The organism is Bacillus cereus group sp. N12, from assembly GCF_016483575.1.
GTDB lineage: Bacteria > Bacillota > Bacilli > Bacillales > Bacillaceae_G > Bacillus_A > Bacillus_A toyonensis.
Map to the genome: position 1 here is coordinate 1 of NZ_JAEHBO010000034.1, position 51648 is coordinate 51648.

Here is a 51648-nt window from a genome sequence, read left to right on the forward strand (position 1 = left end):
CTAGCTTCGTCGGCAGCGTCAGATGTGTATAAGAGACAGGTATTATGTAAACAATTTAAATGGAGAAGTAATGCGCCGTTAGTAATAGAGTTTATCCCGCTATTTGCCGGGAAGTAAAACTCCCACCTCAAAACTCGGCTGGGGCAAAGAAGTTAGGTGGGAGTGGGGCTGGACCGATTGGTGAGGGCTGATAATCAGTGGGGATGAACATAACCCACATTGATTAAAGTATTACTTTATAAAAATAAGAACATCATATATTGATAAAAAGATGTAATTGTAGAATGATTCATATTAATATTAAAAGTAGTTATAGGTTGGCATAAAATTCAACTTGTAGTCTGTAGTAAAATGGAACGATTGAATTAAATAATAATTTATTTTTAATAAAGGTGTGAGATTAATGGATGAAACGCAAGTAATGGTTTATTTCAATCTGTCTGGAGATGAATTTCCAGTAGAGGTTGTTTCTGAAAGATTGCAAGTAAGCCCAACTAAAAGTTATAAAAAAGGGGACATAATTAGAAAAACAAACGAAACTGAAAACATAACAAGAAACTATACATCTTGGCAACTAAGTACAGGATATCAGGAATCATTAGATGTAGGAGATGTAATGGAGCAATTAATTCTAAAACTAAAAGATAAGTCAGCCATTATTAATGAACTAAAAAGAGAATTTGGATTAGAATGTAGATTCACTATTGTAATTAAAATAAATGATAGTCATACACCAGCTTTTCATTTAGATAATCCAGTAATTGATTTTGCTAACAGTATTAAAGCTGATTTTGATATTGATTTATATGCGAATCCTTATGTTGAGGAGATAAAGTAAAGTGCTAAGTAAAAAAACTCTTCTACAATAGTAGAAAAAGAATAACATAAACTACTATTTTATTGCAGCATACATAAAAAATCTCGATGTAAATATGGAAATGTCGTCGAATGCTATCTTTAATTGGTTAATTTGTGAGATATTTTTGTGAAGGAACTTATTTTATAAGAATAGAATTTAGTTTAGTAAGAAAACGTGCCTATGGTAGTGAAAAATATGGGTTAGGGGGACTTGAAATGAGGAAACTCAAAAGAGTAAATGTTCCTAATATACCAGAGCAACTATCACAACCTAGTGACAATCGTACTATAAATAAAAAGAAGTTAAGACGACTTATTTTAATGGTTCTTTTTATTGCAGTGACTACTTTATATGTTCAATATATTTTAACGAAACAGCAAGAGATAATAATGAATAAAAAAGATACGATTACAAATCAAAAGAAACAATTAGTTACATTAAAGAAGGATCAATCGTTTCTAAAGACTAACATTGAGAATTTAACGGATAATGAAGAGGAAATTTTGAAGTTTGCGAGAAAAGAGTACCAATTTTCTAAGTCAAATGAAACGATTTTCGTATTACCAAAGTAATGAAACAGTTAGCGTTGGCTAACTGTTTTTTATTTGTAAATGAAGTACGAAAACAGAAAAGCTAAATTTTTGCATGGTACAAGGAGTTCTAACATAATGTAAGATGTACAGTTGAAGCCATTACATCAATGGAATTCACAATTATCCATAATTATGGAATATGTGTAAAGATAAATGTTGTTAAAATTCTGATAATTTTATATAATATTCATAAGCGGATACATTTTTTAATGAACGTTGAGTTTATCGCTTGTACGACTATTAAGAAACCCGTTATCCTTGTATAAGAAAGGAAGATAGCTGTGTATGCTTCAAATACAATTTATGTCGTAGGGGATGCGAAAGCGCCTCAAAATAATCCCATTACGGAAAAGTTTAAAAGCTATTTTGTAGCTTTTGTACTTGTGAAGGAGACAGGGGAAATTGTAGATGCAGATTGCTCAGCGACAATTGCATTAACATCTCAATTCGTTAAATATTTATTTCTACATAAAAATATTAATGATCCAGCGCTAGTAACAGAAATAAAAGATCGTTATTTCGGTTCATCTCAAAAGGCATTATTAGTAGCGCTAAAAGATGCGCAAAAAAAATATAATCAGATTGCTGCTTTGTCTACTAAATCATAGACAAAATCCAGCCGTAAGGAAGTTCTTGCGGCTGGATTTTTTTATTGGACAACGAAAGGATGAGCGAAATGAAAATTACGGATATAAAGGTGAAGCGTCGTTGTGTAAAGCTTCATACTCCATTTAAAACCGCACTTCGTACCGTAACTGAAATTGAAAGTATCGATGTGTTTATTCATACAGATGAAGGAATTGTTGGAAAAGGAGCTGCGGCCGCAACACCGGTTATTACGGGAGATTTCGCTAGTGGGATTGAGGAAGCTATATTAGGGCCGCTGCGTTCATGTTTAATTGGTCAAGATATAATTCAATTTCAGCAGTTATTACAGCATATCCAAATGAGTTGTATAGGAAATACAAGTGCGAAAGCAGCGGTTGATATCGCTTTATATGATGTGTATTGCCAATATCAAAACGTTCCACTTTACGCATTATTAGGCGGTAAGAAAGAAATCTATACAGATATTACAGTAAGTGTAGATGATCCTATTATTATGGCAAAAGAGGCAAAGCAACATGTAGAAAAAGGATTTCAAACTTTAAAAATTAAAGTTGGTAAATCTGTGCATTTAGATTTAGAGCGTATTGAGGCGATTCGAAATAGCGTACCAAAAAATACAACGTTACGATTAGATGCAAACCAAGGATGGAATCCAAAAGAAGCGGTTTCTATTGTTAAAGAGATGGAAAATCGTAATTTAAATATAGAATTCATTGAACAACCAGTTCACGCGAAAGATTTGGATGGATTAAAGTACGTAAAAGAAAATGTACAAACGCCTATTATGGCTGATGAAAGTATATTTTCAGCAAGTGACGCATTAAAACTCGTGCAAGGAAGCTATGCGGACTTAATCAATATTAAATTAATGAAATGCGGTGGTATACGTGAAGCGTGGCGTATTGCAGATATTGCAGAAGCGGCAGGTGTGAAATGTATGGTTGGCAGCATGATGGAATCTTCACTTTCCGTTAGTGCTGTAGCACACTTAGCTGCTGCACATCCAAATATTTATTATTTCGATCTTGATGCACCGCTATGGTTAATGGAAGAACCGGAAGGAATGACTTACTCCGGCTCAAAGGTAAACCTTCATTCTAAAGTGAATATGTAATCTTAGAAAAAATGACTAGTAACTTATCTTTTAAGGAGGATATATATGAAAAAAGTAGGAACTGCATTATTAACAACTTTATTTATATTTTCATCGTTTACATCGGCAAATGCTGAAGAGAAGAAAGATAGCAAAGCGTTTATAGATGTATCTGCCGCAACGTTATGGACTGCACCTGATTCGTTACGGCCAATTGATGCACCGAGTGCAACAAATCCAGTTGATTTATGGAAGTGGACGAAATCAATGACGCTTGATGAAAAACTATGGTTAACAAATGTAAATAAATTAGAAACGCAAGCACTACTCGGTCAAGAAGTAACGGTTGTTGATAAGAAAGGTGACTGGGTAAAAGTGTTAGTACACGGACAGCCGACACCGCGAAATGAAGAAGGTTATCCGGGATGGATGCCGGAAAAACAATTAACGTATAATCAAGAGTTTGCAGATAAAACAAACGAACCGTTCGTATTAGTAACGAAACCGACCGCAATTTTATATATAAATCCTTCTGAAAAACAAAAAGCACTTGAAGTTAGCTATAATACGCGACTGCCGCTACTAAGTGAAGATACCATTTCATACCGCGTATTGTTGCCAAATGGACAGAAAGCATGGCTACGAAAAAATGATGGAGCGGTTTACCGTTCTCAAGATGATATTCCAACACCGACAGCCGATGATTTAATCAACACAGGGAAAATGTTTTTAGGTTTACCATATATATGGGCTGGTACAAGTGGGTTTGGATTTGATTGCTCTGGATTCACACACACGATTTATAAATCGCACGGTATTACAATACCGCGCGATTCTGGACCGCAATCAAGAGCGGGGGTTGCCGTTAATAAAGAAAACTTACAAAAAGGAGACTTAATCTTCTTTGCGCATGATCAAGGGAAAGGTAGTGTCCATCACGTTGGGATGTATATTGGTGATGGTAATATGATTCACTCACCAAGAGCTGAAAGATCAGTTGAAATAATCCCGTTAAATACACCAGGATATATAGAAGAATACGCGGGTGCTCGCCGTTACTTACCGTAAAAAATAGAGGGGGTTTGGAAATGAAAAAGGTAGTTCGCTACTCGTTAGTTAGTACTCTATTAGTTGCTTCATTTTTAGTTGGTTGCGCAAAAGAAAAAACAGCTACAAAGTCGAAAGATGAGAAAAAAGTATTGCAGCTACTAGAAACGGGTGAAATTCCATCATTACATTCAGGGAAAGTAACAGATGCGGTATCATTTAACGTTTTGAATAACGTAATGGAAGGGCTATTCCGATTATCGAAAAATGATGAAGTAATTGAAGCCGGAGCGCAAAAATATGAGGTTAGTAAGGATGGAAAGACTTATACATTTCATTTACGTGATGCGAAATGGTCTAACGGAGATCCAGTAACGGCTCACGATTACGTATATGCTTGGAAGCAGCTTATTAATCCAGATACAGCTTCTCAATATGCATATATTGCGTATGATGTGAAAAATGCGGAGAAAATAAATAAGAAACAACTAGGATTAGATGAATTAGGAGTAAAAGCAAAGGATGATAAAACATTTGTCGTAGAGCTGGAACATCCTGTACCGTATTTTACGAAACTACTCATTTTGCCATCTTTCTATCCGATTAATGAAAAATATGCGAAAGAGCAAGGTGATAAATACGGATTAGAAGCAAATAAAACGGTATATAATGGACCGTTTACATTATCAGAATGGAAACATGAAGCTAGCTTTACAATGAAGAAAAATGATAAGTATTGGGATAAACAAGAAGTGAAGCTAGATGAAGTAAACTATCAAATTGTTAAAGAAATTTCGACTGCGGTAAATTTATATGAAACAAATAAGGTTGATAGAGCGGTCATTTCTACAGAATTTGTAGATAAATATAAAACGAATAAGGAACTGAAACAATATACAGATCCAGTCATGTATTTCTTCCGTTTCAATGAAAATGTACCGATTCTTAAAAATAAAAATGCGCGTCTGGCACTAAGTACAGTGTTTGATAAGAAGGGCCTTGCGACTTCATTTTTAAATGATGGTTCTGTTGCTGCAAATTACTATGTACCAAAAGGTTTTTTAAAAGGTCCAGACAAGAAAGACTTTAGAAGTACAGCAGGCGAATTTAATAAGACAGACGTAAAACTGGCAAAAGAATATTGGGAAAAGGCAAAGCAAGAAACAGGAACGAATGAAGTAACGCTTGAGTTATTAAACTATGACTTAGAAAACTTTAAAAAAGTAGGCGAATATATTAAAGAACAGCTTGAGAAAAACTTACCTGGGCTTAAAGTAAATGTGAAATTACAACCACATACGCAAAAACTAGCGTTAGAGAAGAAAAAAGAATATGAAATGTCGTTATCACGCTGGTTACCTGATTATCCAGATCCAATGACTTATTTAGAAGTATTCCTTTCAGGAAGTACTGTAAATAATACAGGGTATGCAAATCCAGAATATGATGCGTTAATTAAGAAGATTAAAACTGAATTAGGTAACGATGAAAAAGCACGTTGGAAAGCACTGCAAGATACTGAAAAAATGCTTCTGGATGATGCAGTAATTGCACCGGTATTCCAGCGCGGTCTATCTTACTTACAAAAACCATATGTGAAAGACTTATATGTGCATCAATTCGGTCCAGCTACAAGCTTAAAATGGGCAGATGTACAAAAATAAAGTGATGGAGAAACAGACTTCACGTATGTGGTGGTCTGTTTTTTTTTATGTAATACATAATCGGATGAATTATAGACATTTCATTTGTTTTTTCGACGTTTAAAAATAAAATTATTACTAAAATTCCAGTGTGAAATTTATGTAGAATCTTGTATAATTAACGTGTTTCTATGGAAACATTTGCTTGCGCTATTTGTATAGGACTTAATAGAACAAGGAAGGAAATACATACATGTATATAATAGATAAATAGAATGGAACATGTATAGAGAAAAAGGAGAGAAAAGATGACGTGTCAAAAACAAGGGTTACAATTTAATAGTAATGGAATGAGGAATATTTAATGAAGATGAAGCATGCTTTCGGACCAATTATTTTAGCCTGTGTACTTTTTTTCATTGTATTGCTTATTCCGTCTAAAAGTTTAGTATCGCTAATTAGTGATAAAAAGATAGAAGATGCGGCAACGTCCTTACAAAAAGAAAAACTACAAAGTGTTTTCTTACAACAGAAAATGTTAGAGAATTCGCAGTATTTACCGATGTACGGTTCATCTGAATTTTTACGAATGGATGCATACCATCCATCTAACTATTTCAAAGTAAATCCAGCAGGTTTTACACCATTTTTAATTGGAACTGGCGGTACGCAAAGTTTAGCTCATATTTTAAATATGACGTCTACAATGGATGATTTGGAAGGTAAAAAAGTCGTTTTTGTTCTTTCGCCACAATGGTTTACAAAAACGGGTGTATCACAAGGAGATTTTACTAATAATTTCTCCAAACAACAAGCATATCATTTTATTTTTAATGATGACATTAAACCTGAAATGAAGAAGCAGATCGCGAAACGACTATTAGATTATAAAGTTGTTCAAAAAGATGATATATTAAAAAATTCATTAGAAGGTATTGTTTATAATGATACGAAACATAACATAAAAGCAGGTCTAGCCAAACCACTTGCTTATATGTACCGAAACATTTTAGATCATAGAGATTTATTTAATTCTTTATTTAAGATTGAACCGATGAAAGAGAAAACAAATATGGGACTACGTTCAATTTCTTGGGAGAATGCACGTAAACATGCGGAACAAGAAGGGCAAGCGGAGTCTACTACAAATACATTTGGAATTGAAAACCCGTATTACTATAAACATAATTTAAAGAAAAAATTAAAAGGCCTAAAAAATTTTAGAGCAAATGAATCGTATGATGAATCACCAGAATATGATGACTTACAAATTGTTTTAGATCTTTTCAAAGAAAAAAATGTTAAGCCACTCTTTATCTCTGTACCTGTAAATGGACCTTGGTATGATTACGCTGGTTTCCCGAAAGAACGCCGTGAAGTGTATTATACAAAGGTTAGAGAGCAAGTTGAGAAAGCAGGGTATCCAGTAGTCGATTTCTCTAGCCATGAATATGATAAGTATTTCTTAAAAGATACGATTCATCTAGGCTGGAAAGGCTGGATCTATTTTGATGAAGCTGTGCAGAAGTTTTACTCTGAGAAATAACAACTTAGAAACAGGAACGGCTATGAGCTGTTCCTGTTTTTTAATAAAGAGGATTTTGATGTGGGCAATTCGGAAATGCGTGTATATCTTGAATTTGTCTGAAATCATAATGTTTCATCGCGAACTGAGATTGGTAAAGGTATTCATACACATATAATTGGCCATCATGTGCTGAACATAATACCCCAGCAGTTCCTTGCCCATTCATGAAGGAAATGCCGATAGGGCGTCCAATTAAGTATGGTATTTTTTGTTGCCAGTGCATTGGGGAAATCACTCCTTTTTGGGATAATATACGAAAGGAATGCCTAAATTGTTGCTTATCCATGTAAATATGGGGGCTTTTCATACAATTTCTAGAAGGTGTTATTAGGAGTGGGTTATAAATGGCAGACTTGAAGCATAAAGAGGAAATAATACAATTTTTAATACATAATCAAGCCTATAATAAAAACCGCTATAATTCTGAATGAATTTTTAGCGGCTTTCTTATTATCTTAAGCAAGTTTTTTACGTTTTTTTGTCCACTTTTTTATTACGAAATATAAAAGAATAAGTACGACGCCACCGATAGCGAACGATTTCACATACGGTCCAGCAATATCATTAATATTCTCCCAGTTTTCACCTAGTTTTTCACCTAAATAAATAAAAATAATAGACCAAGGGATGATTGCAAGTGCCGTTAATGTAGTGAAACGTAGTAATGGCATTTTTGTAATACCAGCAGGGATTGAAATCGCATGACGCACTACCGGAATGAAGCGAGCTGTGAAAATTACGCCAGTTCCGTAACGATTAAACCAATCTTCGGCAGCATCGATTTGTTTTTTATGAATGAAAATATATTTTCCATAACGTTCTAATATAGGGCGTCCACCGTATCGTCCAATCCAATAAATAAAGATTTGAGCAATAACGCCGCCAATGGTACCAAATACAACTGCACCAATAAATGAGATGCTACCATTGAATACTAAGTATCCTGCATAAGCGAGAACAATTTCACTTGGAATAATCTCGATCATTAGTCCAAGCATAATGCCCCAATAACCTAATCCTTCAAAAAACGTTAATACTGAGTGAATAAAACTACTTAACATTGTTGCACCTTCTAATGTATGGATTTTTGAATATACGCCCTTTTACTTAATTACATAAAAGGTTCACTATGTGTAGATTATACCTTATTTATATAGGGGATTGCTATTTCAATTCTTTTATGTCTCGTATAAGTATTATAGTAAAGGATATAAATTGCGTTTTCATGAAGAAATAATGAAAAGTTCATTAAAAATTTCTCATATATTAATGAAAAAAGACTGAAGATTAAGTATAATTATATAGGCTTTAATTTACAAAATAGGAGGAGAATGTATGCGTGTTGCAGATCCGATTTATGGTCTAATCTCTATTCATGATAGAGATATCCTTCAATTGATAGATACAAAAGCATTTCAAAGGTTGGCATATATTAAACAACAAGGACATACTTATTTTTTACATGAGAACGCAATACATACGAGGGAAGAACATTCGATAGGTGTATATGTACTAGTAAATAAAGTGATCGAACACCTTACTGAGATTGGTGATATACATTTATCGAAATATGAACGAAAGCTAGTATCTACTGTAGCTCTTCTACATGATGTTGGACATGGTCCGTATTCACATTGTTTTCAGCAAATATCAGGTGAAGATCATGGTGAGTGGACGATACGAATCATTCAGGAGGATGAAAAAATACACGCGATTTTAAACCAAACTCCTGGATTATTAGATGATGTAACGAAAGCTTTAACAGAAGATGGAGTTTTTCCAATTATAGATGAACTATTATTTAATTCATTAGGAATGGATCAATTAGATTTTTGGAATAGAGATTTATATTATTCCTCGCTTGAATTCGAGTGCTTACGAATAGAAGGATTGATTGCTAGTATGCGTTTTATTAACGGTAAACTTGTTATTGCAGAACAAGGAATCCCATACATTGAACAACTAATGAAAATGAAAGAAGGGCTTTACAATAATGGCTTTGGCCATCCGTTTGTAGTAGGGAAAGATTTATTGTTGCAATCCATATTTCAAAAGATAAAGGAGAAAAATCTTTCGTTCCATACTCCTGAGCTACAAAATTTCTTTTATAAAAGAAAGAAGATAGAGGACTTTCTTCCATTACAAGATGAAATGATTATAAATGAAATAAAGTGCTTTGCAAAATCAGATGACATAGAAATAGCAGCATTAATCTATCTTTATTTCTCAGCAACTAAAAGTTTGTCATTTGAAAAAGGAAAAGAGGGCGATTATAAAAAGGAAAATAGCACCGCAGTGGTAATAACTGAGAAAAAGGCTTACAGTTCATACGTAGGTGGTATTTATGTGTATAGTGAGGGGCAGCTAGATGACATTTTAGAAAAATCGAATTTTATTCAAGAGATAGTAAAATTGCCTAAAAAAGAATATGCGTATTTTTTTTAATTAGGTGTAGTAATTTGAAATGTAGATGAGGTGAAAATATGGATTGGCATGAACGTTTATTACAAATAGATGATTTATCAATTATATTAGAATGGTATAACAATGAAGAGTTACATAATATAGCAGATGTGAAATCATTTAAGCGATATACAATTGAAGAGCTTCGGCAGTATTGGACTGAAAAATTGTCGCGGTCTTATGCGAGCTATCATGTAATAGTAGTAGAAGATGAAGTAATAGGGAGAGTCGGATTAAAAAAGAAGAAATATGAAGATGCGTACGTGATGGAATACTCTATCCTCATTGGTGTTTCGAATTTATATTCAAAAGGGCTTGGAACGGAGATTACAAAGTATTTTATTAGTAAATCATTTTTAAATCCTGATATAGAAGCTGTTGTATTACAAGTTAGGGAAGATAATAAGAGGGCCATTCGTTGTTATGAGAAAGCTGGATTTAAAAAAGAAAAATCATATATAGAGAATCAAGTGAAAGTGTATGATATGCACAGAGTTAAGAAAGAAGAAACAATATAGAAAAATACACGCAGTTAATTCGGAATATAATGTTAATTTAGGGGGATGAAATACATGAAACATAAAATTGCTGTACTGGCAGATGTACATGGAAATGCAACTGCTTTAAAAGCAGTTATCGAAGATTCTTTGAAAGAAGGTGTGACTGATTATTGGTTTTTAGGAGATTTAATTATGCCTGGTCCTGGATCGAATGATTTATTTGAAATGTTAGATAGTGTTAACGTTGATACTTATGTACAAGGAAACTGGGAAGATAGCTTTCTTGACGTTCTTAATAAAAACATTGATATTGATAACGCAACCGATATTTATGTTTCTAGATTAGTTCAGTATCAATGTGAAAACTTGGATAAAAACTATATTAATCATATTAAAAATTTACCATTACATATAACAAAACAGGTTAATGATTTATCAATAAGTATTAGTCATAATCTACAAAATAAAAATTACGGAGGGGATTTATGGCCCACTAATAATCAAGAACAGTTTGATCGGTTATTTGATTGTGATTATGATATTGCGATTTACGCTCATACCCACCATCAATTGTTGCGCTATAGTAGCAATGATCAATTAATTATTAACCCAGGAACAGTTGGACAACCTTTTTACAAGTGGAATAAGCTAAACTCTGACTTACGTGATCAGTATGCAATTCTTGAAATTGATGAGGCAGGGATTACTGATGTGAGGTTTAAAAAGGTTTTTTACGATGTAGAAAAGGAATATAAAAATGCCACTAATAAAAATCTTCCTTATATTGATTTATACCGTGAGCTGCTAGAGACAGGAAAAACTCATACGCATGATATTGAATTATTACAAGAAATTAATGATAAATATAATTATAAAAATGAAGTAATTAAGTTTATCGAGAAAATCTGATAGGAATTTAATAGAAAGAAATGAACATTGTTGAATGTTAGGTTAGTAATGATTTTTACATAATCAAGAGCTATTGTAGAACGAAACTTAAATGTAAAATGATTTGTGTAGTTTATATTGATTGAAAACAAGCATCCCCCTGTCATATACGTAGGACAGGGGGATGCTTGTTTTTTACGGTTTCACATCTAAGTTTTGTAAAAATAACGTTGCTGTTACGTAACGTTTCGCTAACATTTGTACATATGCGGTATGTACAGAAAGGGTCGCAATAATAATAGCGTTACGAATTGCTTCGCGTTGTTCGTTATTAATTTGATCGAACTTGCTTGCGATTTTATCAGCTTTTTCTTTTACGATATTTTCAATTGTATGAACGGTATCTGTTGCATTTAATTGTAAGCAATTCCCTTGATTGAGTTCTTCAAATAGAGAAGAGTATGCTACATATAAATGAACAGGATTGATTAAATCATCACTTCGATCGGCTGGGTCATTTACAATAAGGCGTAATAGCTTACGAATGGATTCAAAATCAAGTGCTGTTTTTAAATCTTCGACAATAAATAGTAAGGCTGCTTGTTCAATTGAATATTTTTTCCCTTTTTGAGGAGAGCCAATCATTTCTTTTATATCTCGTTTCACCCAGTTTTGCATCGCAGTTACAGAGAAACTTGTGTTTTCAATCTGATTACCAAGTGCAACAATTTCATTTAAAGAAAAACCAACGTCCGTATCGTCAATCTTAATTAGTTTTTCGAAAATAGGTGAAAGTGCGGTAGTAATAAAAGCAGTTACGCTTTGTCCGCTTTCAATATCTTTTTTATGCGACTTTGCCCAAGCTTCTTGTAAAATACCGAGAGGTTTTTTCGTATTCCATCCTCTAAGTGATAGAAGGAGGGTTGCCATTTCGTTTCGTGTGAGATGAAATGTTTCCATCTTTTCACCTCCAAAATAATAAAAAGTTCTTATGAACTTATAATATGTTTTGTTTCATTTAAAGTCAATTCTGTTTTTGCTTAATTTTTCCTTTGTCATGAAACTGTAAGAAGTAAATAATACTTGCATATTTAGACAAAAGTTCATATAATAAGTTCATAAGAACCTTTAAAATGTTCTTAAAAACAAATCTATCATTCTAAATTTACAAGAAAGATAGATTTCACATATATCTATATAAAAGGAGAATGGATATAATATGTTGAAAAAACTTGTAGCAGTAATGACAGCATTCATGGTTATCTTTGGAGCTAGTAGCTTCATGTTTGTAGATCACGCAGCAGCGAAGAGTTACAAATCTGGTAAAAAATCATTTACACCAAGTTCAGGTCAAAAGTCAAAAGTTGATTTAAACAAAAAAGACTCAAACGTGAATTCTCAAAAAACGAATCCAGATTCAAAAACAAAAGCAGCAAACACAGCGCCAAAAAGTAATAAAGGAAGCTTTATGAAAGGTTTATTACTAGGTGGTCTTGGTGGTTTACTAATGGGTAGCTTATTTGCAAATATGGGAGCTCTTGGTTCTGTATTAGCGTTTATGGTAAATATGTTAGTAATGGCTGGTATCGTAATGTTAGCAGTTCGTGCATTTAAATACTTCAAAGATCAACGTAAGAAAAAGGCAGATGAAGTAGCATGGAAACAATAAAAATTTCTGAGCAAGAGCTTATAAATGCGCTTTGCGTATATATCGCTGAAAAAAGACAAGTGGGTCCAGAAGAAGTATTAGTTGAACTAATGTATGATGATGAGTATGGTTTCTCTGCTGAAGTAGAGGTAAATGGTCGTCAACAAATTTTAATTCAAGCGAACTTAATCGAGGCACTACGCTTATTACTTGACAGAGAATACAATGTCAATTCATTCGCAGCAAGATTACAACTTGAATTAGATGATGAAGAAGGCATTTATGCATTAGCGAAATTTAATAACTCGGATGAGTAGTGAAAAGAGCTGTTGAGAGTAATCTCAGCAGCTCTTTTTAGTATGTGCATATGTGGTGGAATAATCACGCCAAATTTCATTCATCTTTCGTCTACCAGCATCAATCATTGGATTAAACTGAATCGCAGCATGATGGCGTACGGTGTGAACATGTTGGATTGCTTGTTGTAAGTGTTGTTCAACTGAATTTGATTTTATATTAGCTTGTTTTACGATTGAATATCCAGCGACACTCCCTTGCGCCATCGCGATTTTCCCACTTTCAATCCCAGTAATATTTCCGGCTACAAATAAACCTGGAAGAGAGGTTTCCATTGTTTCGGAATGAAGAGGGACGTGTCCACCTAATTCTGGGATGTAATGGAAAGGGCATCCAGCTACAGCAGCAAGCTCAGCAAGCGGATATAAACCTCCAGCGATACAAACGAAATCTGCCTCATATATCTTCTCTGATCCATTCATAATGTTTCCTTTAGAATCAATAGTAGCAACACGAACACCTTCAACTTGATCTGTTCCAATAATTTCAAGTGCAGCTTTCCGAAGATGAAGTGGTGTCCCGTTTATTTTCATTCCGTTATTTGGATAGAAGTTTAAGCTGGCTTTTCGAATCCAATCATATTTCATAAAACGGCTACCTATACGCAAAAAAGCAGAAGGAGCGAGATGAGCTGCATTTAAAAGGGAGTTCAAAACTTCTTCTGGTTCACCAGCTTTTTGGCTTAACTCACTTTTTTCAGGAAGTACGATATGATCCACTTTAATTCCAGCTAATTGCAATTCATTTAAAATGGCGAATGATAAAATGTTAGCACCAATAATGATTCCTTTTTTTCCGACTTGCACGCGATGAACATTTGTCATAACTTGAGCCGCTCCAATTGACATAACTCCTGGAAGTGTCCAGCCAGGAAGGGGGATAGAATACTCCGCAGCGCCAGTAGCAATTAATACGAACGGAGCTTCTAACGTACCGATATTTGTATGTACGAACCAAGAACTATCATCTTTATCTAAATTATAGACGGAAACACCGCACCGAATATCGACTGACAGTGATTCGGCTTCTTCGTAAAGACGTTTTGCTTCTTTAATTCCGTTCCACCATTCTCCAGTAGGCTCTTGATGTAACTGTCCTAACAATCTCCCGCCAGGTTTCATAAATTCATCAATAACAAGTACGTTAAGTCCAAAACGTGCACAAGAGATGGAAGCTGATAATCCTGCCGGCCCTGCACCAATAATAATTACATCGATCATCGCTTTTTCACCATCTCTCTCACGATATTTGAATGCTGTTTTCCGCTTTCAACAATCATATCGTTTTCTACAACTGTTAAGCATGCGCGTACATTCGTTTGATTATTTACTGTCACACGGCATTCTGAACAATGACCGATATTACAATAAATACCTCGCGGGTTCCCGCTATCTTCATGTACGCGTAGCGTTCGTATTCCATTTGCTAGCAGGGCAGCAGCAATTGTTTCATGCTCATATGCTTCATATTGTTGCCCGTTAAATTGAAAAGTGATGCGCTGACTATTATGTAAACTACCTAAAATAGGGTGATGTGTAATTCTACTCATTTATTATCACCCACCGCTCCAAAGGTAACAGCACGTATTGGTGGTTGATATTTTAACGGTATTTCATTAGGAGTTACGTCAGGATTTGCACTTTCAATCATTCGATCTAACATCATTCTACATGTGCGGCCACCGCAAAATCCCATACCGGCACGTGTTCTTAGTTTTAATTCTCTTGCCGAGCATTTATATTCAGCAATTGTCGATTGAAGTTGTCCGTATGTAACCTCTTCACAACGACAAACAATTAAGTTCTCTTTATTCGTCATATGTATTCCTCCTCTAGTTCGGTTTGCACAAATTATAATGCAAAAACTATGCCAATATAGAGGAGTTAAGAATTATCCCGCATTAACGGGCAGTAAGACCCCACCGCAAAATCCAGCGAAAGTAAAGAAGTTAGGAGGGGGATCAACTGTCCGTAAAAGCCTGATTGGTGAGGGCTGATAATCAAGTGGGGATGAACAAAACCACCACTGATTAATGCTTCACTTTATTGTAACCCAAGTTTTTTTAAACGATTATATAAAGTGGCTCGCGTTACCCCAAGTTGTTTCGCACATTCTAATTTATTCCCCTTTAAAATGTGTAAAGCTCTTTCAATTACTTTTTTCTCATGCTCATCCATCTCTTCTTGTAAAGAAAGAATCGTATGATTATTGCTGAGTAATAGGGAATGAGACGTATGATTGTCTATAGTATCATTTGTATGAAATGGTAAATATTCTTGTTTTATAATACCGTCTGTCGCAAATACGACGAGTCTCTCAACTACATTTCGAAGTTCACGAATATTACCAGGCCAATCGTAATGAAGTAGTTCATGCATAATGCTTGAAGGTAAGTCACGAATAGGTCTGTTATAGTTAATCGAAAAATCGTTTAAGAAAGAGTATGTTAATTCAATAATATCTTCTCGTCTTTCTCGCAGCGGTGGAATCTGTAAGCTAACTACATTTAAACGATAGTATAAATCTTCTCGGAAAGTTCCTTTTCGCATTTCTTCTTGTAAATCACGATTTGTAGCAGCGATAATACGGAAATCAATATTTATTTCTTTCTCTCCACCAACTCGATAATACTTTCTTTCTTGCAATACACGTAAAAGTTTCACTTGCATATCGAGAGGCATTTCACCTATTTCATCAAGGAACAAAGTACCACCTTGAGCGAGCTCTATTTTACCTTTTTTTCCTTTACTATTCGCTCCAGAAAACGCCCCACGTTCATATCCGAATAATTCACTTTCAAATAAAGCTTCTGGAATTGCGCCGCAGTTAATTGAAATGAAAGGCGCCTTTGCTACCTCACTTGCTTCATGTATTGCTTTCGCAAATACTTCTTTTCCGACACCGCTTTCGCCGAGTATTAAAACGGTTGATTTCACTGAACAGACCTTTCTAGCTAATTGAATAGTCCTTTGTATAACAGGGCTTTTTCCATTCATCGCGAGGAAAGGATCGGATGTATCTTTATATTTTGCTACTTCTTGCTCTAATCGGTGCATTTCATGTGACATATTAAATAGTTTTTCATTCAATACAACTTGATTTGTCACATCTGTTTCTGAAACGACTGCTCCTATAATTTCATCGTTACAGTAAACGGGGTTTGAATTTATTAATACGAACAAATCAGGACGAGGCTGATGGAATTGAGCGATTATACTTTTTCCGTCATGCAATGATTGCAAGATTTCCAAGTCTTTATAATCAAAAAAACGAGTAATTGGTTGTCCAATAATTTCATTATGATTAACCGAAAAGATTTTTTCAGCACCATCTGTCCACGTACGGACACATTCTTTTTCATCAATGACTGTAACAGAAGAATCAGTCGTTTGAATTACAGTGTTATAAAAAGATTGTAGCTCAGTGTAAGACTTATAAAGAAACGGAATCATTTGCTGAGCCGTTATACAACATATTGGCTCTTCGTTTTTGTTAATGATGACAACGGCTAATGCATGTGAAAGTGCATCAATTAAAGTAGTGAACGAGTCGTCCTCATATATATAGCCGCAACTATATTCTTCTGTAGTAGAAGGGAGGTAATAAAATGTCCCATCTACTTTGTTAATGTGTTTCATGCTACTTGTACAATCGATAGACAAAATTTTCATAAACTCTTTGATTGTTGGAAATGAAAATGTCATAGCGTCCTCCTGATATGTATAAAAATTTAGACAGTGATAAAAAAATAATACACCTATTTACGATAAATTTAAAATATTTTTACAAATAAAAATATTATTTATAAAAAGTGTATATATGTAGAGTTGGCACGTCAATTGCATAAAAGAAAATGAGAGATGTAAGTGAAAGGAGGGGTGTTTTGTGAGGCACTGTGACGTTTTAATAATAGGTGGTGGAATTATAGGATGTTCTATTGCATATTACACTTCAAAATACGGAAGAGACGTAACAATCATTGAAAAAGGTGAGTTTGTCAGTGGGACGTCTTCACGGTGTGACGGAAACATTTTGGCGATTGATAAAGACCCAGGGTTTGATAGTCAAATGTCATTAGTAAGTCAAAAATTAGTAACAGATTTAAGTGAGGAGTTGGAGCACTCATTTGAATATAGGGCGCCAGGAAGTATTCTAGTCTGTGAATCAGACGAAGAGATGGAGGCAGCGCAGCAATGGGTGAATCGTCAAAAAGATGCTGGGTTACCGTTTCGAATGCTTGATAGGCAAGATATAAGAGAGGAATCACCATTTTTTGCGGATGATTTATTGGGTGGTTTAGAATGCGCAACTGATTCTACTGTAAATCCATATCTCCTTGCATTTTCACTTTTAGCAGAGTCGAAAAAAATGGGTGCGAAAGCGATTAATCATACAGAAGTAAAAGAAATGAAAAGAGATATAGACGGCTCCTTTATTGTAGAAACGACAAATGGGACGTTTACTGCGAAGCAAATTGTGAACGCAGCCGGTGTGTGGGCTCCTAAAATCGGGCAGATGTTAGATGTAAATATTCCAATCGAACCGAGAAAAGGGCATATTATTGTAGCCTCAAGGCAACAACATGTAGGTTGCCGTAAAGTAATGGAATTTGGTTATTTAATTTCTAAATTTGGCGGAAAACGAAAAGTGGATGCTTTAACTGAAAAATACGGGGTAGCTCTTGTATTTGAACCGACAGAAAGCCAAAATTTTTTAATTGGTAGTAGTCGAGAGTTTGTAGGATTTCATACGAGAATTAACAACGAGGTTATTAAATGCATTGCGAACAGAGCAATTCGTTTTTATCCGAAAATGGCAGATATGATGGTGATTCGTTCATATGCCGGCTTACGTCCGTGGACAGAAGATCATTTGCCAATTATTTCACGAGTGGATCATATTCCAAATTATTATATTGCAGCTGGACATGAAGGTGATGGAATTAGTCTTGCGGCAGTTACTGGGAAAGTGATTGAAGAGTTATTAAATGAAAAAGAAACAATTATTCCTATTGAACCACTTCGTTTGAGTCGTTTTACAGAAAGGGTGTTAAACGGATGAGGTCACAAAAAGTCTTTACGACGATTGATACACATACGGGCGGGAATCCAACGAGGACATTAATTAGCGGACTTCCTAAGTTAATTGGAGAGACGATGGCAGAGAAGATGTTACATATGAAAAAGGAATATGACTGGATTCGCAAATTGTTAATGAATGAGCCGCGTGGTCATGATGTAATGTCTGGAGCATTGTTAACAGATCCGTGTCATCCTGAAGCTGATATAGGCGTTATATACATAGAGACAGGTGGATATTTACCGATGTGTGGTCACGATACAATTGGTGTGTGTACAGCTTTAATTGAATCAGGTTTAATTCCAATAGTTGAACCGATTACTTCTTTAAAGCTTGATACACCAGCCGGCTTAGTTGAAGTGGATATTACTGTTCAAAATGGAAAGGCGAAAGAAGTTTCATTCTGTAACATACCAGCTTTTTTACTGAAAAATATTACTGTACAAGTCGAAGGAATTGGAACTGTAGAGGCTGACATTGCGTATGGAGGGAATTTTTATGCCATTATCGATGCGAAGTCAGTAGGTTTAGAGTTAGTACCAGAAAATGCATCCATAATTATTGATAAGGCGATTCATATTCGAAACACAATAAATGAGAAGTTTGAAATTATTCATCCAGAGTATTCGTTTATAAAAGGATTAACACATGTTGAATTTTATACAGATCCTACTCATAAAAGTGCGCATGTGAAAAATACAGTTGTTGTTCCGCCAGGAGGAATTGATCGATCTCCATGTGGTACAGGAACATCAGCGAAGTTAGCTGTATTATACGCTCATAAAAAAATCGACATCGATGAAGAATTTGTTCATGAGAGTATTGTAGGTTCACTATTTAAAGGATGTGTCATGAATACAACATATGTAGAAAATATTGAAGCGGTAGTAACAAAGATTACCGGCTCAGCTTGGCTTATGGGGATGCATAGATTTTTCTACAATGAAAAGGATCCACTGAAAGAAGGCTTTTTGCTAATTCCGCCGATGGAACATGAAACGGAGGATGTAAAATGAACATTCAAAAAATGTATACAGCAGTAGATGTGCACGTAGCTGGCGAAGCGTTTCGTGTAATAAAGGACGTACCATGCAAATACTACTACAGTTTAGAACATTTAAATGAACAATTTTCAGGCGAATTAGCAGAAGAAATGCAGCTTTTATTAAATGAACCACGTGGTTTTATTGGGTTAAATGGATGTATTGTCGTTCCTTCTATTCATAAGGAAGTGGATGCAGCTGTGTTATTTTTTAATCATGAAGGAACCATTCCTCTTCATTATGGAGGTATTGTCGCAGTAATAACGATGTTACTAGAAAGTGGATATTTAAAAAAGAGAGAGTCTAATCAATACAAAATTGAAACACTATCTGGAATATTTTCAGTCCATGCCTATGTAGTGGATGATGAAGTGATATCGGTGTCGTTTGAAAGTAAACTATGTTATATGGTTGAGAAAGATTTGAAGATTGGTAATATACGTTACTCTCTTATACAGGCTGATAAAGTATATGCAGTTGTAGAAAAGGATACGTATTCACCAGAAATTGGTATTAAAAATATTTCTGAATTAAAGAAATGGGGGGAAGCTACACTTCAAGCGATACAAAAACAGTCGCTTATAAAAAGACTTATTTTAGTAGATTCTTCGCAAACAGAAGAGAAACATATAAAGTCGATTACATTTCATGAAGATAACTTTATTGTCCGTTCTCCGGGCTTTGTTTCTACTATTGTGTCCTATGTACATGCGTTATTTAATAATGAGTATATAACGGATAAACCTTTTAAAAATGAAAGCATATTTAATAGCTTTATAACAGTAGAAAAAGTGAAGAAAGAAGAACTAGGATATATTTTCCGTTTTGAGAGTAGAGGTTTTATTACAGGGATGCAGACGTTTCTATTAGACCCTACTGATCCATTTCCAACAGGTTTTTTATTAAAATAAAATGTTAAAGGGAGAGATAAATATGCAAAAAATTAAAGGGGCATTTCCAGTATTAATAACACCAATGGATGAATTTCAAGAGATTGATTGGAAAGGTGTAAAACAAAACGTAAACTACTTTATTGAGCAAAAGATAGCTGGAATTATTATTAATGGAAGTACAGGGGAGTTTGTTAGTTTATCAAAAGAAGAACGATTTAACATGGTAGAAACAGTATTAAAAGAAGTCGATGGCCGTATTCCAGTCATTGTTGGAACTGCAGCAGAAACGACGAAAGAAACGATTGAATATACGAAACATGCAGAAGCACACGGAGCGGATTGCGCATTAATTATAAACTCTTACTATTGTAAACCGAAGGAAGAGGAAATTTATTTTCATTTTAAAGAAATCTCAAACGCTGTAAATATACCAATTATGTTATACAATAATCCATTTACTTCTGGTGTTGATATGAGTACAGAGTTAATGCTTCGAATTGGAAAAGAGTGTGAAAATGTTACACATATTAAAGAGTCTAGTGGAGATATTCGTAAAGCAAGAGATTTAGTAAGACAAGGCGAAGGTGCTTTTCAAGTTTTCTGCGGATCTGAAGATTTAGTTATGGAGTCTTATCTAGTTGGTGCCTCGGGATGGGTTTCAGTTGCAGGAAATATCGTACCAGGACTCGTTACGAAAATGTATGAGCATTTTCAAAATGGTGAATTAGAAAAAGCATGGGAGATAAACGATGCGATTTTACCTCTTTGTGAATTTCTTGAAGGATCAGGGAAATATGTACAAATTGTTAAACGGTCAATGGAATTACACGGGCAAGTTGGAGGACCTTCTCGTTATCCGAGATTAGGATTAACTGAAGTAGAAGATCAAAAGCTTCAAACGATATTATCCGAAATCGCAGCTCATGCAGCTGTTTAAATAGGGAGGCGTGTATATATGTTAACGACAAACATTGAGCTAAAACCAAAAGTAAAAGCGTTTTTAAATGAAGAGATTAGAATGTTTATTAATGGTGAATTTGTTCCTTCTATTAGCGGGAAGACGTTTGAAACATATAATCCAGCAACAGAGGATGTTCTAGCTGTCGTATGTGAAGCACAAGAAGAAGATATTGATGTCGCAGTAAAAGCTGCGAGATTGGCCTTTGAATCAGGCCCTTGGACAGAAATGACTACTGCTGAAAGAGCACATCTTATATATAAACTAGCGGATTTAATTGAAGAACATAAAGAAGAATTAGCACAGCTAGAAGCATTAGATAATGGAAAACCATATCAAGTAGCACTTGAAGATGATATTGCAGCGACGGTTGAAAACTACCGTTATTATGCAGGTTGGGCTACAAAAATTATCGGACAAACAATTCCGATTTCAAAAGATTACTTAAATTACACACGCCATGAACCAGTTGGTGTTGTAGGTCAAATTATTCCGTGGAATTTTCCGCTCGTTATGTCTTCTTGGAAAATGGGAGCTGCACTTGCAACTGGTTGTACGATTGTATTAAAACCTGCAGAACAAACACCTTTATCGTTGCTATATACAGCAAAACTTTTTAAAGAAGCTGGTTTTCCAAACGGTGTTGTAAACTTTGTACCAGGTTTTGGCCCTGAAGCAGGAGCTGCGATAGTGAATCATCATGATATTAATAAAGTTGCTTTTACAGGATCCACTGTTACGGGAAAATATATTATGCGTCAATCTGCAGAAACAATTAAACATGTAACGTTAGAGCTTGGTGGTAAGTCACCAAATATCATTTTAGAAGATGCTGATTTAGAAGAAGCGATTAATGGTGCATTCCAAGGGATTATGTATAATCATGGCCAAAATTGTAGTGCGGGATCCCGCGTATTCGTTCATCGGAAGCATTATGAAACGGTAGTAGAAGAGTTAGTAAAAAGGGCAAATAATATTAAACTTGGAGCTGGGATGGAAACTGATACAGAAATGGGGCCACTCGTATCTAAAAAACAACAAGAGCGTGTGCTGCATTATATTGAACAAGGAAAGAAGGAAGGTGCTACTGTTGCAGCTGGTGGTGAACGTGCATTTGAAAAAGGCTATTTTGTTCAGCCAACCGTATTCACAAATGTTACTGATGATATGACAATTGTTAAGGAAGAAATCTTTGGACCGGTTGTCGTTGTACTTCCATTCGATTCAACAGAAGAGGTAATCGAAAGGGCAAATCACTCTTCATATGGACTTGCAGCAGGCGTATGGACACAAAATATTAAAACAGGACATCAAGTTGCCAATAAATTAAAGGCAGGAACAGTATGGATTAATGATTATAACTTAGAAAATGCAGCTGCACCATTTGGTGGATATAAGCAATCTGGTATTGGGCGCGAACTAGGTTCCTATGCGCTTGATAATTATACAGAAGTGAAGAGCGTTTGGGTAAATATTAAGTGAAAAACTAGTTTGTGAGAGTCTTGCAGACGATGAATAGTGAGATAAAAGAATGATGAAATAGTATGAGAAGCGGACAACTGGAATGTGGGATAAAGGTTGTCCGTTTTCTTATATGAAAATTACTTTTTCAAAAGAATGATAAGGGGGATTTGGATGGAAAAGTTAGTAGAGTGGTTAGTGGGGCAAGTATGGAGTATAGGTTTAGTTGTTTTCGCATTAGGAGCAGGAGTGTATTTTACCATTGCGACTCGTTTTTTACAGATTCGTTATTTTAAAGAGATGATTAAGCTACTTTTTGAAGGGAAAAGTTCAGAGACTGGAATATCATCCTTCCAAGCATTTTGTTTGGCTCTATCAGGAAGGGTTGGAATAGGTAATATCGCAGGGGTAGCAACAGCAATAGCTTTTGGGGGACCGGGCGCTGTATTTTGGATGTGGGTGATGGCACTTTTAGGAGCCGCTAGCGCATTTGTTGAATCAACATTATCTCAAGTATATAAAAGTAAAGTAGGAAATGAATATCGTGGTGGTACACCATATTTCATTGAGAAAGGTTTAAAAATGAAATGGTTTGCAGTCATTGTAGCGGTAGTTGTAACACTTTCATACGGCGTTTTATTACCAGGTATTCAATCGAGTAGTATCGCTGTTGGATTTGAAAACTCTAACGGTATTAGTAAATATGTAACAGGTATATTTTTAGTTGTGTTACTAGCAGCGATTATTTTTGGGGGAGTAAAAAGAATTGCTGGTGTGTCACAAATGTTAGTACCTTTTATGGCAATTGGCTATGTAATTGTTACATGCATCATTTTAATTGCAAATGTAACAGAAATTCCAAGTATGTTTGCTTTAATTTTCTCAAGTGCATTTGGTGTAAATGAAATGTTTGGCGGGATCGTTGGTGCAGCAATTGCATGGGGTGTAAAGCGAGCGGTGTTTTCAAACGTTGCAGGTGTTGGAGAGGCAACATATAGTTCGGCTGCTGCAGAAGTATCGCATCCTGCAAAACAAGGGTTAGTTCAAGCGTTTTCTGTATATATCGATACGATTGTAGTTTGTACAGCGACAGCGCTTATGATATTAATAACAGGTATGTACAATGTTATACCTGAAGGGAAAAGTGCAATTGTACAAAATATAGGCAAGGTAGAAGCAGGTCCTATTTATACACAACAAGCAGTTGAAACTGTTATGACTGGATTTGGTCCAATATTTATTTCAATCGCAATCTTCTTCTTCGCATTTACAACTTTGCTTGCTTATTACTATATCGCAGAAACGACTCTCACTTATTTAGATCGTGGATTGAAATATGGATGGTTAAAACCAGTTTTAAAAATTGGATTTTTAATTATGGTATACATCGGTAGCGTAGAATCAGCTTCACTTTTATGGAATCTTGGAGATTTAGGAATCGGTAGTATGGCATGGTTAAACCTTATTGCAATCCTATTATTAAGCAAAACCGCATTAAAAGTGTTAAAAGATTATGAGGCGCAGAAAAAAGAAGGGAAAGATCCAGTATTTGATCCTAAAAAAGTAGGAATGGAAGGTTTAACGATTTGGGAAGAGCGAAGTAAAGAGGGAGAAAGGAAAAGTTCTAAAGAAAAAATGTCGGTGGATGATGGGCTGAAACTGTAAACGTGTAAATTTAAAAGTTTAATAAACTGAAAATTCTTTCTATTTTTAAAGTGAGTATTTGTATATATCATTCATTTTATCTCATACTAAAGTAAGTGTAAATAAAATGAATGGAGGATATACGATGGAAAATCAACAATTTGGCTCTATAAATGATGTATTACTTCATTACAAAGAAGGTATTGGGAATTTCACACAACAAATTCCTGAAATTGCAGAAACCTATAACGCTTTTACACAAGCGTGTTTTCAGGAGGGTGCATTAACTAAAAGAGAAAAACAGCTTATTGCATTAGGGATTAGTTTAGCAACACAAGACGAATATTGTACGATTTATCATACAAAGGGATGTATTGACCAAGGATGTTCTGATAAAGAAATTTTAGAAGCTTGTGGTGTTTCGACCGCGTTTGCTGGCGGAGCTGCAATGAGTCAAGCAGTAACTTTAGTACAAGAGTGTATGGTGGAATTAAAAAATCAAAGTCATTAAACTAGAAAACCCTCCTTAAAATATTATTTTAAGGAGGGTTTTCTAGTTTATCCTAATTTTTTTGAAAAAGTTTCAATTGCTTCATATAGTCGATAGCTTTTGTTTTATTTCTTTGCTTAGAAACATATTGTGCCTCGTTTAAATGTCTATAATAATTTTTAAATATTTCTTCAGAAAGAATTCCATCAGACATGGCTTTTTTAACCGCGCATTGTGGTTCATTTGTATGTGAACAGTTAGAAAATTTACATTTCCTAGAGATATCAACTATATCTTCATATCCAATATTTAAGTTACCTTCATGATTTATTAAGTCAAATCCTATTTTACTAATAAGTAATCCCTCCACTTTTAAATGAGTTTTTTAGAAGCATACTTACAAATTGTATCGTTTTTAAGTTATGATTGTTTTAATATTCTGTATTCTTATAAATTGATTTCTCTACATCAGGGAGAAGGGTGTATATGCTCTTCCCAATTAAAGATTCTAATTCATTCTTAATTGTATAGAATCCTTTCCAATGTAAAGAAGTATGAGAGGTTGTGCCATGACGTAAACCAACAGAAACCAATCTTCTTTCAAGCGTAGTAAAACCATCTGCATCAGCAAGAGCGTCGCAAAGAGTAATTACTTTATTGTATAAGTCATAGTCACAATGTTCATTCAATATTTCAATTAACCGGCTTTTCATATAATCGGGAACAAGGATCCACTCTGCTGCGATATCTATATGCTCATTTTTGCAAGGAAATGAATGCGTCACACATATAACGGCGTTTCCTGTATACCCTAAATCATTCATATACATGTAACCATCATAGGAATGAATAACAGATTTAGTAAAACCTTTATATCTTCCTATATCATGCAGGAGAGCGGCATTGTATGCTATATCAACATCTAAGTCATACCCGTTTTTTATAAGTTCTACAATTATTTTTTCAGTTGCATTGGCAACATGAATTGAATGTTCGAACCAAGGACCTGGGTTTTGTTCATATGCCCAATCCAGTAATTTTCTTGCGTATTTCCTGTCTAATATATATTTCATATAGTGATCCTTTCTCTAAAAAATCGTATCTTAATTAATTTCATCTTAATATTTAATTATTCCTGCTATAAAAATTGTTAAAATGAAAACAAAAGGGGGAAAAGTAATGCGAAATTTAGTAATTGAAGAAATGAAGCAACTAGAAAATGAGATTGAAGATCTTTCTAAACTTTTGACAACGGTTGTAGATGATGGGGCATCAATTGGTTTTTTACCTCCACTGGAACAAAAAGAAGCAACAAATTATTGGCAAACGGTATTAGCACCAGAAGTAATATTGTATGTTGCTAAAATAAACAATGAAGTGGCAGGAAGTGTTCAATTACATTTAGTTACAAAGCCTAACGGGACCCATAGAGCTGAGATTTGCAAGTTAATGACTCATCCGAATTTTAGACGTAACGGTATTGGACGTTCACTTATGCAAAAAGCAGAGGAAAGAGCGAAACTAGAAAACAGATCTCTTTTAGTATTAGATACTAGAGAAGGAGACCCTTCCAATAGATTGTACAAGTCATTAGGCTTTCAAGAATCCGGTAAAATACCGGGGTATGCAATTTCTCCGGATGGTGAGTTAGATGCAACGGTTATTTATTATAAAATGATTTAGTTTTTTCTTTTCATTCTTTAACTTCAAATTGAACGTTCAATTTGAAGTCCAGTTTATATAAGAGTTTAACAGGTTTTTAAGAGGTAGTATTAAAATAGGGATTTTGAAGCCATTTGGTGAATAGTAAATGTTAATCTAAAAGATGGAGGTTGCTGTGATGTTGAAACTGTTTCAATATAACTGGCAAGTTCGTGATGATTGGTTTACATGGTGCGAAGACATGTCGGCTGAAGAACTAGTAAAGAAACGGGTCGGTGGGTTCGGCAGTATACTACATACCCTATTTCACATTGTAGATGTGGAATATATGTGGATCTTAGGGTTGCGCGGCGAATCAGTCCCTGAGGAACCAGTGTTTGAAGAGTATGCCAGCTTACAAAAAGTGAAAAATCTTTCAGCTCAATACCGCGAGAAAGTGAAGCCGTTTGTGACTTCTTGGACAAATGAAATGGATTCTCGGAAACTTTCAAAAGCTGACTTCAAGGAAGAGCCGATTAACTCAAGAGACGCACCAATTAGGCGCCGAGTCATTGAATGTACACACGGAGAGTTAATACGCCATGTCATTGTCCACGAAATCCATCATATCGGCCAGTTATCTATATGGGCACGTGAGATAGGAAAGGAGCCAGTTTCCGCAAATCTGAGAGGGAGAGGGCTATTTGATAACTAGACTACCTTTGCCAAATTCGTAATTGCACGCTTTAATGGCACAAGGATCAAGTAATAATCAATCTTTTTCAAAACCCACTTTTTCTATTTATTATTTTATCTAGGTTTATAGAGTTAATGTAATCAAACTTTTTTAAGCGCTACACTGTGATATGTAATTGTAAGTAGTTAACAATAAAACGACAAAATAAATAATAGATGTGATAACTGGTAATTAATATACGTGAAGAATTGATATTTTTGTAGCTAAACGTATTTGAGAAAGTTTTTAGAGGGTTCTTTTAGTAATGCTCTTCCACTTATAATGGATGTAGAGAAGATGACTAGGCAACTATAGTTATTTTCGTTTCATTTTTGGGAAGGGGATGAAAGAATGAAAAAGACAAGTTTACAAAAGATGAAAAAGGTTATGTTAAGTGGTGGGATATTACTTACGGGATTATTAACATTTGGATTTTCAGAAAAGGCTTCAGCTCATGGGTATGTAGAATCACCAGCGAGCCGATCTTATTTATGTAAGCAAGGGGTAAATGTAAATTGCGGTCCAGTTCAATATGAACCACAAAGTGTAGAAGGAATAGGCGGCTTTCCGCAATTAGGACCTTCTGATGGACAAATTGCAGGTGCTGGTCATTTTCCTGTTTTAGACGCTCAATCAGTGGATAGGTGGAAGAAAGTTACGTTAAACGGCGGGACGAATACATTCAAGTGGAAACTAACGGCTCCTCATAGTACGAAAGAATGGAAATACTACATTACAAAGAAGGATTGGAATCCAAATATGCCTTTAACAAGGTCTAGTTTAGATGTAGTGCCGTTCTATGTGAAAAATGATGGCGGAGTTAGACCGGGGACAACAGTAACGCATGAAGCAAATGTACCAACTGATCGTAGTGGCTACCATCTTATTTTAGCTGTTTGGGAGATTGCGGACACTGGAAATGCATTTTATCAAGTTATTGATGTGAACCTTGTGAATAATGGTTTAAATTCCAATTTTGCGTTTAACAATGCAGTGCAAGTTCCTACACTATTTTAAATTAAATATACATTTTGATCATCTAATTCATTTTAGATGATCTTTTTTATGAAAAATATAGAGGAAAGTACAATTATTTATAAAAAATTCGGCTTTAAATATTGTCATATTTGCTTCTTTAAGATATCCTTTTCATGAAGAGGTGGAAAACATGGAAAAAGTACTAGTTTTCGGGCATAAAAACCCAGATACAGATGCAATTTGTTCTGCAATTGCTTATGCAGAATTGAAAAAAGAATTAGGAATGAATGCTGAGCCTGTACGTTTAGGCGAAATCAGCGGTGAAACTCAATTTGCGTTAGACTATTTTAAAGTAGAAGGACCGCGTTTTGTTGAGACAGTTGCAAGCGAAGTGGACAACGTTATTTTAGTTGACCATAACGAGCGTCAACAAAGTGCTAACGATATCGAATCTGTTCGTGTGTTAGAAGTAATCGATCATCACCGTATTGCTAACTTTGAAACAAGCGATCCTATTTACTACCGTTGTGAGCCAGTTGGATGTACAGCTACAATCTTAAACAAAATGTACAAAGAAAATGGCGTTATAATTCGTAAAGAAGTTGCAGGTTTAATGTTATCTGCAATCATTTCAGATTCTTTATTATTCAAATCTCCAACTTGCACAGAACAAGACGTAGCAGCAGCTCGTGAATTAGCGGAAATCGCTGGTGTAGATGCAGATAGCTATGGCTTAGAAATGTTAAAAGCTGGTGCTGACTTAAGCGGAAAAACAATGGAGCAATTAATCTCTCTTGATGCTAAAGAATTCCAAATGGCTAACGCGAAAGTTGAAATTGCACAAGTAAACGCTGTTGATACTAACGACGTTCTTGTACACCAAGCGGAACTTGAAAAAGTTATCTCTGCAGTAGTAGAAGAAAAAGGTTTAGACCTATTCTTATTCGTTGTAACTGATATCTTAACTAACGATTCTGTCGGTCTTGCGATCGGTAAAGCAGCAAACGTTGTTGAGAAAGCATACAACGTATCTCTAGAAAACAATACAGCTACATTAAAAGGTGTTGTATCTCGTAAAAAACAAATCGTACCAGTATTAACTGAAGCATTCCAAGCTTAATACTATTCAGTACTGATTAACAAAAAGGACAAGTAGTCGGATGGCTACTTGTCTTTTTTATTTGTTACATAGGATACTGGTATGAAAATAAGGACAGCATTAGCTATCCTTATAACTGTTTATTCCGCATTAACGGACAGTAAGAGCATTACCTCAAAGTTCAGCGAAAGTAAAGAAGTTAGGTGAGGGATCAACTGTCCGTAAGAGCCCGATTGGTGAAGGCCAATAATCCGTGGGGGATGAAGAAAACCCTCACGGATTAAAGTTTCACTTTATTCGTAAGACTTTTTCCTGTTTATATAAAATGTAATAACAGCAGTAATGAGGAAAATGGGTATTGCGTACGCTTGCCCAACAAACAACTTCCAACTAATAGAATTATAGCCTTCAGATGCTGGAACAATCATAACAATAACACAAACGATAAAATAGACGAATAGTGCAGGGATAATATTTTTCATTATTGTTCACCTCCTTTAAAAAAACAATAAAATAAATATATTCGTATATTACATTTTTTTATTATTTGTTTTAAAGATTAAGCTCACAAAATGTTTATGAAGTAGTATTATATTTGTAAAGAGTGCAGTGTACTACGTAGATGTAGAACGAAAAAAATTGGACTATGCTTCTGAAAAGAAGTGAAATATGAGTGGAAATCGATATAAATATGGTAAAATATTCAATTGTGACGTTTGGAATTATTATATAGTATTTTGCGAGGGAAATGTATGAAATAATTGATTTAACATAAGGAAGAAAAGAGGTAAGAAATATAGATGAAAAGATTATGTATAATCCCATGTGGAAAGAAGAAAATCTGGGATAAGTATGTAGATTATGGACCTACTGAGGCGAAGAATGTATATATTAGTCCTTTCGGGAAAGCATGTCAGGCGTACGCAACTGAGTTTTTTGATGATTGGGTTATTTTATCAGCAAAGCATGGATTTTTAAAGCCGAATGATATTGTACAAGAAAACTATGATCTTGCATTTGATTCGAAGAGTGATGAAGTTATTAGTATAGAGCAACTACAAAAACAGATGATTGATAAAGGTTTAATACAGTTTGACGAAATTGTTTTGCTTGCGGGAAAGAAGCATAAAAAAGTAGTCACAAAGTTATATCCAGAAGAAATCATTACATATCCGTTAGAAGGATGTAAAGGGATTGGGTATATGCTGCAGAGGTTGAAAGGAGCTGTGGCGGAGGTAAAGGAACTATAGTAGTGGTGTTTCATATTTAGTTAACGTAGTAGTTACCTATTATTATGAACGAGAAGTAAGAAAATATACATGAATGTAAAGCCCAAGCATTGGGCTTTTTTATTTGCAATATTTCCTACGAATATTTAATAGAAAATTTTTAAGAAAGTGTAATACTTAAAAAACTATTGTTTAAAAGTAGAAAATAGACTAGTAAACAAGCCTTTTTCTACTTTTAAACATAGAATATGATGAATTCTATTGAGGAGGAAGCATAGTCATGGGGAATCATTGTCATTGTGGACGTTCATTTTGGGATGATTTAATGTTTGGAAGATGTAGATGTAAACACAGGGACTGTGACGAATGTTGCTGCAAAGAGAAACCGAAATGTGATTGTGACGAGTGTCGTTGCAAGGAAAAGCCGAAGTGTGATTGCGAAAAATGTCATTGTAAAGAGAAACCGAAATGCCATTGTAAACAGGAAGGGTATTAATAATAAAAGAGTACTTTACGTACTCTTTTATTTTATGAGTTTATATTCCATCTTGAACTAATTTTTTTTCAATTTCCCATGTATCTCGCTTTTTAATTTTTATAGCTACATTAGTTCCGCCAGATTCTTTATAAAAAATATAGCCATTGTTTGCGTTTACGTATGTTATTGGTTCACTTATGCAATCTCGTGAACAAGATGTATTAACGAGCTCAAGTAAGGATAGTTCGCTCGGGTCGGTTTTACTTTCAGCTATAACGGCATCAATGTTTGTTTTACGATAACCTTGTAAATTCACATGGAAAATCTGTTCAATTTCTCCTGTAATGCTAGTATTCATTACTTCTACTGAATTCTTTTTTTCTTGAAGAAATCCATTTTCATAAAGTAATTTTGTATATCCAAGCCAGGCGATTAAAACTAGCATGATAAACATACTAGACATTTTTAGTGTTCGAAGTCTTTTACTAACAATTGTTTCTGAGTATTTCATTCAGTCTAATCCTCCAATGTTTTTAATTTAAAATATGCCTGGATACATACATTTAGAAGAGGATAGAAGGCAACAAGTTGTTGATTCAAAAAAGAAAACATCAGAAGTTAGATGTTTTCTTTTTGAATGATTATTGTTATCTGTTCGTTACTTGTTTCATAAGCGGTCTTATTTCTTTAACAGGTGGTTTTTTATCATAGGCATCAACGTAAGAAAAGTAATAATTTAAATTTCTAAGAAGTCCTTTTCCTATTTTAGCGCTTAAAAAGGGGAATACTTGTCCAGTATAATCATCGAGAGATTTACAGTAGTATTTTTCATCTAAATATATACTGTATTTACAAGTGAGTTCTACTAATGAGTTACCTTCATCATCAATTACCTCTTTAGAATCAATAATGTCTATTAATGCAAATTTTTCATTCAAATACACTTTCTTCTTTTTCTCGTGTTTATTTGTGAGTATAAATACGAGACCAATGGCGTTAATCAAACTATTTCCTCCTATAAAAAACGGATATAAATAAAATATATCGATATACGTTAAATGTAAAGAGGAGAGGCGAAATAACATTGAGAGAAAGCTAAATAAGCCGATTTTTTTTTGAAATCGGCTTATGCTTATTTTTATCCCGCATTGACGAGAAGTAAGAATCACACCTTGAAATTCAGCTTAAGTAGAGAAGTTAGGCGGGAGATAAAATGCTCGTGAAACCCTGATTGGTCTGGGTTAGTAATCGGTGGGGATGTACAAACCCATCACTGGTTAACGTCTCAGTTTATTGAAATACTTGCGGGAATTGTTTTACGATTGCGTTTGTTATCATGTCAGCCATTTCTAATGCTTCTTTTTCAATTTTATCGTAAAGTTTTACTCCTGCTTCATAATCTTTATTTAGGAAGGTAAGCGCTTCTGCTTTCGTTAGTGCTAAATGTTCATAAAACATTTTTCTAAATTCCTCTTTATCTATATATGGATTGATACTGTGAAGAAATTCAATAATTTCATCACCATTAGCGTACCATTTCTTCTCTATAGCGGCAGCTGCATTTTGATCACCAGCTTTTGCGGCTTTCACAAGATCGGCTGCAATTACTAAATGATCTTTAATTAATGCACTATATTTCTTTACTGCATCCTCGCCATAGAAGGGCTCAAGTGATAGTCCCATATGTGTTGCGTTTTGTAGAAGCCGTCCAACAGTAGCGTTAACATCGGGTAAATTAAAGACAATACTTATAATAGCCAATCTCGTCCAAGCGACGTGTTGTTCCCATAAAGAACGCATATATCCTTTTAAAAAATTCTCGTTTTTACTTATTCGGTAGTTACGTACGGATAAATCATAGTTTACATAAAGGTTATGATAGGGGGAGTAATACGATTGCCAATAAGAATACATAAAAAGTAACACTCCTTTGAACATGTATAACTCAAAGTATGATAAAGATTTATTTTTAGTTACGTGTCCTAGATAATTTTCAGGTAATTTGAAATGGAGAAATTCAATGAATGATATTGTGATATATATAAATAAATTGAATATAAAGTAAAAGAGGCTCTGCAAGGGAAGTTGCAGAGCCTCTAAAGGGTATTGCCGAGATGTCGGACTCGACTACGTAATATTATCATAAAATTCTTTTAAAAAAACCTGGTAAATGTGTCCAAATGAAAATGGAACTTTAATAAAGTCAAAGGGACCTGCTTCCCGCGGCAGGCCCCATTAACTAGATAATGTAGATGAGCAAAAACTCATCTGGAGTACTTTTATAGTAACAAGTAAAATGCGTTTTGTGTATTGAGAAAAAAGAATTGCATAATTACATGTGAACAATTTATATTTTACTTTTTATGATTATCATGAATTGTTGGGATTTAAATCTGGTTATAAAATGGAGAAAAGACTTGGAAGTGAAATTGAAGTGCACAGAAATATGTAATCATGAAAAAGACCTGCTATTATGAGCAGGTCAACTTAAGGGGTTTATCCAACAGATTATTATATATGGTAGCAACTGAATTGTAGTAAGTCTATACGTTTCATATTGAGAAAACTTCTGTGGATGATCTATTTTTTGCGCATATAATAACCTCCTGCATTTATATGTATACGATTAGTAGTATTCAAGAAAGGGCAATAAAATGAATATTTAAATTGAAATGCTTTCTTCATGTGTAATGGATGTATGTTTTAAATGTTGTGAAACATACAAAACACCGATGCTAATTAATATTAAATACGAGGAGAAATATAGAATAATGAAAAAACAATAAGCATTTATTCATCGCTTTCAAGTCGCATAAGTGATGATATAATAGAAGTAGATGAAAGATAAAGAAAAGCAGGTGAATCTTTTTTGTTTACAAAAGCACAAGAACTTTTAGCGTCTTATTTCGGTTATTCGTCATTCCGAAGAGGGCAAGATGAAACAATTAAAAATGTATTAGAGGGGAAAGATACAGTTTGCATTATGCCTACGGGCGGAGGTAAGTCAATTTGTTATCAAATTCCCGCATTAGTATTCGAAGGAACGACGTTAGTAATATCACCTTTGATTTCACTTATGAAAGACCAAGTAGATACACTAATACAAAACGGTATATCCGCTACGTATATTAATAGTTCTATTTCGATGACAGAAGCTAATCATAGAATTCAATTAGCGAAACAAGGGCATTATAAGTTACTTTATGTCGCTCCTGAGCGTCTTGATTCAATGGAGTTTGTTGATCAACTTATCGATATGAAAATCCCGATGATTGCGATTGATGAGGCGCACTGTATTTCGCAGTGGGGACATGATTTCCGTCCAAGTTATTTACATATACATCGTATACTAGATTATCTCCCAGAAAAACCGCTCGTATTAGCGTTAACAGCGACAGCAACTCCGCAAGTACGTGATGATATTTGCAAAACGCTTGAAATTAATCAAGACAATACAATTATGACAACTTTTGAGCGTGAGAACTTATCATTTTCTGTCATTAAAGGACAGGATCGTAATGCTTATTTAGCGGATTATATTCGTCAAAATCAAAAGGAATCAGGGATTATATATGCAGCTACTAGAAAAGTAGTTGATCAGTTGTATGAAGATTTAATGAAAGCGGGAGTTTCGGTATCAAAATATCACGCTGGTATGAGTGATCATGATCGAAATGAGCAACAAGAACTCTTTTTACGAGATGAAGTAAGCGTAATGATAGCGACATCTGCATTCGGAATGGGTATTGATAAATCGAATATTCGTTACGTTATTCATTATCAGCTGCCAAAAAATATGGAAAGTTACTATCAAGAAGCAGGACGTGCTGGTCGTGACGGATTAGATAGTGAATGTATTTTGTTATATTCTTCTCAAGATGTGCAAGTACAACGCTTTTTAATTGATCAATCAACAGGAGAATCACGTTTTTCGAATGAACTTGAAAAATTGCAAAATATGACTGATTACTGTCATACAGAACAATGTTTACAATCATTCATTTTGCAATACTTTGGAGAAGAACCGAAAGAAGATTGTGGACGCTGCGGTAATTGTACGGACGACCGTGAGAGCATCGATGTGACGAGAGAATCACAAATGGTTTTATCCTGTATGATTAGAACGAACCAACGATTTGGAAAACAAATGATTGCACAAGTATTAACTGGATCGAAAAATAAGAAAGTTATTGAATTTAATTTTCATACTTTACCAACGTATGGCCTTTTATCAAACCGTAGTGTAAAAGAAGTGAGTGACTTTATAGAGTTTTTAATTTCAGATGAGTTAATTGCAGTTGAACATGGTACGTATCCGACATTAAAAGTAACGGGAAAAGGGAAAGAAGTATTACTTGGTAATGAGAATGTTCTACGAAAAGAACGAGTAGAGACGAGACAAATCGTCCAAGATCATCCTTTATTTGAAGTGTTGCGTGAAGTACGTAAAGAAATCGCACAAGGAGAAGGTGTACCTCCGTTCGTTATTTTCTCTGACCAAACATTAAAAGATATGTGTGCAAAAATGCCGCGAAATGATTCCGAACTGTTAACAGTAAAAGGTATTGGAGAACACAAACTTGTGAAGTATGGCTCGCACTTCTTACAAGCAGTTCAGCATTTTATTGATGAAAATCCAAACTATGCAGAAACAATTAAGACAGAAGTTGTTTCTGAGCGTAAAAAATCAGGAAAAGCTTCAGCGAATTCTCATTTGGAAACGTATGAAATGTATAAACAAGGAATTGACCTAAATGAGATTGCAAAAGAACGTGATCTATCAAGACAAACAATTGAAAACCATTTAATTCGCTCTTTTGAGGATGGGATGGAAGTAGATTGGCAAAGTTTTGTACCAAAAGAGTATGAATCTCTTATAGAAACTGCTGTACAAAATGCAGAAGGTGGTTTGAAATCTATTAAAGAACAGCTTCCAAATGAAGTGAGTTACTTTATGATCCGTGCTTATTTACAAATAAGAAAGTAGAGACATATAAAGGGGATAGGGATTTATGTATCATGTTTTCGTTTATGGCACGTTAAGAAGAGGGCAAACGAATGCTCATTATATGCAAGGTGCAACATGCATCGCAGACGGAGCATGGACGTATGGGGAATTATTTGATACAAACGAAGGATATCCGGCCATGATTTGTTCTAATGAAGTAAGGGTATATGGGGAAGTTTATGAAGTAAATGATGATGTTTTGCATAAGTTAGATGAACTAGAAGAATATACAGGTAATGCAGAGACTGATTTATATGACCGAATAACGCAAACAGTGTATGTTACTGATATGGAAATACATGCGTATGTGTATATTGCTCAGGATAAAAAGATGTTAAAGAAAGTGATTGATTCTGGGGATTGGCTTTTATATCAAAAAGTATAATAAAAGTAACTATATAAAATCGGAAAGCAGATAATGAAATAATTCATTATCTGCTTTTTATTGTTTCTTTTAATTGAACTTTTCAAATTAATAAAGAATGTTTTAAATATGTTATATCGAATTAAAGCAAAGCAGAGTAGGGATTAATCGCAACTCTTTTATATTTTAGAAAATTCTCACTAGAACTATTGACTTTGCGAATGGATTTTTAATACAATTGTATTTCGACTGAAAAATTAGAACGGACAGGAGGGAATCGTCGAAATGAGCAACATATTTGAAGATGAGTTACAAAAAATGAGGGATACTTTACATACGATGGATGATCAATTAGAACAGCTTGAAAAAATCCCGGTTTATTATGGAGAAGATTTTAAAGAGCAAATTCTTGAAAGCATGAGGGAGTCAAATAGACAGAACTTACGTATCGGTGTGGAAGAGCCGTATTTTGGAAGACTAGACTTTCAAGAGGATGGAAAAGAACAAGTTATGCCGATTTATATCGGTAAAGTAGGTGTTTCAGATAAGGACACGATGAAACCAATTGTTATCGATTGGCGAGCGCCTGTCGCAAGTATGTTTTATTCATTTACCGGTGGAGAAGAACTAGCGTTTTATCAATCACCAGATGGGTTAGTTGAAGGTGATGTGTATTTAAAACGAAATATTTCCATTCGTAAAAGAGAACTTGAACGTGTTGTTGATACATATGTGAAAGGAAATGAAGATGTATCGCATGCCGATGATTTTCTTCTATATCGATTAGGTGAGAATAAAGATAATAAACTAAAGGATATTGTTTCAACGATTCAATCGGAACAAAATGATATTATTCGAGCGGAAAGAAATTTACCATTACTTATTCAAGGGGTTGCAGGGAGTGGAAAGACAACAATCGCTTTACATCGCCTTGCTTTTTTAATTTATGAATACCGTGAACAGTTAGAGGCAGAAAGAATGATTGTATTTGCTCCGAACAGCTTGTTTTTAGATTATATTTCGAGTGTACTGCCTGAATTAGGGGTAGGGAATATTAGTCAAACAACGTTTCCAGATTGGGCATTGCGTACGTTAGATGATTCAGTAAAACTAAAGCAAACAGAAGAGAAATTGAAAGAAGCATTTTCAATTAATCGTGATGAAAGTAAGGTAATGCTCGGTAAATTAAAGGGTACACTGGAATTTAAGGCGTTTATTGAAGAGAGAATGATTCAATTTGAAAATGACTTAGTTCCGACAAACGATTTTGAGGCGTGGGATAAAGCGATTATTCCAGTGGAAGACATTAAAAAATGGATGCAAGTTGAATATAAACATTATCCACTAAAGAAAAGAAGAGAACGTTTAGTAGGCCGCATGAAGCGCTGGATTGAAATTAAACTTAAAAAGTTTGGGGAAACGAACGAGAAAAAATTGCTCAAAAAAGAAGCGACTAAGAGATTGAACACATATATGAAGTTTTGGCCAAAAATGAGTGCTCTTTCACTGTATAGTTCAATATTGAAAAGTAAAGAAATACTCGAAGTTTTACCTGAAGAACTTGTTAAAGAAACAGAAAAGAGTTGTCGTAAAAAAGAAGTGTATGTAGAAGATTTACCTGCCTTAATTTACATCCATCATCGCATAACAGGTATTGAAATCGGTCAGAAGTTTCATCATGTCGTTATTGATGAAGCGCAAGATTTTTCGCCATTTCAAGTGTATGTATTAAAAGAAATTACACTAGGTAATTCTTTCACTATATTAGGTGATTTATCGCAAGCGATTTATGATTACCAAGGAATTGAAGATTGGAACGCATTTAAGGAAGTATTCCAAGAAACAGGTTATTTTGAATTGACTAGAAGTTATCGTTCTACAAAAGAAATTATTGAATTCGCAAATGAAATTATTAAAAATGCAGAAATACCAGTGGGGCTCGCAACACCAGTTTTCCGTAGCGGTGAAGACGTAAAAGTAATCCATGCAGAAGATCAATTCACTGAAGTTTTGAAGACAATAAAGCATTTGCAAAATGAAGATGTGAAAACAATTGCGGTAATAGGTAGAACAGATGATGAATGCCACGATATGTATGAGAAATTAACGAATGCAGGATTGACGGTAAATGTCATTGAAGCAAATCAAAGTAAATATGAAGGTGGTATTTCAGTAGTACCTGTATATTTAGCGAAAGGTTTAGAATTTGACGCTGTAATTCTAATGGATGTTGATGAAGAACATTATAAAAATACAAAGCATGATGCGAAGTTACTGTATGTCGCATGTACGAGATCACTGCATGATTTATGGATTTTCCATAGCGGTGAAGCGTCGTCTTTAATTAAAGGATTAAAATAAATGTAAAAAGAGGATTTTCTAGTAGGGTATGAAAATCCTCTTTTTTATATTTAAAAGCTAGATGAATTAACGACCTGAGCGGTTATTTAAATAATATAATAAAGTAAAAAAAGTGCAATGGAGTTATATGCATTAATATGTGCGTTTAAGTATAAATCTTGGTGATGGAAGTGTTTCTTGTTCTGCTTCAAAATACGCAACTTGATTTGTAATTGAGTATAGAATAGAAGGCATTCCCATTCCAACAGCAACCTCTAATGTGTCCAGCAAAGGGAGTGTTTTTCCATCGATTTTTGTGTCCCATGATCTGGCGTAACAAGAATCAACAGCCCTATGTTTTTTTAACAGATCTCCTATATCAATTGGACAAGAATTAGGCTTAGGAATTTCAATCATATATTCTTCACGTAACGTAGTTCTGTAATTATGGCAAAGTCGACCGATCGCATCTTTACGTTTTTTTGAAGAAGAAAGCTCAAATAGTACTCTATTTTGAAGGCGCTTATTAAAAAATGATTTTACAATGATCTCTTCTAATTTTTTATCCATTAAGATTCTCCAATCAACTAATCATTTGTTGGAAATTTTAGTGTTATTATATCATTACATATATTAAAAAGGGGAAAAGCTATGATTACAAAAGTAATAACAAAAAGAAAATGGGAAATCGCAAAAACAACTGGAGAAATTCATGAAGAGTCACTTATAAAAGAGGGGTTTATTCATTGTTCATTATTTGAACAAGCTTTAAAGGTTGCAGAAAAACATTTCTTTCATGAAAAAGAGGTTTTATTACTTACAATAAATCCATCCTTGGTAAAAGCAGAAATAAAATATGAACTTGCTTCAAATGGTCAAGAATACCCGCATGTATATGGAGTAATCAATGTTGAGTCGATTGTAGGGGTTATCCCATTTCCTAAAGAAAAAGGAGAGTTTATATTACCAGAGGTACAAAGTTAAGCGTGTTATAAATATATAAGTTAGCTAGAAAAGCACAAATCGTATAGTTTGCGCTTTTTTTATCCATTTTTTGGTAAATAATGATTGTTTTTGTCACACGAATACTGTACGATACATAGTATAAAACACATACTGTATGACATATAGTAATAAAAATGAGGTGGGTGAATGGATACTTTATTAAATTCATTAATTACTGAGTTAAGAAGAGGGACATTGACATTAGCGGTTTTAAGCCAATTAAGAACGCCGCAGTATGGATATTCACTTGTCCAATTATTGGAGCAATCAGGGATTACAATTGATCAAAGTACTTTATATCCACTACTTCGTCGATTAGAAAAGCAGAAACTAGTTACGAGTAGTTGGGATAAAACGGAGAGTAGACCTCGTAAGTATTATGTTTTAAGTGAATATGGACTAGAGATATTTTTACAATTGAAAAAGGAGTGGATAAAGGATTCGAAAGAACTTTATAACCTATTAAAGGAGGAGGACGAGAATGAGTTTGATTGATATGTACGTCCAAGAAGTGGCGAAGAGATTACCTGATAAAAATCGTGAAGATATTACGCTTGAGCTACGGTCGACAATAGAGGATATGTTACCAGACGATTATAATGAGGATGATGTGAAGAGCGTTCTCGAAAAATTGGGAAGTCCGGTTTCATTGGCTAATGGGTATTTGGATAGACCGATGCATTTAATTGGACCACGTTATTTTGATGTATATACGACGTTATTAAAAATGATTATACCAATTGCAGCTGTTATCGCACTCATTGCAATGGTTGCAGAAAATTTTATAGGCTATACTGGTGATCAAGCAGTATTAGATGTTATTTTAAAATTGATAGGTAAAGGCATTGGTGAAATTGTTGAAGTAGGCCTCCATGTGTTTTTCTGGTTGACACTTGTTTTTGCTGTTTTAGAAAGAACTGATAAAGAAAAGGATCCACACCCATTAACAACAAGTTTAAAAAAATGGACGCCAGATGATTTGAAAAATATCTCGTATATCCCGAAGAAAAAGGCAATCTCAAAGTTTGAAGTTTTTGGAGGTTTAATGTGGACAGCAATATGGGCTACCCTATACTTTTATGCAAACCATCTTGTAGGCGTATATAATGGTACGGAAAACGGACTGAAGTTTATCGCGCCAACGTTTAATCAAGATGTTTTACTTCAATATTGGCCGATTATTTTGGTTATGATCGTTTTTGAAGTAGCTATATCTCTTTATAAGTTAGTACAAGGACAATGGACGAAAAGATTGGCAATCGGAAATGGTATTCTTCAAGTAGTCAGAACGATAGTATTCATTGTAATTGTAGTAAATCCATATATATTTAACAAAGGATTTATTACGTATTTGGCAAATGTGTTTACTATTTCCCCAGAAGGATTTAAAACGTGGTTAGTTGGCGGTGGAATTATCATTTATATGTTGTCCGCTGCGATTAATATATTTGATGGTTTCAGAAAAGCAAGTATTCGTATGTGGAAATGAAACAGAAATTTCGGTAAAATAAAATTATTAAAAAGATAGCGAAAGAAGATTAACATTAGGAAAGGAAGAAAACGATGATCAGGGAAGCAACGAAAAGAGATGTAGCATATATTTTAGACATTTATAACGATGCGATACTTTATACAACAGCTGTATATGCATATAAACCTGTAACCCTTGAAAATAGAATAGATTGGTATGAACAAAAAAAGGCTGATGGCTATCCAATTTTCGTATACGAACTAGATAATAAAGTAGTAGGATTTGCGACATTCGGCTCATTTAGAGCGTGGCCTGCTTACAAATATTCAATTGAACATTCTGTGTATGTTGATAAGGAATATAGAAAAAATGGAATTGGCTCCTCTTTGATGGAAAAATTAATCGCAACCGCAAAAGAAAGAGAATATATGACCTTAATTGCTGGAATCGATGCGGAAAACGAGAAAAGTATAGCCTTGCATCAAAATTATGGATTTGTTCATGCCGGAATAATACAAAAAGCTGGTTATAAGTTTAATAGATGGCTAGATTTAGCCTTTTATCAATTGGAGCTTAACGGGCCTGAAAATCCTATAGAAGATTAGAAGTTTTTCGTGAAAATGAATGTTTTAGGTAGCAAGGAGTAATTCATGCTACCTTTTTCTAATTGTCATTACAAATATAACCTGTCAAAAAAGGTTTTTTATATTCCATATTGAATTATTAGAAGGTGATATAACGATGTGAAAAGAGGAATGGAAATGGAAACTGTCATTCAAAAAATGAAAGAGATACAAGTTGGTCATGTAGGAGTAGCTATTTATTCTACAAAAAACGAATGTATAATTACTTCATATAATAGTGAATTATATATTCCATTAGCATCGGCAGCAAAAGTAGTAATTGGATTTGTAGCAGCACAAATGGTGAAGGAAAATAAACGTAATTGGAATGATATACTTCATCATATTAAATTTCATCCACATGAAGATAGTGCACAGTTATATCCGCATCTACAAGGAAGAAGTACTTTAACACTTAGTAAAGCAGTAGAAGTGATGATAGCTTGTCACGACAGTTATATTGCTCACTCGGTTGTAAAGCACTGCGGTGGATGGGATGCTATGAAAATAAATGCCCAAACGTATTTTTCAAATATTTATATACAAGAGAATGCTAGAGATGAGAAAAATGTTGGAGAATTAAATCAAGTTCTTTCGCTTTTAGTACATATTTTTCAAGACTATAAAGTAGAACCAGCAGTATGGGAACCAATTATTAATGGAATGGTAAGACAACAAGGGGATTATGAAAGTATACCGTATTATCATTTAGCTCATATGACAGGTGGATTGTCTACAGCTATAATAAATATTGGTATAATGGGAATGTTTAACGAATTCCCGTTTCTTTATGTAATTGGGGGAAAAGATTTACCCGAGCGAGTTCATAATATAGAGGTTGATGAAACAATTACAACAGCTTTGAAATACATATACAAAGCATATAGTGAAAGCATGCTAGGAGTGAGCGATTGAAACGAAACTTAAAGACTTCAACAATTATTATTTTAATTGTAACGATTATTGCTCTTGAAGTTGGAATCGCACTATATGATCACAATTTATCATTAGATACCATTTACTTTGCAGCGATTCTTATTTGTATTGTATCGCTTTTTGGTACACGTGTTTCTGAAGAGAAAGAACGTACATCGAAACAGAGACGAAGAAAAACGGCTCTAATATTTTGGCCATCTATAATAATGTTAATTATTAGTTTTGCAGTTATAAGTTATGTACGAACAGGCTATGTCTCTGTACCTGGGATAATTGGTTTTTCGTGTTTTGTTACATATGGTGGATTTGTATTCATTAGTATTTTAAAAAGGCGAAATAAAAATTAGATGTAATTTACTAAGTTGAAAGGAAGAAATATATATGAAACACATAGAGAATGGTACTCGTAATGAAGGAGAATACATTAGAAATAAAGTCATTCAATATAATATGTCCATCTTAACAGATGAAGTAAAGCATCCGATGGAACAAGTAAGCCTTGTAGTGAAAGATGAGGAAGGGAAAATCTTTGGCGGCGTAACAGGAACGATGTATTTTTATCATCTTCATATCGATTTTTTATGGGTTGATGAATCCGTTCGTCATGATGGTTATGGAAGTCAACTGATACATAAAATCGAAGACATTGCGAAGGAAAAAGGATGTAGACTCATATTACTAGATTCATTTAGTTTCCAAGCACCGGAATTTTATAAAAAGCACGGCTACCGAGAATATGGTGTCGTTGAAGATCATCCGAAAGGGTATAGTCAACACTTTTTGGAAAAGAGATTATAATAATATTATGTATACTAGTTGATGGGAGAAAGAATATGTACACGTATAAATTACAACATGAACGACCAATTTGTGCAGAGAAAATAAAGAAGCTTTACGACTCTGTCGGTTGGTGGCCAGAAAGAAAAGAAATCGATATTGAAAAAATGTTAAAGAATAGCATAGCAATTGGGGTATGGAAAGAAAATGAGTTAATTGGGTTTGCTAGAGTGGTTTCAGATGGTGTTTTTCGAGCGTACATAGAAGATGTTGTCGTACATGAAAGTGTAAGAAATAAAGGCATTGGAGAGAATATGCTTACAATGTTACTGGAAGAGATATCTCATATTGATATTGTTAGTCTATTTTGCGGAGAGAAACTCATAAAGTTTTATGGGGAACAGCAATTTAAAGCGACGAAGCAAATTGTGATGCATCGTAAACAAATAGTGAAAGAATAAGAGGTGCCATTTAAAATGAATGCAACGAGAGCATATTGTTTATCAAAAAGAAAAGCGACAGAGGATTCTCCAGATGGCTGGAGTGCAACATGTATGAGACTCAATAATAAAATATTTGCGATAGTGAACCATGAAGAAGGTGAAAAAGCTGCGATTACATTAAAATGTGATCCTGAGCTCGCTTTACGAATAAGAGAAGATTATCCAGACACAATAATTCCAGGGTATCATATGAATAAGAAACATTGGAATACAGTGTATATACATAAGGGAGTAGAACAGGAGCAAATTAATAAAATGATCGATTGGTCGTATGAGTTAGTACTACAATCATTTTCAAAGAAAAAGCAGCAAGAGTTAATGGATTAATATGTATTAGGGGTGGATATAATGAAAGACGCAGTCAAAGATACGTATGATAAATTAGCGAGTACATATAAAGAAAATATAGATTTGGCAAATCCATATAATAGTTATTATGAAAGACCTGCGATGATGGAGATTATTCCAAGGGAACTAGAAGGGAAGAGAATACTAGATGCTGGATGTGCCGCTGGATGGTATACTTCTCAATTCGTAGGAAGAGGGGCTAACGTTACAGCAATTGACATAAGTCCTGAAATGGTAAAAGCCGTAAAAGAAAGTATGGGAGAAAAAGCAACGTTCCTTTGTCACGATTTGCAAGAAACATTGCCATTTGAAAATAATACGTATGATATCATTGTAAGTTCGTTAACTCTTCATTACTTAGAAAATTGGACACAAGTATTTCAAGAGTTTCAGCGCGTATTGAAGCCGGGTGGAGAACTTATATATTCCGTTCATCATCCTTTTATGGATTTCACAAAGTTTACATGTGAAGATTATTTTGAAAAACAATTATTAGTAGATACTTGGGTTAAACCAAATATTACAATAGAAGTTAGTTTTTTTAGGAGGTCGCTCCAAGACATAATCAATGAAACAACAAACTATTTTGTATTAGAAAAAATAGTGGAACCGAAGCCGATTGAAAAGATGAGAGAAGTAGACAGAAAATCATATCATTATTTAAGTACAAATCCACATTTTCTTATTATGAAAGCAAGTAATAAATAGCTAGTAAAATGATTGTATTTTACTAGCTATTTGCAGTTTTACATGATGAATTAGGAGCTTTTGAAATGAATATAAAACGAAATCAATTACTATATGTAATGTTTACTATAGTTGTTATTATGTTAGGTCTTAGTTCTAGAAAGTTTGCTTTTGCGTTACCTCATTTATTAAATGATTACTTAGGTGATGCTTTATGGGCATTAATGATTTTCGTTGGATTCGGATTTTTGTTTCCTAAAATAGAAACGAAGAAATTAGCTTTTATGAGTTTAATATTTTGCTACGGGATTGAAATTAGCCAATTGTACCATGCACCTTGGATTGATAATATTCGTGCAACGACTATAGGGGGACTCGTTTTAGGTTACGGATTTTTGTGGAGCGATGTAGTTGCTTATACAATTGGTGTTGGGATAGGAATGCTTTGTGAATTTATGTTACGGAAGAAATAAGTGAATTTTAAAAGGGGTATTTGTATATGGAGGATATATTAGAAATTGCAAAGTTTTGGTTTGAAGATGAAGATATCACAACTATTGAAGTTCAACCAAACGTAACGAAGATTTACTGTAATAATAAAGCGTATATTTTAAAGGAAAAGGGATCGATAAAACATTTTCTAGTTGAACTAAATGTATTAGAACAGCTTGATGAAAAAGGAGTTAAAGTACAAAAAATAGTAAAAATGAGAAATGATGAAAGGTACGTATTTTATAAAGAGAAGTATTATTGTTTGTACGAATATATTGGTGGAAGTGTACTAGAAATAAAAGATACAGAAAAGCTAAAAGAGCTAGGAAGTACAATTGGAGAGAAGATAGCTAATTTACATCAAGCACTACATTCAGTGAATAGTGATAACGAGTTAATAAAAAGAGAATTGTATAAAGTGGTATACAAATGGGCCTTACCAATTTTAGAAAAGAATGCATCTGTCCGTCGGAATGTCGTTCGAAAAATGGATCAAATACGTACAGTTTTGAAGGAAACGGTTCACCCACTACCAAAACAAATTATTCATCGTGATATGCACTTATCGAATGTGATTTTTCATGACAATGAATTTCAAGGATTTATAGATTTTGAACTTTTAGAAAGCAATGTAAGAGTATTCGATTTATGCTACTGCTGTACAAGTATATTAAGTGAGCTATTTAGTGATGAAACAGGAAGAGGGAAATGGTTAGATATTGTCAGCAAAATCTTTGAAGGATATTATAAACAAAGCATTTTAACGAGAGAAGAACTACAATCTATTTGGTATGTCATGCTTTCTATTCAAGTTATCTTTATTACTTATTTTGTTCAGTTACCAAATTTATTAAAGTTGAATGAAGAGATGTTCTTCTGGATTTTTGCAAATAAGGAAGGTATTGAAGAATCTATAGTAAGGACCGTATGAATATGAAAAAAATCATATTCATTGGTTCTGGTGGTTCAGGAAAATCTACATTAGCAAAGCAGTTAGGAAATAAACTAAATATTAAGGTGCATCATCTTGATGCATTGTTTTGGAAAGCGAACTGGGAAGGTGTTCCTCGAGAAGAACAAAGAAAAGTTCAAAAAAACTTAATTAAAGAAGAAGAGTGGATTATTGATGGGAATTATGGCGGGACGATGGATTTAAGACTGAATGCAGCGGATACAATTATCTTTCTTGATATTCATAGAACGATTTGTGTTTATCGTGCTTTTAAAAGAATTGTACAATATCGAAATAAAACAAGACCGGATATGGGTGCCGGATGTGAAGAAAGACTAGATTTACAATTTTTTAAATGGATATGGGAGTATCCGAATAAGAAAAAACCTGCCCTTTTAAAAAGACTAGATCAATTAAGTAAAGGAAAAGAAGTGATTATTTTAAAATCTCCAAATGAAGTGAAACGGTTTTTGAAGAAGTACGATAAGATAAGTAGTTAGATTTTAAAAAGAAGTAATATGGGGGGATACTATTGAATACATTCATTCGCTCGATTGATTCTAATATGATGGAAATTCCAGCAGGAGAGGTAGTATTAAGAGATGATCGAATAAAAAAAGAATGGCAAGTTCAAATAAAACCATTTCTTCTTGCAAAGTATGCTGTAACAATGGAAATATATAATGCCATTACAAATCCTACATTAAATAATGATAAAGATAGTAATAAACCAATTGTAAATATTTCATGGAATGATACAATTGCTTTTTGTAATTTACTTTCTAAACAAGCGGGATTAACAGCGTATTATTCTATTAGTGATGATGGAAAAAAGGTTAGTTGTAATATAGAATCTGACGGCTACCGATTGCCATCTGAGGCAGAGTGGCAATACGCATGTAAAGCAGGTACGACGGGATATACATATGGGGAACTTCAGAAAATAGCGTGGTATAATGAAAATTCAATTGGACAAATTCATGACGTCGGTAAAAAAGAGCCGAATGCATGGGGACTTTATGATATGTTAGGAAACGTTTGGGAATGGTGCTATGACTTGTATGATGAAAAAGTGTACGGATCGTACCGAATTTTTCGTGGTGGTAGTTGGGCTGAAGCAGCTAGAGGCTGCGGCGCGACTTGTCGCCGTCGTAGCCATCCTACATTTCATATAGACGATCTCGGTTTTAGGCTTGCTAGGTCAATTAAGCAGGAAAATGATACATAAAATACCGTAAAGAGTATGGAAAATATCCATACTCTTTACAACATAGAAATTTTAAAATGTAAGGAGTATTTTGAATGGCACGTATTTTATTCATTAACGCTGGATCAGAAGGACATATAAATCCAACATTACAAGTTGTAGAAGAACTGATTTCTCGCGGTGAAGAGGTCGTTTATTTTTCAATAGAGGCTTTCAGGGAGCGTATTGAGAAGACAGGTGCTACTGTACGAACGATAGATGATCAAAAATTTATACAAGCATTTCTTTCCGGTGGTCGAAATTATTTACAGGAAAGAATAAACGGCCTTCTACATACAGCAGATATTGTAATACCTAGTGTTTTAGAGCAAATTGAAGGAGAATATTTTGATTACATGATCCACGATTCTATGTTTGGCTGTGGTCATTTAATTGCCCAAATTCTTAATCTTCCGGCCATAAATTCCTGTACATCTTTTGCGCAGGATGAAAAATCATTTAAACAAATGTTAGACCATCTTTCTAAAAATATCCCAGTGGAAGTGCAGAATAGAATATATAATGATTTTCAAAACTTAACTAGAGAAATTGCAGGGAAATATGGTGTTGAAATAAATTCACCGTATGAAGTTTTCTGTAATCCAGCACCGCTTACTATTGTGTATACGATTAAGGAGTTCCAACCTTTTGGTAATACGTTTAATGAAACATTTAAATTTGTAGGTCCATCTATTTCTGCACAAGGGGAAAATGAAGATTTTGATTATACTTCAATTGAAGAACAAAGCCTGATTTACATTTCACTAGGTACTGTTTTTAATGAAGCAATTAATTTTTATAAACTTTGTATGAAGGCATTCGAAAATAGTAAACATACAATTGTTATGTCTATTGGTAGTAAAACGAAAATAAGTGATTTAGGTGATATTCCTAAAAACTTCATTGTGAAAAACTATGTACCGCAAACTGAACTACTTACATATACAAAATTATTTATTACACATGGCGGGATGAACAGTACGCATGAAGGACTATATAACGGAGTTCCACTCGTTGTAATTCCGCAAAGTGCAGATCAGCCAGTAATCGCAAAGCGAGTAGAGAGTCTCGGAGCAGGAGTTAAATTGCAAATGCAAGGATTAACTGCGGATAAACTTAGTAAAAGTGTAGAAATAGTATTAAGTAATCCATCATATAAAGAAGCTGCTTTGAATTTGAAGGAGTCTCTCCGAAAATCAGGTGGGTATACGCAAGCAGTTGATGAAGTTTTTAAATTTACTGGCCGGTATTAAAACTATATATGTGAAAGGGTGTCTATATTAAATGATGTAGACACTTTTATGTTATATGAAGCGAGGAATTAATTATATGGAAAGAATGAAAGTATTAAATGTGAATTTTGAAGATATGACAGCTACACCATTTTTTCAAGTGGAGGCAAAAAATAGAATTAGATTCGATATAGAATTATTTGAGGGGAATTTGAGAAAATTAAGAGGACTACTGACTGAACTTTTTAAAAGCCCCGATACAATTGACGTTTCATTTACTTCCGGTTATATAACATATGGTAAAAGTAAGAGAGTAAATGAGAAAACAAAAATTGGAAGGTTCATGAAGATTAAAAATTGGACAGAAACGCAAGTAGACGTTGATGATCTTGAAAGTACAATCATATTTACTACGATTAAAGGTGTCAATGAAGATGAAGTATATAAATATTGCAAGTATGTCGTTAATGGTGGTCAGCAAGCTTATATTTCTTTTTATAACGATACTTATTTGTTGTATATAAGTACAGACGTAATTGAAATTATTTCACCAGATACAAGTTTAATAGAAAAATTAAAAATCCAATACTATGAAGAGTATGACAAGTTTTATGAAACTATTTTGAAACATTAAGGATTATTCGCAATACATAAGTAATTTCACGTACCCAATAGAGACATATATTGAATATGGAAATGGAAGGGTGTTACAAAAAAATATAATCTTACATCGCTATGCATATCAAGTTGATTAACAAATATTTCGAGAAGACTTGGTGCAATCCATCCGCGTATACAAAATGCTTTTATATGGCCTTTTTTTACAAGATTTATAATTGCTATTGCGAACTTTTACTTTATAATTTTAAGATGTAGTTTTATGTGTTAATAATAATTTCACTGTTTCTGCACAACTTCTGCACGTGTTTTGGTAATTTCTATGTCATGATATATTCAGTAAGTGAAATATATCACATGGAATGAAATATTTCTTTACTACGGTGTATGCATAACTTATGCATACATCACTACAATATTGTCTCGTGTTATTCTTTTACATCAAAGCCCACATTACACTACGAAGTATAACAAGAAGGGGACATGAACATGAATAATCGAATTTTAAAACATCTACAGAACATGAAAATGAACAAAAAAAGTCTAGGAGCTGTTGCATTAACAGCGGGAATTATCGGCACGACACTTATTCCTCAAAATGCTTACGCGCATGGTTTTGTTGAAAAGCCTGGTAGCCGTTCCGCTTTATGTAGTCCAACTTATGGTGCACTAAATGTAAACTGCGGAAGTGTTATGTATGAACCACAAAGCTTAGAAGCACCAAAAGGATTCCCGCAAGCTGGTCCAGTTGATGGACAAATCGCTTCTGCAGGCGGAAAATTTGGTGGTATTTTGGATCAACAAACAGCGGATCGTTGGTTTAAAAATACAATCACTGGCGGAGAAAATACGTTTACTTGGAAGTTTACAGCGCCACATTTAACAAGCAAATGGCACTACTACATTACTAAAATAGGCTGGAATCCAAATAAAGCACTAACAAGAGCAGACTTTGAGCCAATTGGAACTGTACAACATGATGGTTCCGCAGCTTCAAATAATGTAGCACACAAAATCAATGTACCTACGGATCGTAGTGGCTACCATGTGATTTTAGCTGTATGGGATGTAGCTGATACAGCAAATGCGTTCTATAATGTAATTGATGTAAATCTCATCAATAATGTGAAACCAGACACAGAAGCGCCAAGTATTCCAAATGGAATTCAGACACAAAAAGTAACAGCGAATAGTATAGAACTAACATGGAACACTTCTACGGATAATGTAGGAGTAAAAGGGTATCAAATCTTCCGTAACGGAGAGATGATTGACACCGTACCAGGCACTCATTTTATTGATAAGAAATTACAACCAAGTACAGAATACTCTTATACTGTAAAAGCAATTGACGCAGCTGGCAATGTATCGAAAGAAAGTACAGCGCTTACAGCAAAAACAACAGTTGAGGCTCCTGATACAGAAGCACCAACACAACCAAAAGGATTACATAGTATGGGAACGACAGCGTCAAGTGTGGACCTAATGTGGAGTCCATCTGACGATAATGTTGGTGTAGACCATTACGATATTTATAGAGAAATAGAAGGAACAATGAAAAAAATCGCAACATCTAATACGACTTCCTATATGGATAAAAATTTACTCGCCAATTCTACATATAAGTTTACAGTGAAAGCTGTTGATGTAGCTGGAAATGAATCTGTACAAAGTAATATATTCACAATTACTACAAAAACCGAAAGCGCTTCATATGAAGCGTGGGATGCAAAGAAAGCGTATAAAAAGGGTGATAGAGTCCTATACGAAGGAAAAGTATATGAAGCAGTACAAAATCATCAAGGAAATGGGGATCCAAACTGGATTTATGCTTTATCCTTATGGAAAGCAGTGTAAGTTTTATCTCAAAATGAAATAAAAGATCATGGGCTTTGATGCAAAAAAGGAAGCTTGGGAATTCACTTTTCTGTTTATAAAAAAGACGACGTATTCTGATATTATCCCCTTTAGGTAGACAGTGTGAAAAAGACCATGTATACACATGGATGTTACACTATTACTTGGAGGG

General features: G+C 34.3%; 59 protein-coding genes. 45 read left to right on the forward strand and 14 right to left on the reverse strand.

Annotation, left to right across the window (positions count from 1 at the left end; all coding sequences use genetic code 11):
• The first annotated feature begins 403 nt into the window (after positions 1 to 403).
• From JDS92_RS16385 to dltD, 7 genes are all read left to right on the forward strand, one after another.
• Positions 404 to 838, forward strand: coding sequence for a DUF4279 domain-containing protein (locus tag JDS92_RS16385; protein ID WP_000344619.1), 435 nt, complete (start codon positions 404 to 406; stop codon positions 836 to 838).
• Positions 839 to 1074: 236 nt separating this feature from the next.
• Entirely contained in the window at positions 1075 to 1431 is a 357-nt protein-coding gene (locus JDS92_RS16390) for an FtsB family cell division protein (RefSeq protein WP_087969910.1), read from the forward strand.
• Positions 1432 to 1733: 302 nt separating this feature from the next.
• A complete protein-coding gene (locus tag JDS92_RS16395; RefSeq protein WP_087969909.1) occupies positions 1734 to 2060 on the forward strand; it encodes a DUF3870 domain-containing protein in 327 nt (108 codons plus the stop codon).
• Positions 2061 to 2128: 68 nt separating this feature from the next.
• Positions 2129 to 3175 carry a dipeptide epimerase gene (locus tag JDS92_RS16400; RefSeq protein ID WP_000704543.1) on the forward strand — a complete coding sequence of 349 codons (1047 nt, stop codon included), beginning with the start codon at positions 2129 to 2131 and terminating at the stop codon, positions 3173 to 3175.
• Positions 3176 to 3220: 45 nt separating this feature from the next.
• On the forward strand, positions 3221 to 4222 hold the full coding sequence (locus JDS92_RS16405; RefSeq protein ID WP_199632162.1) for a C40 family peptidase: 1002 nt from the start codon (positions 3221 to 3223) through the stop codon (positions 4220 to 4222).
• Between the two features lie 20 nt (positions 4223 to 4242).
• Complete coding sequence (locus JDS92_RS16410) at positions 4243 to 5865, forward strand: peptide ABC transporter substrate-binding protein (protein WP_087969907.1); 1623 nt, start codon at positions 4243 to 4245, stop codon at positions 5863 to 5865.
• A 343-nt stretch (positions 5866 to 6208) separates the two neighbouring features.
• Complete coding sequence (gene dltD, locus JDS92_RS16415; RefSeq protein WP_000782332.1) at positions 6209 to 7390, forward strand: D-alanyl-lipoteichoic acid biosynthesis protein DltD; 1182 nt, start codon at positions 6209 to 6211, stop codon at positions 7388 to 7390.
• Between the two features lie 40 nt (positions 7391 to 7430).
• Here the strand turns inward: dltD and JDS92_RS16420 are convergent, their stop codons facing one another.
• Positions 7431 to 7655, reverse strand: a complete 225-nt coding sequence (locus JDS92_RS16420; protein ID WP_199632163.1) for a hypothetical protein — start codon at positions 7653 to 7655, stop codon at positions 7431 to 7433.
• Positions 7656 to 7887: 232 nt separating this feature from the next.
• Positions 7888 to 8493: an undecaprenyl phosphate transporter UptA gene (gene uptA, locus JDS92_RS16425; protein ID WP_000952907.1), complete on the reverse strand. Its 606-nt coding sequence runs from the start codon at positions 8491 to 8493 to the stop codon at positions 7888 to 7890.
• Between the two features lie 274 nt (positions 8494 to 8767).
• Between uptA and JDS92_RS16430 the strand changes: the two genes are divergently transcribed.
• Genes JDS92_RS16430 through JDS92_RS16440 form a run of 3 tightly spaced genes read left to right on the forward strand, consistent with a single transcriptional unit; the run spans position 8768 to position 11304 of the window.
• Positions 8768 to 9877, forward strand: a complete 1110-nt coding sequence (locus JDS92_RS16430; protein WP_199632164.1) for an HD domain-containing protein — start codon at positions 8768 to 8770, stop codon at positions 9875 to 9877.
• 38 nt (positions 9878 to 9915) lie between these two features.
• Complete coding sequence (locus JDS92_RS16435) at positions 9916 to 10413, forward strand: GNAT family N-acetyltransferase (RefSeq protein WP_199632165.1); 498 nt, start codon at positions 9916 to 9918, stop codon at positions 10411 to 10413.
• Positions 10414 to 10467: 54 nt separating this feature from the next.
• Positions 10468 to 11304 carry a metallophosphoesterase family protein gene (locus tag JDS92_RS16440; protein WP_199632166.1) on the forward strand — a complete coding sequence of 279 codons (837 nt, stop codon included), beginning with the start codon at positions 10468 to 10470 and terminating at the stop codon, positions 11302 to 11304.
• 174 nt (positions 11305 to 11478) lie between these two features.
• On the opposite strand, the gene JDS92_RS16445 is transcribed toward JDS92_RS16440, so the two are convergent.
• Positions 11479 to 12243 (reverse strand): DUF1836 domain-containing protein, encoded by a 765-nt coding sequence (locus tag JDS92_RS16445; protein ID WP_000447231.1) that lies wholly within the window; start codon positions 12241 to 12243, stop codon positions 11479 to 11481.
• 259 nt (positions 12244 to 12502) lie between these two features.
• Between JDS92_RS16445 and JDS92_RS16450 the strand changes: the two genes are divergently transcribed.
• Positions 12503 to 12952, forward strand: coding sequence for a hypothetical protein (locus JDS92_RS16450; RefSeq protein WP_000914475.1), 450 nt, complete (start codon positions 12503 to 12505; stop codon positions 12950 to 12952).
• A complete protein-coding gene (locus tag JDS92_RS16455) occupies positions 12940 to 13248 on the forward strand; it encodes a YxcD family protein (RefSeq protein ID WP_000447764.1) in 309 nt (102 codons plus the stop codon). Before JDS92_RS16450 ends, JDS92_RS16455 begins: the two co-directional genes overlap by 13 nt.
• A 24-nt stretch (positions 13249 to 13272) precedes the next feature.
• Here the strand turns inward: JDS92_RS16455 and JDS92_RS16460 are convergent, their stop codons facing one another.
• The 4 genes from JDS92_RS16460 to JDS92_RS16475 all read right to left on the reverse strand — a co-directional run bounded on the left by JDS92_RS16460 (position 13273) and on the right by JDS92_RS16475 (position 16992).
• Positions 13273 to 14508, reverse strand: a complete 1236-nt coding sequence (locus JDS92_RS16460; protein ID WP_000567616.1) for an NAD(P)/FAD-dependent oxidoreductase — start codon at positions 14506 to 14508, stop codon at positions 13273 to 13275.
• Positions 14505 to 14837, reverse strand: a complete 333-nt coding sequence (locus JDS92_RS16465) for a (2Fe-2S)-binding protein (protein WP_199632167.1) — start codon at positions 14835 to 14837, stop codon at positions 14505 to 14507. Before JDS92_RS16465 ends, JDS92_RS16460 begins: the two co-directional genes overlap by 4 nt.
• Positions 14834 to 15106 (reverse strand): (2Fe-2S)-binding protein, encoded by a 273-nt coding sequence (locus JDS92_RS16470; protein WP_000182286.1) that lies wholly within the window; start codon positions 15104 to 15106, stop codon positions 14834 to 14836. Before JDS92_RS16470 ends, JDS92_RS16465 begins: the two co-directional genes overlap by 4 nt.
• A gap of 224 nt (positions 15107 to 15330) precedes the next feature.
• Positions 15331 to 16992 (reverse strand): sigma-54 interaction domain-containing protein, encoded by a 1662-nt coding sequence (locus tag JDS92_RS16475; RefSeq protein WP_199632168.1) that lies wholly within the window; start codon positions 16990 to 16992, stop codon positions 15331 to 15333.
• 181 nt (positions 16993 to 17173) lie between these two features.
• Between JDS92_RS16475 and JDS92_RS16480 the strand changes: the two genes are divergently transcribed.
• From JDS92_RS16480 to JDS92_RS16510, 7 genes are all read left to right on the forward strand, one after another.
• On the forward strand, positions 17174 to 18349 hold the full coding sequence (locus JDS92_RS16480) for an NAD(P)/FAD-dependent oxidoreductase (protein WP_001215237.1): 1176 nt from the start codon (positions 17174 to 17176) through the stop codon (positions 18347 to 18349).
• Positions 18346 to 19383 carry a proline racemase family protein gene (locus tag JDS92_RS16485; protein WP_016108577.1) on the forward strand — a complete coding sequence of 346 codons (1038 nt, stop codon included), beginning with the start codon at positions 18346 to 18348 and terminating at the stop codon, positions 19381 to 19383. Before JDS92_RS16480 ends, JDS92_RS16485 begins: the two co-directional genes overlap by 4 nt.
• Positions 19380 to 20321: a proline racemase family protein gene (locus JDS92_RS16490; RefSeq protein WP_087969898.1), complete on the forward strand. Its 942-nt coding sequence runs from the start codon at positions 19380 to 19382 to the stop codon at positions 20319 to 20321. Before JDS92_RS16485 ends, JDS92_RS16490 begins: the two co-directional genes overlap by 4 nt.
• A 22-nt stretch (positions 20322 to 20343) precedes the next feature.
• On the forward strand, positions 20344 to 21240 hold the full coding sequence (dapA, locus tag JDS92_RS16495; RefSeq protein WP_098711346.1) for a 4-hydroxy-tetrahydrodipicolinate synthase: 897 nt from the start codon (positions 20344 to 20346) through the stop codon (positions 21238 to 21240).
• A gap of 18 nt (positions 21241 to 21258) precedes the next feature.
• A complete protein-coding gene (locus tag JDS92_RS16500) occupies positions 21259 to 22743 on the forward strand; it encodes an aldehyde dehydrogenase family protein (protein WP_098711345.1) in 1485 nt (494 codons plus the stop codon).
• Positions 22744 to 22896: 153 nt separating this feature from the next.
• Positions 22897 to 24387 carry an alanine/glycine:cation symporter family protein gene (locus JDS92_RS16505; protein WP_199632169.1) on the forward strand — a complete coding sequence of 497 codons (1491 nt, stop codon included), beginning with the start codon at positions 22897 to 22899 and terminating at the stop codon, positions 24385 to 24387.
• 124 nt (positions 24388 to 24511) lie between these two features.
• Positions 24512 to 24877 carry a carboxymuconolactone decarboxylase family protein gene (locus tag JDS92_RS16510; protein WP_000431413.1) on the forward strand — a complete coding sequence of 122 codons (366 nt, stop codon included), beginning with the start codon at positions 24512 to 24514 and terminating at the stop codon, positions 24875 to 24877.
• A 52-nt stretch (positions 24878 to 24929) separates the two neighbouring features.
• On the opposite strand, the gene JDS92_RS16515 is transcribed toward JDS92_RS16510, so the two are convergent.
• On the reverse strand, positions 24930 to 25226 hold the full coding sequence (locus JDS92_RS16515; RefSeq protein WP_000398687.1) for a ribosome small subunit-dependent GTPase A: 297 nt from the start codon (positions 25224 to 25226) through the stop codon (positions 24930 to 24932).
• Positions 25227 to 25287: 61 nt separating this feature from the next.
• Entirely contained in the window at positions 25288 to 25929 is a 642-nt protein-coding gene (locus tag JDS92_RS16520; protein WP_199632170.1) for an HD domain-containing protein, read from the reverse strand.
• Positions 25930 to 26035: 106 nt separating this feature from the next.
• Here JDS92_RS16520 and JDS92_RS16525 point away from each other — a divergent pair, with 106 nt between their 5' ends.
• From JDS92_RS16525 to ppaC, 4 genes are all read left to right on the forward strand, one after another.
• Positions 26036 to 26539, forward strand: a complete 504-nt coding sequence (locus JDS92_RS16525) for a GNAT family N-acetyltransferase (RefSeq protein ID WP_001245266.1) — start codon at positions 26036 to 26038, stop codon at positions 26537 to 26539.
• 157 nt (positions 26540 to 26696) lie between these two features.
• Positions 26697 to 27212, forward strand: coding sequence for a DinB family protein (locus tag JDS92_RS16530; RefSeq protein WP_087969892.1), 516 nt, complete (start codon positions 26697 to 26699; stop codon positions 27210 to 27212).
• A 372-nt stretch (positions 27213 to 27584) separates the two neighbouring features.
• A complete protein-coding gene (locus JDS92_RS16535) occupies positions 27585 to 28250 on the forward strand; it encodes a lytic polysaccharide monooxygenase (protein WP_199632171.1) in 666 nt (221 codons plus the stop codon).
• A gap of 151 nt (positions 28251 to 28401) precedes the next feature.
• A complete protein-coding gene (ppaC, locus tag JDS92_RS16540; protein WP_097957313.1) occupies positions 28402 to 29331 on the forward strand; it encodes a manganese-dependent inorganic pyrophosphatase in 930 nt (309 codons plus the stop codon).
• A 272-nt stretch (positions 29332 to 29603) separates the two neighbouring features.
• Here ppaC and JDS92_RS16545 read toward each other — a convergent pair whose 3' ends face one another.
• A complete protein-coding gene (locus JDS92_RS16545; RefSeq protein WP_000789481.1) occupies positions 29604 to 29792 on the reverse strand; it encodes a DUF4017 family protein in 189 nt (62 codons plus the stop codon).
• A 318-nt stretch (positions 29793 to 30110) separates the two neighbouring features.
• On the opposite strand from JDS92_RS16545, the gene JDS92_RS16550 reads away from it, so the two are divergent.
• Both JDS92_RS16550 and JDS92_RS16555 read left to right on the forward strand, forming a co-directional pair.
• Complete coding sequence (locus JDS92_RS16550; RefSeq protein ID WP_000824892.1) at positions 30111 to 30560, forward strand: DUF6884 domain-containing protein; 450 nt, start codon at positions 30111 to 30113, stop codon at positions 30558 to 30560.
• 308 nt (positions 30561 to 30868) lie between these two features.
• A complete protein-coding gene (locus JDS92_RS16555; protein ID WP_033663039.1) occupies positions 30869 to 31096 on the forward strand; it encodes a hypothetical protein in 228 nt (75 codons plus the stop codon).
• On the opposite strand, the gene JDS92_RS16560 is transcribed toward JDS92_RS16555, so the two are convergent.
• The 3 genes from JDS92_RS16560 to JDS92_RS16570 form a co-directional block, all read right to left on the reverse strand.
• Positions 31076 to 31528 carry a hypothetical protein gene (locus tag JDS92_RS16560; RefSeq protein ID WP_000877597.1) on the reverse strand — a complete coding sequence of 151 codons (453 nt, stop codon included), beginning with the start codon at positions 31526 to 31528 and terminating at the stop codon, positions 31076 to 31078. The two genes, JDS92_RS16555 and JDS92_RS16560, sit on opposite strands and share 21 nt — an antisense overlap.
• Positions 31529 to 31664: 136 nt before the next feature.
• Positions 31665 to 32021, reverse strand: a complete 357-nt coding sequence (locus JDS92_RS16565; RefSeq protein WP_000606238.1) for a hypothetical protein — start codon at positions 32019 to 32021, stop codon at positions 31665 to 31667.
• A gap of 286 nt (positions 32022 to 32307) precedes the next feature.
• A complete protein-coding gene (locus tag JDS92_RS16570) occupies positions 32308 to 32931 on the reverse strand; it encodes an acetylglutamate kinase (RefSeq protein ID WP_199632172.1) in 624 nt (207 codons plus the stop codon).
• A gap of 955 nt (positions 32932 to 33886) precedes the next feature.
• Between JDS92_RS16570 and recQ the strand changes: the two genes are divergently transcribed.
• The 3 genes from recQ to JDS92_RS16585 all read left to right on the forward strand — a co-directional run bounded on the left by recQ (position 33887) and on the right by JDS92_RS16585 (position 38750).
• A complete protein-coding gene (recQ, locus tag JDS92_RS16575; protein ID WP_097957311.1) occupies positions 33887 to 36004 on the forward strand; it encodes a DNA helicase RecQ in 2118 nt (705 codons plus the stop codon).
• Between the two features lie 25 nt (positions 36005 to 36029).
• The gene (locus tag JDS92_RS16580; protein WP_199632173.1) at positions 36030 to 36410 is read left to right on the forward strand and encodes a gamma-glutamylcyclotransferase family protein; all 381 of its coding nucleotides are present in this window, start codon (positions 36030 to 36032) and stop codon (positions 36408 to 36410) included.
• A gap of 264 nt (positions 36411 to 36674) precedes the next feature.
• Positions 36675 to 38750, forward strand: coding sequence for a HelD family protein (locus JDS92_RS16585; RefSeq protein WP_098911897.1), 2076 nt, complete (start codon positions 36675 to 36677; stop codon positions 38748 to 38750).
• A gap of 132 nt (positions 38751 to 38882) precedes the next feature.
• Here the strand turns inward: JDS92_RS16585 and JDS92_RS16590 are convergent, their stop codons facing one another.
• Positions 38883 to 39299: a hypothetical protein gene (locus tag JDS92_RS16590; protein WP_199632174.1), complete on the reverse strand. Its 417-nt coding sequence runs from the start codon at positions 39297 to 39299 to the stop codon at positions 38883 to 38885.
• Between the two features lie 81 nt (positions 39300 to 39380).
• Here JDS92_RS16590 and JDS92_RS16595 point away from each other — a divergent pair, with 81 nt between their 5' ends.
• From JDS92_RS16595 to JDS92_RS16675, 17 genes are all read left to right on the forward strand, one after another.
• Entirely contained in the window at positions 39381 to 39713 is a 333-nt protein-coding gene (locus JDS92_RS16595; RefSeq protein ID WP_087969243.1) for a DUF952 domain-containing protein, read from the forward strand.
• Positions 39714 to 39881: 168 nt separating this feature from the next.
• Positions 39882 to 40229 (forward strand): PadR family transcriptional regulator, encoded by a 348-nt coding sequence (locus JDS92_RS16600; RefSeq protein WP_000380297.1) that lies wholly within the window; start codon positions 39882 to 39884, stop codon positions 40227 to 40229.
• Positions 40216 to 41223, forward strand: coding sequence for an HAAS signaling domain-containing protein (locus tag JDS92_RS16605; protein ID WP_098911899.1), 1008 nt, complete (start codon positions 40216 to 40218; stop codon positions 41221 to 41223). The genes JDS92_RS16600 and JDS92_RS16605 overlap by 14 nt, the downstream gene beginning before the upstream one ends.
• A gap of 74 nt (positions 41224 to 41297) precedes the next feature.
• A complete protein-coding gene (locus JDS92_RS16610; protein ID WP_098911900.1) occupies positions 41298 to 41810 on the forward strand; it encodes a GNAT family N-acetyltransferase in 513 nt (170 codons plus the stop codon).
• Positions 41811 to 41966: 156 nt separating this feature from the next.
• Positions 41967 to 42743 (forward strand): serine hydrolase, encoded by a 777-nt coding sequence (locus tag JDS92_RS16615; RefSeq protein WP_098911901.1) that lies wholly within the window; start codon positions 41967 to 41969, stop codon positions 42741 to 42743.
• Positions 42740 to 43111 (forward strand): hypothetical protein, encoded by a 372-nt coding sequence (locus tag JDS92_RS16620; RefSeq protein ID WP_000828017.1) that lies wholly within the window; start codon positions 42740 to 42742, stop codon positions 43109 to 43111. The genes JDS92_RS16615 and JDS92_RS16620 overlap by 4 nt, the downstream gene beginning before the upstream one ends.
• Positions 43112 to 43145: 34 nt before the next feature.
• Positions 43146 to 43562, forward strand: coding sequence for a GNAT family N-acetyltransferase (locus JDS92_RS16625; protein ID WP_087969247.1), 417 nt, complete (start codon positions 43146 to 43148; stop codon positions 43560 to 43562).
• A gap of 35 nt (positions 43563 to 43597) precedes the next feature.
• Positions 43598 to 44002, forward strand: a complete 405-nt coding sequence (locus JDS92_RS16630) for a GNAT family N-acetyltransferase (protein ID WP_087969248.1) — start codon at positions 43598 to 43600, stop codon at positions 44000 to 44002.
• A 15-nt stretch (positions 44003 to 44017) separates the two neighbouring features.
• Positions 44018 to 44371, forward strand: a complete 354-nt coding sequence (locus tag JDS92_RS16635; protein WP_000994617.1) for an MmcQ/YjbR family DNA-binding protein — start codon at positions 44018 to 44020, stop codon at positions 44369 to 44371.
• Positions 44372 to 44392: 21 nt separating this feature from the next.
• The gene (locus JDS92_RS16640) at positions 44393 to 45100 is read left to right on the forward strand and encodes a class I SAM-dependent methyltransferase (RefSeq protein ID WP_000650683.1); all 708 of its coding nucleotides are present in this window, start codon (positions 44393 to 44395) and stop codon (positions 45098 to 45100) included.
• A 65-nt stretch (positions 45101 to 45165) separates the two neighbouring features.
• Positions 45166 to 45552 carry a ribosomal maturation YjgA family protein gene (locus JDS92_RS16645; RefSeq protein WP_001022591.1) on the forward strand — a complete coding sequence of 129 codons (387 nt, stop codon included), beginning with the start codon at positions 45166 to 45168 and terminating at the stop codon, positions 45550 to 45552.
• A gap of 26 nt (positions 45553 to 45578) precedes the next feature.
• Positions 45579 to 46502 carry a phosphotransferase enzyme family protein gene (locus JDS92_RS16650; protein WP_199632175.1) on the forward strand — a complete coding sequence of 308 codons (924 nt, stop codon included), beginning with the start codon at positions 45579 to 45581 and terminating at the stop codon, positions 46500 to 46502.
• A gap of 2 nt (positions 46503 to 46504) precedes the next feature.
• Positions 46505 to 47023, forward strand: coding sequence for a DNA topology modulation protein (locus tag JDS92_RS16655; RefSeq protein WP_199632176.1), 519 nt, complete (start codon positions 46505 to 46507; stop codon positions 47021 to 47023).
• A gap of 32 nt (positions 47024 to 47055) precedes the next feature.
• The gene (locus JDS92_RS16660) at positions 47056 to 47751 is read left to right on the forward strand and encodes a formylglycine-generating enzyme family protein (RefSeq protein WP_106080550.1); all 696 of its coding nucleotides are present in this window, start codon (positions 47056 to 47058) and stop codon (positions 47749 to 47751) included.
• A gap of 74 nt (positions 47752 to 47825) precedes the next feature.
• Positions 47826 to 49022, forward strand: coding sequence for a macrolide family glycosyltransferase (locus tag JDS92_RS16665; RefSeq protein ID WP_016108564.1), 1197 nt, complete (start codon positions 47826 to 47828; stop codon positions 49020 to 49022).
• A 76-nt stretch (positions 49023 to 49098) separates the two neighbouring features.
• Positions 49099 to 49635 (forward strand): phosphatase, encoded by a 537-nt coding sequence (locus tag JDS92_RS16670; protein ID WP_097957299.1) that lies wholly within the window; start codon positions 49099 to 49101, stop codon positions 49633 to 49635.
• Between the two features lie 473 nt (positions 49636 to 50108).
• Positions 50109 to 51476: a lytic polysaccharide monooxygenase gene (locus JDS92_RS16675; RefSeq protein ID WP_199632177.1), complete on the forward strand. Its 1368-nt coding sequence runs from the start codon at positions 50109 to 50111 to the stop codon at positions 51474 to 51476.
• Positions 51477 to 51648 lie beyond the last annotated feature (172 nt).

Excerpts from the sequence above, each read along its gene's own strand:
- JDS92_RS16505 (WP_199632169.1), top strand. The coding sequence starts at position 22,897 with ATGGAAAAGTTAGTAGAGTGGTTAGTGGGGCAAGTATGGAGTATAGGT.
- JDS92_RS16640 (WP_000650683.1), top strand. The coding sequence starts at position 44,393 with ATGAAAGACGCAGTCAAAGATACGTATGATAAATTAGCGAGTACATAT.
- JDS92_RS16570 (WP_199632172.1), bottom strand. The coding sequence starts at position 32,931 with ATGTATTCTTATTGGCAATCGTATTACTCCCCCTATCATAACCTTTAT.
- JDS92_RS16470 (WP_000182286.1), bottom strand. The coding sequence starts at position 15,106 with ATGACGAATAAAGAGAACTTAATTGTTTGTCGTTGTGAAGAGGTTACA.
- dapA (WP_098711346.1), top strand. The coding sequence starts at position 20,344 with ATGCAAAAAATTAAAGGGGCATTTCCAGTATTAATAACACCAATGGAT.
- JDS92_RS16435 (WP_199632165.1), top strand. The coding sequence starts at position 9,916 with ATGGATTGGCATGAACGTTTATTACAAATAGATGATTTATCAATTATA.
- JDS92_RS16485 (WP_016108577.1), top strand. The coding sequence starts at position 18,346 with ATGAGGTCACAAAAAGTCTTTACGACGATTGATACACATACGGGCGGG.
- JDS92_RS16625 (WP_087969247.1), top strand. The coding sequence starts at position 43,146 with ATGAAACACATAGAGAATGGTACTCGTAATGAAGGAGAATACATTAGA.
- JDS92_RS16585 (WP_098911897.1), top strand. The coding sequence starts at position 36,675 with ATGAGCAACATATTTGAAGATGAGTTACAAAAAATGAGGGATACTTTA.
- JDS92_RS16440 (WP_199632166.1), top strand. The coding sequence starts at position 10,468 with ATGAAACATAAAATTGCTGTACTGGCAGATGTACATGGAAATGCAACT.
- JDS92_RS16450 (WP_000914475.1), top strand. The coding sequence starts at position 12,503 with ATGTTGAAAAAACTTGTAGCAGTAATGACAGCATTCATGGTTATCTTT.
- JDS92_RS16410 (WP_087969907.1), top strand. The coding sequence starts at position 4,243 with ATGAAAAAGGTAGTTCGCTACTCGTTAGTTAGTACTCTATTAGTTGCT.
- JDS92_RS16445 (WP_000447231.1), bottom strand. The coding sequence starts at position 12,243 with ATGGAAACATTTCATCTCACACGAAACGAAATGGCAACCCTCCTTCTA.
- JDS92_RS16550 (WP_000824892.1), top strand. The coding sequence starts at position 30,111 with ATGAAAAGATTATGTATAATCCCATGTGGAAAGAAGAAAATCTGGGAT.
- JDS92_RS16535 (WP_199632171.1), top strand. The coding sequence starts at position 27,585 with ATGAAAAAGACAAGTTTACAAAAGATGAAAAAGGTTATGTTAAGTGGT.
- JDS92_RS16420 (WP_199632163.1), bottom strand. The coding sequence starts at position 7,655 with ATGCACTGGCAACAAAAAATACCATACTTAATTGGACGCCCTATCGGC.
- JDS92_RS16465 (WP_199632167.1), bottom strand. The coding sequence starts at position 14,837 with ATGAGTAGAATTACACATCACCCTATTTTAGGTAGTTTACATAATAGT.
- JDS92_RS16655 (WP_199632176.1), top strand. The coding sequence starts at position 46,505 with ATGAAAAAAATCATATTCATTGGTTCTGGTGGTTCAGGAAAATCTACA.
- JDS92_RS16390 (WP_087969910.1), top strand. The coding sequence starts at position 1,075 with ATGAGGAAACTCAAAAGAGTAAATGTTCCTAATATACCAGAGCAACTA.
- JDS92_RS16630 (WP_087969248.1), top strand. The coding sequence starts at position 43,598 with ATGTACACGTATAAATTACAACATGAACGACCAATTTGTGCAGAGAAA.
- JDS92_RS16675 (WP_199632177.1), top strand. The coding sequence starts at position 50,109 with ATGAATAATCGAATTTTAAAACATCTACAGAACATGAAAATGAACAAA.
- JDS92_RS16670 (WP_097957299.1), top strand. The coding sequence starts at position 49,099 with ATGGAAAGAATGAAAGTATTAAATGTGAATTTTGAAGATATGACAGCT.
- JDS92_RS16530 (WP_087969892.1), top strand. The coding sequence starts at position 26,697 with ATGTTGAAACTGTTTCAATATAACTGGCAAGTTCGTGATGATTGGTTT.
- JDS92_RS16510 (WP_000431413.1), top strand. The coding sequence starts at position 24,512 with ATGGAAAATCAACAATTTGGCTCTATAAATGATGTATTACTTCATTAC.
- JDS92_RS16430 (WP_199632164.1), top strand. The coding sequence starts at position 8,768 with ATGCGTGTTGCAGATCCGATTTATGGTCTAATCTCTATTCATGATAGA.
- JDS92_RS16400 (WP_000704543.1), top strand. The coding sequence starts at position 2,129 with ATGAAAATTACGGATATAAAGGTGAAGCGTCGTTGTGTAAAGCTTCAT.
- JDS92_RS16500 (WP_098711345.1), top strand. The coding sequence starts at position 21,259 with ATGTTAACGACAAACATTGAGCTAAAACCAAAAGTAAAAGCGTTTTTA.
- JDS92_RS16455 (WP_000447764.1), top strand. The coding sequence starts at position 12,940 with ATGGAAACAATAAAAATTTCTGAGCAAGAGCTTATAAATGCGCTTTGC.
- JDS92_RS16610 (WP_098911900.1), top strand. The coding sequence starts at position 41,298 with ATGATCAGGGAAGCAACGAAAAGAGATGTAGCATATATTTTAGACATT.
- JDS92_RS16595 (WP_087969243.1), top strand. The coding sequence starts at position 39,381 with ATGATTACAAAAGTAATAACAAAAAGAAAATGGGAAATCGCAAAAACA.
- JDS92_RS16560 (WP_000877597.1), bottom strand. The coding sequence starts at position 31,528 with ATGAAATACTCAGAAACAATTGTTAGTAAAAGACTTCGAACACTAAAA.
- JDS92_RS16520 (WP_199632170.1), bottom strand. The coding sequence starts at position 25,929 with ATGAAATATATATTAGACAGGAAATACGCAAGAAAATTACTGGATTGG.
- JDS92_RS16605 (WP_098911899.1), top strand. The coding sequence starts at position 40,216 with ATGAGTTTGATTGATATGTACGTCCAAGAAGTGGCGAAGAGATTACCT.
- JDS92_RS16385 (WP_000344619.1), top strand. The coding sequence starts at position 404 with ATGGATGAAACGCAAGTAATGGTTTATTTCAATCTGTCTGGAGATGAA.
- JDS92_RS16490 (WP_087969898.1), top strand. The coding sequence starts at position 19,380 with ATGAACATTCAAAAAATGTATACAGCAGTAGATGTGCACGTAGCTGGC.
- JDS92_RS16590 (WP_199632174.1), bottom strand. The coding sequence starts at position 39,299 with ATGGATAAAAAATTAGAAGAGATCATTGTAAAATCATTTTTTAATAAG.
- JDS92_RS16460 (WP_000567616.1), bottom strand. The coding sequence starts at position 14,508 with ATGATCGATGTAATTATTATTGGTGCAGGGCCGGCAGGATTATCAGCT.
- JDS92_RS16475 (WP_199632168.1), bottom strand. The coding sequence starts at position 16,992 with ATGACATTTTCATTTCCAACAATCAAAGAGTTTATGAAAATTTTGTCT.
- JDS92_RS16650 (WP_199632175.1), top strand. The coding sequence starts at position 45,579 with ATGGAGGATATATTAGAAATTGCAAAGTTTTGGTTTGAAGATGAAGAT.
- JDS92_RS16615 (WP_098911901.1), top strand. The coding sequence starts at position 41,967 with ATGGAAACTGTCATTCAAAAAATGAAAGAGATACAAGTTGGTCATGTA.
- ppaC (WP_097957313.1), top strand. The coding sequence starts at position 28,402 with ATGGAAAAAGTACTAGTTTTCGGGCATAAAAACCCAGATACAGATGCA.
- JDS92_RS16580 (WP_199632173.1), top strand. The coding sequence starts at position 36,030 with ATGTATCATGTTTTCGTTTATGGCACGTTAAGAAGAGGGCAAACGAAT.
- JDS92_RS16665 (WP_016108564.1), top strand. The coding sequence starts at position 47,826 with ATGGCACGTATTTTATTCATTAACGCTGGATCAGAAGGACATATAAAT.
- uptA (WP_000952907.1), bottom strand. The coding sequence starts at position 8,493 with ATGTTAAGTAGTTTTATTCACTCAGTATTAACGTTTTTTGAAGGATTA.
- JDS92_RS16405 (WP_199632162.1), top strand. The coding sequence starts at position 3,221 with ATGAAAAAAGTAGGAACTGCATTATTAACAACTTTATTTATATTTTCA.
- dltD (WP_000782332.1), top strand. The coding sequence starts at position 6,209 with ATGAAGATGAAGCATGCTTTCGGACCAATTATTTTAGCCTGTGTACTT.
- JDS92_RS16545 (WP_000789481.1), bottom strand. The coding sequence starts at position 29,792 with ATGAAAAATATTATCCCTGCACTATTCGTCTATTTTATCGTTTGTGTT.
- JDS92_RS16645 (WP_001022591.1), top strand. The coding sequence starts at position 45,166 with ATGAATATAAAACGAAATCAATTACTATATGTAATGTTTACTATAGTT.
- JDS92_RS16525 (WP_001245266.1), top strand. The coding sequence starts at position 26,036 with ATGCGAAATTTAGTAATTGAAGAAATGAAGCAACTAGAAAATGAGATT.
- JDS92_RS16600 (WP_000380297.1), top strand. The coding sequence starts at position 39,882 with ATGGATACTTTATTAAATTCATTAATTACTGAGTTAAGAAGAGGGACA.
- JDS92_RS16635 (WP_000994617.1), top strand. The coding sequence starts at position 44,018 with ATGAATGCAACGAGAGCATATTGTTTATCAAAAAGAAAAGCGACAGAG.